Raw genomic sequence first — 53,939 nt, 5'->3', positions numbered from 1 at the left:
ACGGGGCGACGGATCTCTTAGGGTTCCAGCGTGCATGGTGTTCGCCAGTAGCGCAAGACCCCGGTGGACATCCGTCCGCGTTGGACACGGGCACGCGGCATCCGTTTTGATTGAGGGCATGACCGATACGAACAGCAAGCCCGAGATCGACGCTCCCGAGGGTCCGGCCCCCGTCGAGCTGGTGATCGAAGACATCGTCGTGGGCGACGGCGCGGAGGCGCAGCCCGGCTCGACGGTCGACGTGCACTACCTCGGCGTCGACTACGAGACGGGCGACGAGTTCGACTCGTCGTGGAGCCGCGGCCAGTCGATCAACTTCCCCCTCTCGGCCCTCATCACGGGCTGGAAGGAGGGCATCCCCGGTATGAAGGTGGGCGGTCGCCGCCAGCTCATCGTGCCCGCGCACAAGGCCTACGGCCCTGCCGGCGGCGGTCACCCGCTGTCGGGCAAGACCCTGATCTTCGTGATCGACCTGCTCGGCGTCAGCTGAGACCGAGACCAGTGAGAAGGCCGGTGGGCGAGCGCCCGCCGGCCTTCGTCGTCGGTTCGGCTAGCATTCGAGCGTGCTCCCAGCCTTCGCCCCCTACCTCGTCGTCTCCGTCGCGCACCTCCTGCTGCAGTACGTCGGCCCCGCGTGGAGCGTGACCGCGACGAAGGTGCTCCTGATGCCGCTGCTCGCGCTCGCCGTCGTGCTCGTCTCGCGGCGGCAGGCCTCACCGATTCCGGTGCTGCTCCTCGCCGGCATCGGGCTCTCGTGGGGTGGCGACGTGCTCCTCACGTTCCCGGGCGATCTCTGGTTCGTGGCCGGCCTCGCCTCGTTCCTCGCCGCGCACGTCGCGTACATCGTGCTCTTCCTGCGGATGCCGCACGCCCGACGCCGCCCGCCGCTGTGGGCGCTCGTCTACCCGCTCTGGGTGGTCGGAATGCTCGTGCTGCTGCTTCCCGGCGCGGGCGCCCTGGGCGTGCCGGTCGTCGCCTACGCGCTCGTCATCGGCACGATGGCGATCAGCGCCTCGCTGCACGGCGGCTGGATCGCCCTCGGCGCAGCCCTCTTCGTCGTCTCGGACTCGGTGCTCGCGATGGGCCGGTTCCTGCCGGGCTACGAGTTCGCCGCCCACGACTTCGCCGTGATGTCGACCTACCTCGCGGCGCAGGGCCTCATCGCGTTCGGGGTGCTGGTGGCGGCTCGCGGTGCGGCGGCGCGGTCTCGCGAACCCGGTCGACCAGTTCTCGCCACGGACCGGTGACCTGCCCCTCGGCGAGCAGCGCCTCGTGCGGTTCGCACTCGATCCGGTACACGTAGCGGTCGGGCTCGGGCGGCGCGGGCGGAACGTCGCGCCAGGGCAGCTCGTCGACGAGCACCACCCACGCGTCGGCGTCGGGCTGTTCGTCGACGTCGACCCGCCACGTGATGCGAAGGCCGGCCAGGCCGCCGGACCGCTGCACGATGATCTCCATCGTGCTGGATGCTACTCCTCGATCACTGCTCGTGGCGGTCTTCGCCCGACTCCTCGATCACTCCTGGTGCCCGGCCTCGCCAGCCTCGGGCAGCACGCCGACCGTCTGCCAGCCCGACCGCACGGCCCGCACTTCGCGTGAGTCGGCGCCGAACCGCTGCTCGGCCTGGTGCACGGTCTCGGTCGCGAACTCGGCGAACGTCGCGTCGCGGCCGAGCCGGCCGGAAGTGAGGGTGTCGTACCAGATGCGCCCCACGTGCTCCCACGCGAACCCGCCGAGCTCGCGCGCGGCGAGCGCGAACGCCCGGTTCGGGATGCCGGAGTTGAGGTGCACACCGCCGTTGTCGTCGGTCGTCTCGACGTAGTCGCGCATGTGGGCGGGCTGCGGGTCGCGGCCGAGCACGTCGTCGTCGTATGCGGTGCCGGGCTCGAGCATCGAACGCAGCGCGCGCCCCTGCACCTCGGGCGTGAAGATGCCCTCGCCGATGAGCCAGGTCGCCGCCTCGGCGTCTTGCCCGAGCGCGTACTGCTCGACGAGTGCTCCGAAGGCGTCGGAGACGTGCTCGTTGAGCGCGCCGGGCTGACCCTGGTAGCGCAGGCCCGCGGTGTGCTCGGTCACGCCGTGGGACAGCTCGTGCCCGATGACGCTCAGCGAGTCGGTGAACCCCCGGAACACCTCGCCGTCGCCGTCGCCGAACACCATGCGCTCGCCGTCCCAGAAGGCGTTGTCGTACTTCTCGCCGAAGTGCACGGTCGCCTCGAGCGGCATGCCGCGGCCGTCGATCGAGTCGCGACCGAAGACGCGGTCGTAGAGGCGGTGGGTGTCGCCGAGGCCGTTGTAGGCGTCGTCGACCGACTCGTCACCCGTCGCGTGCTCGCCCTCGCGGCGCACGAGCCGGCCGGGCAGCTTCTCGGTGCCCTCGGCGTCGGAGATGCGGCGGTCGGGATGCGACGGAGCGTCGGGCAGCGCCGCGGGCAGACGTGGCTCGGCGCGATCGGGCGGCAGCAGCGGCGGCACCCCGCGCAGCTCGCGTCGCGGTGCGTCGTGCAGCAGCGAGCGCCTGGCCGCCTCGGCGGCGAGCGGGAACCGGTGCCCCGAATCGGCGATGCGGTCGAGCAGGTAGGGCGGAACGATCGTCTGCTGCATGCCTCGATCGTCGCACCGCCCGGCGACATTCGGCCGCGCCGCACCGTGGCGTGACGCATGCCATGCTGGGGGCGTGACCGCCCGCCTCGCCGACCCTGCCGGATCGCCCGCCGACGTCCGCACGCACGCCGTCGCGCTCGTGCCCGCGATCCTCGTCTGCGGCGCCGCGATCCTGCTGTTCGGCCTGCGCTGGCAATGGGCGGGATGGACTGCGCTCGTCGTGGGCGTGCTCGTCGCGTGGCTCTGCGACCGCGCCGGCCGCACCGAGCGCCTCGCACCCGATCTCGCCCTCATCGCCGTCGGGCAGGCGATCATCTCGACGATGTCGCTCCACGCCGACCTCAGCGACGCCGGCATGGTGCGGTTCGCGGTCGTGCTCGGCCTCGCGGTCGCCGTGCCGTTCGTCATCTCCCGGTTCGTCTACCGCGAGCGCACGATCCGCTTCCCGTGGCGCACACGGCGGCGGTGGACGCGCACCCAGTGGCTCTACCTCGTGGGCGTCACGGCAGCCGGATGGCTCATCCTGCCCGCGTACTTCATCGGATCGGGGGTCTACGAGAACTGGCCCGCGGTGAGCGGCCCGAACGAGATCGCGCGGCTCGCGGTCGGCGTGACCGCGGTCGGCACGTGGGACGAGCTCTTCTTCATCTGCACGGTGTTCGCGCTGCTCATGCGGCACTTCCCCGCCTGGCAGGCGAACCTGCTGCAGGCGACGGTCTTCGTCTCGTTCCTGTGGGAGCTCGGCTACCAGAGCTGGGGGCCGCTGCTCACGATCCCGTTCGCGCTCGTGCAGGGCTACACGTTCAAGCTCACGAAGTCGCTCACGTACGTGCTCGTCGTGCACCTGCTGTTCGACCTGGTGGTGTTCCTCGTGATCGTCTACGCCCACACGGGCGTACCCGCGATCTTCCCGCTCACGCCCTGAGCGGGCGGTCGTGCGTCGGTGAGCCGCGGCCGCTCAGTCGCCTTCGACCGCAGCCCCGTGCGCGGCGAGCCAGCCGAGCAGCACCTCGGCGTGGTTCACCTGCGTGTCGCGCGCGCCGTACAGCAGGGTGACGCGGTCGTGCTCGCGGCCGATCTCGAGCAGCGCTCCGCCCGCCTCGCCCTCGTCGAGCTCGGCCCGGTAGCGTGCGGCGAAGTGCTCGAAGTCGCCCACGCGGTCGGGTGCGTGGTGCCACTCGGTGCGCAGTTCGGGGGAGGGGGCGACGTCCTTGTCCCACAGGTCGAGCTCGGCGCGCTCCTTGCTCACCCCGCGCGGCCACAGGCGGTCGACGAGCACCCGGTAGCCGTCGCCCGCCTCGGCGGGCTCGTACACGCGCTTGATCACGAAGGCCATGGCCCCAGTCTCGCCCCGGCGTCGTGGAGAAGCAACGGATGCCCCGTGCCGACGCGCGGCACGGGGCATCCCGTTCGTGGATCGATGGGTCAGATGGCCGACCAGCCGCCGTCCGATGCGAGCACGACACCCGACACGTTGGCGGAGTCGTCGGAGAGGAGCCAGGTGATCGCCGCGGCGAGCTGCTCGGGCTCGGCCGGCACGAGGGCGAGCGCCCCGAGCACCGGGCCGAGCACCTTGCCCGCGTGCTCCGACTTGAAGGGCGCCTCGATGTTGGTCTTCACGCCGCCGGGGGCGACCGCGTTCACGCGGATGCCCGAGCCCGAGTACATGACCGAGGTGTTCTTCGTGAAGCCGACGACGGCGTGCTTCGAGGTCGTGTAGGCCGCGCCGGCCGACGCGCCGCGGATGCCCGCCTCGCTCGTGACGTTGACGATCGAGCCCGAGCCCTGCTCGAGCATCTTGGGCAGCACGGCGCGGGTGAGGCGCATGACCGCGGTGACGTTGACGTTCATGACGCGCTCCCACGTCGCGTCATCGACCTCGGCGGCCGGCAGGAAGGCGTCCATGATGCCGGCGACGTTGGCGAGCACGTCGACGCGGTCGCCCGCGGCGGCGACGAGCGCCTGCACGTTCTCCTCGACCGTGATGTCGCCCGCGACGGCGACGATGTCGAGCGACGGGTGCTCGGCGACGAGGGCGTCGAGGCGCTCCTTCGAGACGTCGGCCGCGACCACGCGGGCGCCCTCCGATGCGAGCCGCACGGTCGTCGCGAGGCCGATGCCCGAGCCGGCGCCGGTCACGATCGCGACCTTGCCGTCGAAGCGTCCGGGGGTGATGGCGGTGTTCATTGCTGCTCCTCAGCGGTGAGTGCGGCGTCGTGGGATGCGCGGCGTCGCGGTGGGGTTCGCCGACCTGGGTTCGAGTCGGTCCACTAGTTATAACACTCAGTGCCATAAAATGTTCCCGAGAGAATGGCGGTGTGAACATGGATGCCTCGAGCCCGAGCCGTCCGGCGCCCGACGGCGCCCGACCCGGGGGCGTTCGCGGCCGTCCGGTCGAGGTCGACGCCGAAGCGCTGGCCGCGCGCGCGCTCGCGCTCTTCACCGAGCTCGGGTTCGACGAGGTCACGATGGCCGACGTCGCCGAGGCGGCGGGCGTGAGCCGGCGCACCCTGTTCCGCTACTTCCCGTCGAAGCCCGACCTCGTGTGGGGCGGATTCGACGAGGCGATCGAGCGGTTCCGGGCGGCGCTCGCCGGCGACGCGGTCGTGCCCGGAGACCGGGCGCCGGCCGCGGTCGCACGGCTCCACCGCGCCTACGTCGCGATGGCCGAGTTCCCGCCCGAGCTCGTCGAGGTGACCCGTCAACGCCTGCGCATCATCGACGCGAACGCGTCGGTGCTCGCTCACGGGCTCGCGAAGTTCGGCGCCGTGCACGAACTGCTCGAGCCGCTCCTGGGCGCGCCGGCTTCGCTGCGCGCGCACCTGCTCGCCGATCTCTACGTCACGACCGGGTTCAGCGCGATGCGCTGGTGGGCGCGCAGCGGCAGTGGCACGCCGGCCGAGGCCGTCGACGCCGCGCTGACGCTGCTCGAGGGATCGTTCGACTGACGGTCGCGCGTTCGTCGGGAGCGGCGGGCGGTCGGCCCGAGGCATCCGTTCTGCTAGAGTATTGAGGTTGCCGTGAATCGGCCGCGCATCAAGAGAGCCCAGGCATTCGGCCCCGGGCAGCGCGCAACAAGGAGAAAGGGGATCCCATCTATGGCACTCGAAGCAGACGTCAAGAAGGCGATCATCGAAGAGTACGCGACGCACCCCGGTGACACTGGATCCCCCGAGGTCCAGATCGCGCTGCTCACCAAGCGCATCAAGGACCTCACCGAGCACCTGAAGGAGCACAAGCACGACCACCACTCGCGTCGTGGCCTGCTGCTCCTCGTCGGTCAGCGTCGTCGTCTCCTCGGCTACCTCGCCGATGTCGACATCGCGCGCTACCGCTCGCTCATCGAGCGTCTCGGCCTGCGCCGCTAAGCGCAGTTCCTCGCGCGGCTCTCGAAACTGAGCCTGCCGGGTCTTCGACCTGGCGCGAACGTCTTGCGAAGGCCCCCACCGATTCGGTGGGGGCCTTCGTCATGCCCTGACGATCAGTCGGCGCTGCGCGCCCGGTGGGCGCGAGCCGCCATGCGGTTGCCGCAGCGCGTGCTGCAGTAGCGGCGCGAAGCGTTCTTCGACAGGTCTGCGAAGAGCCCGGTGCAGTCGTCGGCAGCACACTCGCGCAGGCGTGCGGTCTCGTCGGCGCGCACGACGTCGACGAGCGCCATCGCCGCCTCGACGAGCATGCGCTCGGCGAGTGGCGCCTCGGGAGAGGTCGCGTGGATGTGCCAGTCGGAGTCGTCATGGCGCACGAGCCGGGGGAGCGCTCCGGCCTCGGCGAGGATCGCGTTCACCTCGTCGACGACCTCGTCGCGCGGCCGGCCCCAGATGCCGCGAATCCGCTCGCGCGCCTCGCGGACCTCGGCGAGCTCGGCGGCATCTCCGTCGCGTCGTCCGGAGTACTGCCAGGCGCCGATGAGCGCCGAGAGCTGCGCCGTCGTCGCGAGCTCGTCGTCGCCCGACTCGGAGGCGCCGGGCACCGTGTCGGCGAGTGCCGCGGCGAACTCGAGCGCCGCGATCGTGTCATCGGTGAAAAGCATTTGACTCCTGACCTCGTCGAGGGGTACTGTCACGAGCATAACGGGGTTCACTCATGACGAGGGAGTGGACTCGGGCGCGGACCGCAGGTGGTCCCGACGGCGAGGAGGCGACATGACGTCACGGCGACGCGGGGTGCTCGGCATCACGCTCGGGCTCGCAGCGGGCCTCGCATTCGGCATCGGCGGCGTGTTCGTGAAACCGCTGCTCGAATCCGGCTGGTCACCTGGCGCGGCGGTGCTCGCGCGCATCTCGATCGCCGCGGTCCTCCTCGCGATCCCGGGAGCCGTCGCCCTCCGCGGCGACTTCCGCCCCCTCTGGCGCGCCAAGTGGACGGTGCTCCTCTACGGGCTCGTCGCCGTCGCCGGCGTGCAGTTCTTCTTCTACGCCTCGCTCGAGCGCATCCCCGTGTCGATGACGCTCCTCATCGAGTACCTCGCGCCGATCGCGCTCGTGCTGTTCGCGTGGCTGCGCACCCGGCGCGTGCCGCAGCGCGTCGTGCTCGCCGGCTCCGTGCTCGCGCTCGCCGGCCTCGTGCTCGTGATCGGACCGGGCGGCGGCGGGCTCGACCCGCTCGGGCTGGCGTTCGCCGCGCTCGCGATGATCGGCGTCTGCGTGTACTACGCGGTGGGCGAGTCGTCGGCCGAGCAGCTGCCGCCCGTCGCGCTGATCGCGGCCGGCTTCGTCGTCGGCGCCGTCGCGCTCGGGCTCGCGGGGCTCACGGGCCTGCTGCCGATGCAGGCGTCGACCGCCGAGGTCGCGTTCCTCGGCGCGTCCGCCCCCTGGTACGTGCCGCTCATCGCAGTCGGCCTCATCTCGACGGCCTTCGCCTACACGGCCGGCATCGCCTCGATCGGCATGCTCGGCTCGCGCCTCGCGGCCTTCCTCGGTCTCTCCGAAGTCGTGTTCGCGGCCATCGCCGGTTGGATCCTCCTCGGCGAGGCGCTCGGTCCGCTGCAGATCCTCGGCGGCGTGCTCATCCTCGCCGGCATCGTGTGCGTGAAACTGGAGCGTTCCGAGCCGCGCGGTGCCGCGGTCGTCGAGCTCGGTGCCGAGCCCGTGCCGGTCACGGCCTCCACGCCTGCAGTCTCCGCCGACCACTCCGCCTAGGCTTGCAGTCATGCGCTTCGGCATCGTCATCCTGCCCCAGTTCGACTGGCCCGACGCCGCCCGGTACTGGCGCGCGGCCGAGACCTACGGGTTCGACCACGCGTGGACCTACGACCACCTCGCGTGGCGCAGCCTCGCGGGCGAGCGCTGGCACGCGACCGTTCCGACGCTGACCGCCGCGGCGACCGTCACCGAGCGCATCGGGCTCGGCACCTTCGTCTCGCACCCGAACTACCGTCACCCGGTGACGCTCGCGAAGGACATCGCGACCGTCGACCAGATCGCCGGTGGCCGGGTGCTCCTCGGCATCGGGTCGGGCGGCACCGGATTCGACGCGCACGTGCTCGGACAGCCCGAGCTCACGCCGCGACAGCGGGCCGACCGCTTCGAGGAGTTCGTGCACGGTCTCGACGCGCTGCTCCGCTTCGAGGAGCCGGGCGCGGACGGCATCTCGTTCACGGGCGACTGGTTCACCGCCGACGGCGCGCGGATGGTGGGCGAGCCCGCCCAGCGCCCGCGGATGCCGCTGCACCTCGCCGCGAACGGCCCGCGCGGGCTCGCCCTCGTGGCCTCGGCCGCCGACGGCTGGATCACGACCGGCGGCGACGACGACGGCACGGATGCCTGGTGGCGGGGGGTCGCCCGGCTCGTCGAGCGCCTCGAGGCGGCATGCGAGACGGCCGGTCGCGAGCCGCGGGCGGTCGCGCGCACCCTGTCGCTCGACTCGGAGGCGCGGTTCAGCCTCGCGAGTGTCGACGCCTTCGACGACGCGGTCGGCCGCGCCCGGGAGCTCGGCTTCACCGATGTCGTCTCGCACTGGCCACGCCGCACCGGCATCTACGCCGGCGAGGAGCGCGTGCTCGACGAGGTGGCGGGCCGGCTCGACGCCCTGCGCTGACACCGGCCCCGAGGCATCCGCGCGATAGCCTGTTCTGCGTGCCTGCCCCCCGCCGGAAGCCCCTGCTCGCCTGGGAACCGCTGCCGTACCTCGTCGTCGTCGTGCTGCTCATCGCGACGACGGTCATTCGCCCCGAGTCGCCCGCCTGGTTGTTCTGGCCGTTCACGATCGCGCTCGTCGCGGCCGTGGCGTGGGTCGTCGCGGGCCTCGTGCCGCGTCGCCGCACCAACCCCGACCAGTGGGGTGACCTCGCGGCGCTCGACGGCCTCGTCGTCGTCGATGCTCCACACGCGGACCGCGAGGTCCGGGCGATCGCGCCCGTGAACGATGCCCGCCGTCACCAGGCCGCGATCGAGCTCGCCCGCCTGCACGGCGGGGCCGACCAGGCCGCGGTGCTCGTGCCGCGGGCGAACCGCTGGCTCACGCGGCGCTACCGCATCGGCGTGCAGCTCGTCGGTGGTGACCGACCGCGCCACGCGGGCTTCCTCAGCGACGCCGTCGACGCGCACTGGCGCGACCGGCTCGACGCGCTCGCGCAGACCCGACGCTACGCGCGGGTGCCGGCGCGCATCACCGGCTCCGGGCGCCCGTTCGGCGTCGAGCTCGATCTGTCGGGGCTCGAAGGGGCGCTGACCGATGCGGGCGTGACGAACGGCGAGGTGGCCGGCGAGGACTGACCGGCCGCGGCTCAGACGCCGTCGGTGCCGGTCGCCTCACCGGCTTCCTGCGAAGCGAGCTGCTCGCGCACCTGGTCCATGTCGAGGGCGCGCACCTGCGAGACGAGCTCGTCGAGCATCGGGCGGGGGAGTGCTCCGGCCTGGGCGAACACGCCGATGCCGTCCTTGAAAGCCATGATCGTCGGGATCGACGTGATGTTCATGGCGGCGGCGAGCTGCTGCTGGTCCTCCGTGTCGACCTTCGCGAACACGAGGTCGGGGTTCGCCTCGGAGGCTGCCTCGTAGTTGGGCGCGAACTGGCGGCACGGGCCGCACCACGCCGCCCAGAAGTCGACGAAGACGGTGCCGCCCTCGAGGATGGTCTTCTCGAAGGTGTCCAGGGTGAGCGCGACGGTAGCCATCCCTCCAGCGTAGGCGACCTGACTGAGCGCTCGCCCAGCAGCGACCGCACAGCCGCTATCGTGGGGGTCGTGACGGCGGAGGACGAGGCGAGAGCGCTCGACGAGTCGCTGCCCGATCGGGACTGGCACGTGCTGCCCGAGGGCACCGAGCGCAGCAGCTTCGCCGGTCCGAGCGGCCCGCTCGCGCGCATCGCCCTCGGCCCGGCCGACGGCCCGCGCATCGTGCTCATCCCGGGCGCGACCGGGTCGAAAGAGGACTTCGCCATCATGCTCCCGCTGTTCGCGGCGGCAGGCTACCGGGTCGAGTCGTTCGACCTCGCCGGGCAGTACGAGTCGTTCGAGGCCGGCCCGTGGAATCTCGACCCGCCCCGCGCGCGCTACGACGAGCGCCTGTTCCTCGACGACCTGCTCGCGGTGCTCGACGACGGTGCGGGTGCCGCGCACGTGCTGGGCTACAGCTTCGCGGGCACGCTCGCTGGGCTCGCCCTCCTCGAGCGGCCCGACCGGTTCGCGAGCCTCACCCTGCTGAGCTCGCCGCCCGAGCCCGGGCAGGCCTTCCGCGGGGTGAAGCGCATCGGCGCGCTCAGCGGGTTCACGACGCCGCGGCAGGGTGCCGCGCTCATGCTCTGGGGCATCCGCAACAACCTCAACAGGGTGCCGCCGGGCCGCCTCGCCTTCGTGCGCGAACGGTTCGCGCTCACCCGCCGCGACAGCGTGGACGACATCATCGCGCTCATGATGGCCACGCCCGACGTGCGCGCCGAACTCGCGGCGAGCCCCGTGCCGAAGCTCGTCGCGGTCGGCGAGCACGACCTCTGGCCGCGGGAGCTGCACGAGCGCTCGGCACGAGAGCTGGGCGCACGCTTCGCGGCGTACCCGACGGGACACAGTCCGTGCGAGACCGCGCCGCACCAGCTCGTGCGCGACATGCTGGGGCTGTTCGCCGCGAGCGGATCGGTCGCCGGCAGCTGAGCTGATCAGCCGTCGGGGGTGGGATGCCTCGGCCGGGAGCTTCCCGTCGCCCGGAGCATCCCGCACCAGGGGTCAGGCGGGCAGCGCGTCGTCGCCGTCGGCGTCGTGCTCCAGTGAGCCCTCGCGCAGCTCGGGGGCCTCCCAGATCCAGGCGGGCGCGCGACGCCGGTCCCGGCGTCGCCGGAGCGGCGGCCACTCGCGCGACTCGACCGACATCGTGTGGAACGCCATCCGGACTCTGCGCCAGAGTCCCGAGGGCGTGTCGAACGGCCGCGCGGAGACCCCGACCACGAGTCGCCGATCGCGGACGACGGTCATGCCGGGCTGCATCCACCAGGCGAGGTCGAGGTCGTCGTGCACGTCGGCCCGGTCGCGGTGCACGAGGTCGCGCAGGCGTCGCCAGGCGTCGGCGCGGATCGCGTAGTTCGAGCCGAAGATCGGCGGGTGGCCGAGCAGCGGGCCGATCACCGTGAAGTACCCGCCGATGTAGATGTTGCGGGCGATCCAGCGCACGAGGGCGGTGCGGCCGTAGAAGGTGCCGCCGTTCGTCACGACCGTGGGCCGGTCGCGTGCCGACATGCGGCGTTCGACCTCGGCGAGCCAGTCGGGGGCGGGGACCGAGTCGGCGTCGAGCCGCGCGATGATCTCGCCGCGGGCGGCGTCGAAGCCCGTTGCGGTCGCGGGCCAGATGCCGCGCGTCGCTTCGACGAGCACGCGGGCACCCGCCGAGCGCGCGACCGCTGCGGTGTCGTCGACGGATCCGTTGTCGACGACGATCACCTCGTCGGCAGGGCGCGTCTGCGCGGCGAGGGCGCGGAGGCATACGATGAGGAACTCCGCGTCGTCGAGACTCGGAATGACGACCGAAATCGTGCTCACCAGCCCGAGTGTAACGCCGAGGATCATCGATCGGGCGGATCGGGAATACCTCGGCGGGGGAGCCCGTTGGACCCGATGTATGCAAATGCATAGAATCGACGCATCACCAGATGAGCTCAGGAGCAGCATCATGCAGTTCGGTATCTTCACCGTCAGCGACATCACGCAGGACCCGACGACCGGTCGTACCCCGACCGAGGCCGAGCGCATCCAGGCGACCGTGACGATCGCGAAGCACGCCGAAGAGGTCGGCCTCGACGTCTTCGCACTCGGCGAGCACCACAACCCGCCGTTCTGGTCGTCGTCGCCCACCACGACCCTCGCGTACATCGCGGGCCAGACGTCGACCCTGCAGCTGTCGACCGCGACCACGCTCATCACCACGAACGACCCGGTCAAGATCGCCGAGGACTACGCGATGCTGCAGCACGTCTCGGGCGGCCGTGCCGACCTCATGCTCGGCCGCGGCAACACGGGCCCCGTGTACCCGTGGTTCGGCAAGGACATCCGCCAGGGGCTGCCGCTCGCCGTCGAGAACTACGAGCTGCTGCACAGGCTGTGGCGCGAGGACGTCGTCGACTGGTCGGGCAAGTTCCGCACCCCGCTGCAGGGCTTCACCTCGACGCCGCGTCCGCTCGACGGCGTGCCTCCGTTCGTCTGGCACGGCTCGATCCGCACGCCCGAGGTCGCGGAGCAGGCCGCGTTCTACGGTGACGGCTTCTTCGCGAACCACATCTTCTGGCCGGCGTCGCACACGCAGCGCATGATCGCCCTCTACCGCCAGCGCTTCGAGCACCACGGGCACGGCACCGCCGCGCAGGCGATCGTCGGCCTCGGCGGACAGGTGTTCATGCGCAAGAACTCGCAGGACGCGGTGCGCGACTTCCGTCCGTACTTCGACAACGCGCCCGTCTACGGGCACGGCCCGAGTCTCGAGGAGTTCAGCCAGCAGACGCCGCTCACGGTCGGCAGCCCGCAGGAGGTCATCGACCGCACGCTCGGCTTCCGCGACTACGTCGGCGACTACCAGCGCCAGCTCTTCCTCGTCGACCACGCGGGGCTCCCGCTCAAGACCGTGCTCGAGCAGCTCGACCTGCTCGGCGGCGAGGTCGTGCCGGTGCTCCGCGAGGAGTTCGCGAAGAACCGGCCGGCCGACGTGCCGGATGCCCCGACGCACGACTCGCTCGTGCGGGCGAAGTACGGCGATGCCGCACCCCGGCAGGCGACGCCAAACGCGAACCGCGGCGACAACCTCACGGTCGGCTCGCCCTACCAGGACACGGTCGCGAGTGACCCGGCGACCGCGCAGACCGGCTCGGCCTTCGGCCCGGCCGCTACCCGTCAGGGGGTGGCCCGATGACCGCCAAGCAGATCGTCGTCGTCTCGGCGGGGCTCTCGACCCCGAGCTCGACGCGGCAGCTCGCCGACCGGCTCGCCGCCGACGCGGTGGCCGCGCTCGCCGAGCGCGGCGTCGAGGCCGAGGTGCGCACGTTCGAGCTGCGCGAGCTCGCCCACGACATCACGAACAACCTGCTGCTCGGCTTCGCCCCGCCGAAGCTCGAGGAGGCGCTCGACGCCGTCGCGTCGGCCGACGGGCTCATCGCCGTGACGCCCATCTTCACGACGAGCTACGCGGGCCTGTTCAAGTCGTTCATCGACGTGATCGACCCGCAGGCGCTCACCGACCTCCCGGTGCTCATCGGGGCCACGGGCGGCACGCCGCGCCACTCGCTCGCGATCGACTACGCGATCCGACCGCTCTTCACGTACCTGCACGCGGTGCCCGTCACGACGGGCGTCTTCGCCGCGACGAGCGACTGGGGCGGCGCCGAGGGCGACGGCGTGCGCTCGCTGCCCGACCGCGTCTTCCGCGGCGCGAAGGAGTTCGCCGACCTCGTCGAACGGACCGACCGGTCGCAGCTCGTGAACGACCCGTTCCAGCTCGACCGCCCCTTCGGCCACCTCATCGGGGGTCTTGCGGGGGAGTAGTCACGCGATCGGCGGGCGGCGCGATGCGTCGCCCGCCGATTCGGTGCCCACTTCTGGGGGCGCCAGAGACATGAGGAATCGTCGGTAAATGCTGGAGGCCGACGCTCGCCCGGCGTACGCTCGCAATCGAGACGCGGCCGATGGGCTGCGATCACCGCGCGCATTCCGATCGGGGCGGGTCACGAGGTCTCGCGGGTCGAAGACGGCCGGGTCGCCGAAACCCGATCGGAAGGATTCACCATGTCCATTCGCAAGGTCATGGCCGCGCTCGCCGCGGCCGCGGCGCTCGTGCTCGTCGGCGCGGGCCCGGCGATGGCGGGCGGCAGCCCGCACTTCATCAAGAGCGCCACGAGCGCATCTGCCGACGGCACCGGCCTCGTCGTGCAGTTCAAGGAGGCCGGACTGTCGGCGGGCTCGACGGAGACCGTCCAGGCGACGGCGCACCTCGACGCCACCTACCAGTGCATCAACGGTGGCGGACACAACCCGAGTGACCCGAAGAAGACGACCGTCTCCGCGGACGTCTCGGAGAGCGGCGTCTTCACCGCGGGCAAGAACGGCAACCTCGTCGGTTCGCTGACGCTGTCGCCGCCCGCAGCGGCCGACGTGCTCGACTGCCCGGGAGGCCAGACCTCGACCCTGACCGCGGTCACGTGGTCGAGCGTCATGGTCGAGGACCTGACAAGCGGGGCGTCGATCATGCTGGCCGGCACGTTCAGCTGGGGTGCACCGGTCTGACCGCACCAGCCACGCGATTCCGGCGGGGGAGCGGTCGCGCCTCCGCCGGATCGCGCTGTCGGCGTGGGGGTCCGGCCCTCAGTCGTCGAGCACGAAGGTGACCTCGAGCGTCACCGACCAGGCGGTGATCCGCCCGTCGGTCGCTTCGACCTTCTGCTCCTTGACCCAGGCGCCGCTCACGTTGCGCAGCGTCTCCGCCGCGCGGGCGACGCCCGCGGCGACGGCGTCGTCGAAGCTCACTTCCGAACGGACGGTGATGGTGGTGACTCGTGCGACGGTGGCCATGGCGTTCCTCCTCGAAACGATCGGCGTACCGCCCATGATCCGCCTCCCGGCGCGCGACCGCGAGGGGTTGACCGGGGCGAGCTGCCGCTCAGCCGCTCTTGCGCCGGAACTCGCGCTTGTGCGAGGCGGGGCCGTGCGCGTCGTGCGCCTGCCCGCCGCCGTCGAGGTGCGCTTCGCCCTCGCGCTTCTTCGAGGCCTGGTTCTTGCGCTCGAGCGCCTCGCGGAACTTGCGCTTGGTGTCGTCGGAGGGACCGGTGGGCTTCGCGTCGTCGGATGCCATGGTCTCGAGTCTGGCATGGATGCCGCGGCCCGCGCTCACGCCGACGCGGCAGACGCTCGGCCGGCCGACGGGGTTCAGCCACGCGGCATCCGCTGTTCACGGCCCGAAAACCGCCGCTCTGCTAGCATTGCAGGCGGCGATCCGTGCATTTCGCGCGGGTGGCCGTCTGGAGCAGGCCGGCAGGAAGCTGGTCCCCTGTGGTGGATCACCGAGCACGCATCGGTGGACTTCTACTGGTGGCCAGCGTGAACGCAAGCTCTTGCGGTTCGTAATGCCTGTTCCTGCTCCTTCGTACGAGTCGCGCCCACACGGGGTGCGACGTTAAACAAAGGAGAGGCCTCTTGGAAGGTCCTGAAATCACGTTCGCCGAGACCGTCATCGACAACGGCAAGTTCGGCACGCGTACCATCCGCTTCGAGACCGGCCGCCTCGCCCAGCAGGCGCAGGGCTCGGCAGTCGCCTACATCGACGAAGAGACCATGCTGCTCTCGGCGACCTCCGTCTCGAAGCAGCCGAAGGAGCACTTCGACTTCTTCCCGCTGACGATCGACGTCGAAGAGCGCATGTACGCGGCGGGCCGCATCCCCGGCTCGTTCTTCCGTCGCGAGGGCCGCCCCTCGACCGAGGCGATCCTCACCTGCCGCCTCATCGACCGCCCGCTGCGCCCCTCGTTCGTCGAGGGCCTCCGCAACGAGGTCCAGGTCGTCGTCACGGTGCTCGCGATCGAGCCCGACGAGCTCTACGACGTGCTCGCCATCAACGCCGCGTCGCTCTCGACGCAGCTCTCGGGCCTGCCGTTCTCGGGCCCCGTCGCCGGTGTGCGCGTCGCGCTCATCGACGGCCAGTGGGTCGCGTTCCCGAAGCACTCGCAGCTCGAGGAGGCCGTGTTCAGCATGGTCGTCGCCGGCCGCGTCGTGACCGAGGCCGACGGCTCGCAGGACGTCGCGATCATGATGATCGAGGCCGAGGCGACCGACAACGCGTGGAATCTCATCCAGGGCGGCGCCGTCAAGCCGAACGAAGAGGTCATCGCGCAGGGCATCGAGTCGTCGAAGCCCTTCATCAAGCAGCTCGTCGAGGCGCAGCTCCAGGTCGCGGAGACCGCCGCGAAGCCCGTCGCCGACTACCCGACGTACCCGCCCTACCAGGCCGACGTCAAGGAGGCCGTCGCGGCCTTCGCCGCCGCCGAGCTCAAGGACGTCTACCAGATCGCCGGCAAGGTCGAGCGCCAGGACGCCGACGACGCCCTCAAGGCGCGCACCAAGGAGCACATCGCGGCCAAGGTCGAGGCGGGCGAACTGCCCGAGTCGGCCAACGCCGAGGTGTCGGCCGCGTACAAGTCGGTCACCAAGAAGGTCATGCGCACGCGCGTCCTCGAAGAGGGCGTCCGCATCGACGGCCGCGGGCTCGCCGACATCCGGCCGCTCGACGCCGAGGTGCAGGTCGTGCCCCGCGTGCACGGCTCGGCGATCTTCCAGCGCGGCGAGACCCAGATCCTGGGCGTCACCACGCTGAACATGCTCAAGATGGAGCAGCAGATCGACTCGCTGTCGCCGGTGACGAAGAAGCGCTACATGCACAACTACAACTTCCCGCCGTACTCGACGGGTGAGACGGGTCGTGTGGGTTCGCCGAAGCGTCGCGAGATCGGCCACGGCGCCCTCGCCGAGCGCGCGCTCGTGCCGGTGCTGCCGTCGCGCGACGAGTTCCCCTACGCGATCCGCCAGGTCTCGGAGGCGCTCGGCTCGAACGGCTCGACCTCGATGGGCTCGGTCTGCGCGTCGACGCTGTCGCTTCTCAACGCGGGTGTGCCGCTGAAGGCCCCCGTCGCGGGCATCGCGATGGGCCTCATCTCCGACACCGTCGACGGTGAGACCCGCTACGCGGCGCTCACCGACATCCTCGGTGCCGAAGACGCGCTCGGCGACATGGACTTCAAGGTCGCCGGCACCAGCGAGTTCGTCACCGCGATCCAGCTCGACACGAAGCTCGACGGCATCCCCGCCTCGGTGCTCGCCGGCGCGCTGACGCAGGCGAAGGAAGCGCGCACGACGATCCTCGCCGTGCTCAACGCCGCGATCGACGCGCCCGACGAGATGGCGCCGACCGCGCCGCGCGTCATCAGCGTGCAGATCCCCGTCGACAAGATCGGTGAGCTGATCGGCCCGAAGGGCAAGACGATCAACGCGATCCAGGACGAGACCGGCGCCGAGATCTCCATCGAGGAGGACGGCACCGTCTACATCGGCGCGACCGACGGCCCCTCGGCCGAGGCCGCCCGCGCCCAGGTCAACGCGATCGCCAACCCGACCAACCCCGAGGTCGGCGAGCAGTTCCTCGGCACGGTCGTGAAGATCGCCGCCTTCGGTGCGTTCGTCTCGCTGCTGCCCGGCAAGGACGGCCTCCTCCACATCTCGGAGGTGCGCAAGCTCGCCGGCGGCAAGCGCGTCGAGAACGTCGAAGACGTGCTCGGCGTCGGTCAGAAGATCCTCGTCGAGATCACGAAGATCGACGACCGCGGCAAGCTCTCGCTCGCTCCGGTGCTGCAGGAGGACGCGGACTCCGAGGGTCGCGGTGCGACCGGCGAGCACGCCGAGGCTCCGGCCGAGGGTGCCGACGCGTAATCACGCGCAGTACGCATGCGGATGCCCCGCCCGAATCATTCGGGCGGGGCATCCGTCGTCTCGGCTGCTGAGGTGGATACCGAGGCGGGCCGGTGGGTTCAGAGCAGCCGGGTCGTCGCGCGGCCCATGAGGGCGTCGCGCTCGGCGAGCGCCCGGCGTGCCGTGGCGCGCGCCTCGAGCCGGTCGAGCTGGCGTCCCCGGTCGCCTCGCCGGCTCGCGAGCCGGAGGCCCCAGCCGGCCAGGCCGAGTCCGCCGCGCACGGCGAGCTGGGCGAGGGGACCCGCCCCGGGGGCGAGGGGGAGAGCGTCGCGTTCGTCATCATCGCTCCTCCTTCGTGGTGTCGTCGGTGACCTCCCCGCGCACGAGCGGGAAGGCGTTGAAGTGGATCTGCACCGGGCGCGAGCCCGGCGACGGGGTGAACTTGTAGAGGTCGCCGTACTTCAGGAAGACGGCGTCGACCTCGGCGACGAGTGCCGCGAGCTGCTCGGGGGTCAGTCGCAGGTTGATCGTGTCGGCCGTCGCGACGTCGAGCCACTCGGGCCCGAACACCTGGTCGCCGTCGGCGACGAAGTGGCGATAGTTCTGCTCGCGGGCGTGCATCCACTCGTCTTCGACGAGCTTCGCGGCGAGCCGCTCGGCGCTGCCAGCCGGCAATGACCGTGCGTCGGGGATGGCCACCGATCCGGGTACCCGCTCCCACCAGCGCTCGCGACCCTTGCCGCGCGAGTCGTCCTCTCGGATGAGGCCGGCACGTTCGAGCTGGCGCAGGTGGTAGCTCATCGAGCCGCTCGACTCGCCGAGCCGCTCGCCGAGCCCGCTCGCGGTGAGCGGACCGAATGCCGACAACTCGTCGTAGATGCGCACCCGCAGGGGATGGGCGAGCGACTTCAGCGCGGTCGTCGACAGCACGTGGTCGATGCCGGGGTGGCGGGTGCTGCTCGGCTGGTCCTCGAAGTTCTCGGGCGTCTCGGTCATGATGCAAAGATATCGCTGCAAACTATAATTTGCAAGGGTTTCTTTGCAAGAGGTTCTTTGCAACCCTGTCGGGCGCCGCGACCGGCGGTGGTCAGTGCTCGAGCAGCGGCCGCAGTCGGTACGGGATGAGCTCGCCCATCGCGAGCGACGTCTCGGTGCGTTCGACGCCGTCGACCGCGAGGATCTCGCCGTCGATGCGGAACAGGTCGTGGGCGTCTCGGCACACCACGCGGACGAGCAGGTCGATCGAGCCCGAGAGTCCATGGGCCTGGATCACCTCGGGGATCTCGGCGATGCGGTCGACCACCTCGCCGAGCAGTTTCTGCCGCACGTGCACCGCGATGAACGCCTCGAGCGGGTAGCCGAGCGGGGTCGGGTCGATACTGCGCTCGAAGGACAGGAAGGCCCCGGATGCCTCGAGCCGGGCCATCCTCGCCTGCACCGTGTTGCGCGAGAGGCCGAGTCGATCGGCCAGGGCGACCACCGTCGCCCGCGGGTCGGGGGAGAGCGCCGAGAGCAGGGCGCGATCGACGGAGTCGTAACCGGTCATAACGCCAGACGATAGCACCGCATGGAGCGGCTCGGTTTGGCAACATGCTCAACAGACCTCGCGAAGCTTGAGCGGTGTGACTGATCGACGTATGCTCGCCGTATCCGGCAGAGCCGCCGGTGCGGGCTGCCCACGAAGCGGGCCCGCTGAAAGCGAGGATCGACGATGACCCCATCCGACCGAGACGCCACGGGGCTGTTGACCCGCCCCGATCCGTTCGTCCAGCTGATCACCCCGACGGGCGAGCGCGTGCGCGACGACGCCTACGACCCGTGGGTGCGCGACATCGACCTCGACGTGCTCGCGAAGCTCTATCGCGACATGGTCGTGGTTCGCAGGCTCGACACCGAGGCGACCGCCCTGCAGCGCCAGGGCGAGCTGGGCCTGTGGCCGCCGCTCGCAGGGCAGGAGGCCGCGCAGATCGGCTCGGCCCGGGCCCTCCGCGACGACGACTTCGTCTTCTCGAGCTACCGCGAGCACGCGGTCGCGTGGGTGCGCGACGTGCAGCCCGCCGAGCTCCTGAGCGTCTGGCGCGGCACCGCGGCGAGCGGATGGAACCCGTACGAGCACAACATGGCCGTGCCGCAGATCATCATCGGTGCGCAGGCGCTGCACGCGACCGGCTACGCCATGGGCGCCCGCTGGGAGGGCACCGACACCGCGGCGATCGCCTACTTCGGCGACGGCGCGACGAGCGAGGGCGACGTCAACGAAGCCCTCGTGTTCGCGGCGAGCTTCGACGCTCCCGTCGTGTTCTTCTGCCAGAACAACCAGTGGGCGATCTCCGAGCCCGTCGACCTGCAGTCGAAGCAGCCGATCGCGCGCCGCGCCGACGGCTTCGGCATGCCCGGCATCCGGGTCGACGGCAATGACGTGCTCGCCGTGCTCGCCGCGACGCGCATCGCGCTCGATCGCGCTCGCCGGGGCGAGGGCCCGACGTTCATCGAGGCCGTCACCTACCGGATCGGCCCGCACACGACCGCCGACGACCCCACGCGCTACCGCACCGAGCCCGAAGTGGCCGAGTGGCGCGAGCGCGACCCGATCACGCGCGTGCTCGCCCTGCTCGAGGCGTCGGGCGTCGATGTCGAGGGCCTGCAACGGGAGGTCTCGGCCGAAGCCGATCGCGTCGCCGCCGACCTGCGAGCCGCGATCACGACGCTCGCCGACCCCGAGCCGCTCACCGTGTTCGACCACGTCTACGCGGAGCCGAACAGCCACATCGACCGTCAGCGCGACCACTACGCGCGATACCTCGCGATGTTCGACGACGCGGGCACCGAGGGGGGTGCGCGATGACCCAGCTGACCCTTGCGAAGTCCATCAACGCCGGTCTCCGGCGCGCCCTCGCCGACGACGAGAAGGTCGTGCTCATGGGCGAGGACATCGGCACCCTCGGCGGCGTGTTCCGCGTCACCGACGGGCTCAAGGCCGAGTTCGGGGCGCACCGCGTCGTCGACTCGCCGCTGTCCGAGGCCGGCCTCATCGGCACCGCCGTCGGGCTCGCGTACCGCGGCTTCCGGCCCGTCGTCGAGATCCAGTTCGACGGGTTCATCTACCCGGGGTTCGACCAGATCGTCGCCCAGGTCGCCAAGCTCCACTATCGTTCGCGCGGCACCGTGAAGCTGCCGATCACGATCCGCGTGCCGTTCGGCGGCGGCATCGGCGCGGCCGAGCACCACTCGGAGTCGCCCGAGGCCTACTTCGCCCACACGGCGGGACTTCGAGTCGTCGCGTGCTCGAACCCGGCCGACGCGCACGTCATGATCCGGCAGGCGATCGCGAGCGACGACCCCGTGCTCTTCTTCGAGCCGAAGCGCCGGTACCACGTGAAGGGCGAGGTCGACCTCGACGCGAGCCTCGCCGACGCACCGCCCATGGGTGTCGCCTCGACGATCACCCGCGGCGACGACGTCACGCTCGTGACGTACGGCGCGCTCGTGCAGACCGCGCGCGACGCGGCGACCGCGGCCGCGGAGGACGGCATCTCGATCGAGGTCATCGACCTGCGTTCGCTCGCACCGATCGACTATGCGCCCGTCGAGGCATCGGTGCGACGTACCGGCCGCCTCGTGATCGCCCACGAGGCGGGCCAGCAGGGTGGCATGGGCGCCGAGATCGTCGCTTCGATCACCGAGCGCTGCTTCGAGTTCCTCGAGTCCGCGCCCGTGCGCGTCACGGGGCACGACATCCCGTACCCGCCGGCGAAGCTCGAGAAGCACCACCTGCCCGACCTCGATCGCATCCTCGACGGTGTCGACCGGGCGCTGGGGCGTCCCAACTCGCTGAGCGGAGTGGAGGCATGACGACGATGATCCGCGACTTCCCGTTGCCCGACCTCGGCGAGGGCCTGACCGAGAGCGAGATCGTCGCCTGGCGCGTCGCCGTCGGCGACCGCGTCGAGCTCAACCAGATCGTCGCCGACGTCGAGACCGCGAAGGCCGTCGTCGAACTGCCGACGCCGTATGCGGGCGTCATCACGGCGCTGCACGCGGCCGAGGGTGAGACCGTGAACGTGGGCGCACCGCTCTTCTCGTGCGACACGGGCGAGCCCGTCCCGGCCGGCTCGGGTGTCGAAGGCGGGGATGCCGCGACCGCGGCGCCCGCGGTCGCCGACGCCCCAGAGCCGACGCTCGTCGGCTACGGTGCTCGCGACGAAGGCGGGCCGAAGCGTCGTGCCCGACGTGCGCCGGTGGTGGCGGCATCGCCCGTCGAGTCATCGGCCCCGGTCGACGAACACGTCGCGGCGTCGGTCGATCGACGCACCCCGGCACCCGCCGGGGCCTCCGGTTCCGGCGACACCGTGGCAGCGGCCGTTGCGCCGGTGCAGCCGGGGGAGCGCCCCGAGCGGCCCCGCTCGACGCCGCCCGTGCGCAAGCTGGCGCGCGATCTCGGGGTCGACCTCGAACACCTCACGGGCACCGGCCCGCGGGGACTCATCACGCGCGACGACGTCGAGCAGGCGGCATCCTCGTTCGGGGCGACCGAATCGACCGTCGGCGTGAGCGGCGGCGCGACCGACGCACCCGTCCCCTCGACGCAGGCCGCGACCGATCGCCCGATCGAGACGCGCATCCCGATCCGCGGCGTGCGCAAGCACACCGCAGCGGCGATGGTGCGCAGCGCGTTCACCGCGCCGCACGTCACCGAGTTCCTCACGGTCGACGTCACCGAGACGATGGAGCTCGTGCGGAGCCTGCGCGAGGATCGCGCGTTCGCCGCGCACCGGGTCACGCCCCTCGCGGTCGTCGCGAAGGCCGTCTGCATCGCGGCGCGCCGCACGCCCGACGTGAACGCACGCTGGGACGACGAGGCGCAGGAGATCGTGCAGTTCGGCGGTGTCAACCTCGGCATCGCTGCGGCGACCGAACGCGGACTCGTAGTGCCGAACGTCAAGGGCGCCGACGGCATGACGCTACTCGGGCTCGCCGATGCGATCACCGCGCTCGCCGAGACCGCCCGCGCGGGGCGCACGAGTCCGGCCGACCTCACGGGCGGCACGATCTCGATCACGAACATCGGCGTCTTCGGCATCGACGCAGGTACGCCGATCCTCAATCCCGGGGAGGCGGCGATCCTCGCGATGGGCGCCGTGCGGCGACAGCCGTGGGAGCACCGAGGCGAGATCGCGCTGCGCGAGATGATGACGCTCAGCCTGTCGTTCGACCACCGGCTCGTCGATGGCGAGCAGGGATCGCGGTTCCTCGCCGACATCGGTGCGATCCTGCGCGAGCCGGGGCGTGCGCTCACCATGATGTGACCGAGGCCGGTACGCAACTCAGGAGATCGTCGACGACACGCCGTCACTCGCACGCGAGTGGCGGCGTGTCGCGTCCAGCATCCTGAGTCGTGCACGCCGCGTCGCCCCCCTACCGGCCGCGGGTTGACGGGAGGATGATGACGCTATGGACCCGCGGCAGATCCTCACCCCGGCCGAGACCGCCGACGAGCTCGCCGGCACGGCCTTCGTGCACACCGGCGAGCGCATCGACGGCGCGTATCGCACCGACGACTTCGCGAGCGCCGTCGCCCTGCTCGACGAGGTCGCCGCCGTCGCCGACGAGCTGAACCACCACCCCGACGTGCAGCTCGGCTGGGGACGCGTCTCGTTCGAACTGAGCTCGCACGACGTCGGCGGCGTGACGGCGCGCGACGTCGAACTCGCGCGCCGCATCGACGCGCTCGCGGCCGCGCAGGGCGCCCGGCCCGGCAACTGACCGCAGATCGCGGCGCCCGGTGCAGACGGGCGTCGCCCGGACCCGAGGCATCCGCCCGGGTCCGCCGTCAGGTGAGCAGCCGGTCCGCCGTCAGGCGAGCAGGTAGACGCGTTCCTCGATCTCGGTGCCGCGCGCGTTCGCGAACCCCGACTCGGTCGCCGCGAGCTCGAAGCCGAGCTTCTCGAGCACCGCGATCGAGCCGGCGTTGTCGGCGGCCACGCGTGCGCGCACGGGCCGTTCGCCGAGCGCGTCGAGGAAGAGGCGCATCGCGCGCGTCGCGATGCCGCGGCCCCAGTAGGCACGGTCGATCCAGTAGGTGATCTCGGGCGTTCCTTCGTCGAGCCAGCGGGCGACGCTGCCCACGATGTCGCCGTCGGCCCGGACGGTGCGGGCGTCGACCCCCGGGTCGGCGAAGAGCCGGCGCCAGTGCGCGTCGAACGTCGCGCGATCGCCCGGGTCGGGCGGGGTGAACGCGGCCATCTCGACCGCGACGGGGTCTCGCTCGATCAGGAACAGTGCATCGAGATCGCCGACGCGGGTCGCGCGCAGCGTCACGACATGAGGCTCGCCCATGCCATCTCCTCCAGGATGCCGCGGACGGTGCCCTCGGCAGGTCGGCGCCCGGGGATGCGGGCGCTGTGCGGAGTGGAGTTCAGGAGTCCGAAGGCGGCGTGTGCCCGGACCCTGAGCTCCGCCTCGGCCCGATCGGGCCGGAGTCTGGAGAGCACGTCGACCCAGTTCTCGACGTACCGGCGCTGGAGGAGGCGGACCTCGTGGCGGGCGCCGCGGTCGAGCTGCTCGAGCTCGCGGTCCTGCACGAGGATGACGTCGGCCTCGCCCAGCGCGAAGTCGACATGGTGCGCGATGAGTGCGCGCAGTGCGTCATCGGGGGCGGATGCCTCGCCGAGGACGCGTTCGGCGCCGTCGAGCAGCGCGCGGCTGGCGCCCTCGAGGATCGCGGCGAGCACGGCGGCCTTGCCGGAGAAGTGCCGGTACACCGCGGGCCCCGAGACGCCCACGGCGGTGCCGAGGTCCTCGATCGTGACGCCCGCGTAGCCGCGCTCGGCGAAGAGGGTCGCCGCGGCGGCGAGGATGGCGGCGCGCCGGTCGGCCTTCTGCCGCCCGCGCTCGGTCAGGGCGACCGGTTCGTTCGGCATCGGGGGCACGGGGGCGGGGCTGCTTGCCATCTCGGTTAACGCTCGCTAACATCGGGAATCGAGTTAGTGCACACTAACCGAAATCACGTGCCGTCCACAAGGGGGCGCGCCGTCGACGACGACTGGCCCGACGGCCGCGCCGACGACGGACCGAGCGAGACGGGGCGACCATGGGCACGCTGCACACGCACATCGATGCGAACGGCGACGCGGGACGCGCGAACGCCGCGGCGCACGCGGCGCTCGTCGACGAACTGCGCGAACGGCTCGCCGCCGCCGCGGCCGGCGGCCCCGAGGCATCCCGCGAGCGTCACGTGGCGCGCGGCAAGCTGCTGCCCCGTGACCGGGTCGCCCGCCTGCTCGACGAGGGCAGCCCGTTCCTCGAGGTCGCGCCGCTCGCCGCCGACGGCCTCTACGGCGGCGACTCGCCGGGTGCGGGCATCATCACGGGCATCGGCCTCGTGCACGGCCGGCCCGTCATGGTCGTCTGCAACGACGCGACCGTCAAGGGCGGCACCTACTACCCGATGACGGTCAAGAAGCACCTCCGCGCGCAGGAGATCGCCAAGGAGCACCGCCTGCCGTGCGTCTACCTCGTCGACTCGGGCGGCGCGTTCCTGCCCCTGCAGGACGAGGTGTTCCCCGACCGCGACCACTTCGGTCGCATCTTCTACAACCAGGCGCAGCTGTCGTCGATGCGCATCCCGCAGCTCGCGGCCGTGCTCGGCTCGTGCACCGCGGGCGGCGCCTACGTGCCCGCGATGAGCGACGAGACCGTGATCGTGCGAAACCAGGGAACGATCTTCCTCGGCGGTCCGCCGCTCGTGAAGGCCGCGATCGGCGAGGTCGTGACGCCCGAGGAGCTCGGCGGGGGAGAGCTGCACTCGCGGGTGTCGGGCGTCACCGACCACCTCGCCGAAGACGACGAGCACGCGCTCGAGCTCGTGCGCGACATGGTCGCGACGCTGCCCGCCCAGCCCGAGCGGGCATGGGCGGTGCGCGAGCCGCGCCCGCCGGCCGTCGACCCGTCGGGCCTCACCGCCGCCGTGCCGGTCGACGTGCAGCAGCCGTACGACGTGCACGAGGTCATCGCACGTCTCGTCGACGGCAGCGAGTTCAGCGAGTTCAAGCCCGAGTACGGCGACACGCTCGTCACGGGTTTCGCGCACATCGACGGCCACCCGGTCGGCATCGTCGCGAACAACGGCGTGCTGTTCAGCGAGTCGGCGATGAAGGGGGCGCACTTCATCGAGCTGTGCGACCAGCGCGGCATCCCGCTCCTCTTCCTGCAGAACATCTCGGGCTTCATGGTGGGCCGCGACGCCGAGGCCGGCGGCATCGCCAAGCATGGCGCGAAGATGGTGACCGCGGTCGCCACGACCCGGGTGCCGAAGCTCACCGTCGTCATCGGCGGTTCGTTCGGAGCCGGCAACTACTCGATGTGCGGCCGGGCGTACTCGCCGAGGTTCCTCTGGATGTGGCCCAATGCGCGCATCTCGGTCATGGGCGGTGAGCAGGCCGCGTCGGTGCTCGCGACGGTCAAGCGCGACCAGCTCGCGGTGAAGGGCGAGACCTGGCCGGATGCCGCGGAGGAGGCGTTCCGTGCGCCGATCCGTGCGCAGTACGAGGACCAGGGCAGCCCGTATCACTCGACCGCGCGCCTCTGGGACGACGGCATCATCGCCCCGGAGGACACCCGCACGACGCTCGCCCTCGCCCTCGAGCTCGCGAGCCGCACGCCGTTGCCCGAGCCGGCGTTCGGGCTCTTCCGCATGTAGCGGCGCGCCGCCGTCAACGACCGGATGCGGCGGCCGACCGTTCGATCGCGGCGACGATGGCGGGCACGCCGTCGTTCCACGGCGTGCCGTGGCCCGGCAGCACCCAGCTTGCGCCGATGCCGTCGAGGTGGTGCAGCGAGGCGAGCGCCTCGGCGGGGTCGTCGGTGAACGGGGCCGGCTGCGGGCCGTGTTCGCCTGTGAGGACATGACGGGTGGTGAGCGCGTCGCCGACGAAGACCGCGTCGACCGCCGGCACGTGGATCGCGACGCTGCCGGCCGAGTGGCCCGGCATCGCGACGATGCGCGGTGAACCCGGCAGGTCGAGCACGTCGCCGCCACGCACGGGCACGACGTCGGCGAGGTAGGTCGTCTTCAACCCGCCCTTGCGGGCGGCGTACCAGAGGAACTTCGCGGTCGCGCCGACCTTGACGTGCCCCCACTCGGGCTTCGTCGACTCCTCGCCGCGTGCCCGAGCCGCATCGGCCTCGTGCACGTAGACGGGGACGCCGTGATCGCGCCGGAGTCGCTCGGCGAACCCGATGTGGTCGGTGTCGCCGTGCGTGAGCACGACGCCGCGGACATCGTCGATGCTGCGACCCATCGTCTCGAGCTCGGCGAGAAGCTCGGGGTACTGGCCGGCGAGGCCCGCGTCGATGACGGTGACGCCATCGGGGGCGTCGATGAGGTAGACGGCCACGATGTCGTTGCCGATGCGGTGGAGTGAAGGGGCGAGCTGCATGTCCGGCGTCCTCTGGAGTCGTTGGCGGGTGATGATGGCTATGCTACATAGCCATCATGGCTATGCGCAATAGCCTAGACTCGATCCGACACCGATGACCGACGTCCAGAAAGTGGGTCCGACATGCCCGCACCCGACCGCACCTCACTCGACGAGATCGTCGCAGCAGGCCGATCGATCGTCGAGGCCCACGGGCTCGACGGGCTCACGATGCAGGCCGTCGCCGGGCGCGTCGGCGTGCGGGCGCCCTCGCTCTACAAGCGCGTCCGAAACCGCGGCGCACTCGTCGAGCTCGTCGCCGAAGCGACGGTCCGCGATCTCGCCCGGCGGCTCGGCGAGGCGGCCCCGGTCGACGGCGACCCGCGCGCCGAGCTCGCGGCCCTCGCCCGAGCCCTCCGAGCCTTCGCCCATGAACGGCCCGTCGCGTTCGGGCTCGTGTTCGCCCCCGGCGGCGGCGGGGTGTCGCAGGCGCTGCTGGCCGAGGCGAGCGCGCCCGTGCTGCGCGTCGCGACCTCGCTCGTCGGCGAGGCCGATGCGCTCTCGGCGGCGCGCACCGTCACGGCGTGGGCGAACGGCTTCGTGACGATGGAGCTCTCGGGGGCGTTCCGCCTGGGCGGCGACGTCGAGGCGGCATTCGAGTACGGGGTCGAACGCATCGCCGAGTCGCTTGCCATTTCAGTTAGCGAGCACTAACATCGAATCCAGTTAGTGCGCGCTAACTGGACGGCGCGCTGCAGTGTTGCAGAGAGGCGCGGATGGCCACGTTCGAGGTTTCGCCGGTCGATGCTCGGCCGACGCTCAGCGCCGAGACCGGCGATCGCCCCTTCGACCGCGTGCTCGTCGCCAACCGCGGCGAGATCGCGGTCCGGGTGATCCGCACGCTGCGTCGGCTCGGCATCCGCTCGATCGCCGTGTTCTCCGACGCCGACGCCGACGCGCCGCACGTGCGGCTCGCCGACGACGCGGTGCGCATCGGCCCGGCGGCGGCCGCCGAGAGCTACCTCGACGCCGACCGGCTGATCGCCGCCGCGATCGCGACCGGGGCGCAGGCCGTCCACCCCGGCTACGGGTTCCTCTCCGAGGACGCGGGCTTCGCCGCCGCGTGCGCCGACGCCGGCATCGTCTTCATCGGCCCCGGGGCGCGTGCGCTCGAGATCATGGGCGACAAGATCCGCGCGAAGCGGCACGTCGCCGCGTCGGGCGTGCCGACGGTGCCCGGCATCGCCGACCCGTCGCTCGACGATGACGCGCTCATCGAAGCCGCCGCGGGCATCGGGTTCCCCCTGCTCGTGAAGCCCTCTGCGGGCGGCGGCGGCAAGGGCATGCAGATCGCCCGGGACCGGAACGAGCTCGCGACGGCCCTGCCCGCCGCCCGACGTATCGCCCGCGCCGCGTTCGGCGACGACACCCTCCTGCTCGAACGGCTCATCGAACGGCCGCGCCACATCGAGGTGCAGGTGCTCGCCGACGCCGCGGGCAACGTAATCCACCTCGGCGAACGCGAGTGCTCGCTGCAGCGCCGTCACCAGAAGGTGATCGAGGAGGCGCCCTCGCCACTGCTCGACGAAGCCACCCGGGCCCGCATCGGAGAGGCGGCGTGCGAAGCCGCTCGCAGCGTCGACTACCTCGGCGCCGGCACCGTCGAGTTCCTCGTGTCCGACGCCGCACCCGACGAGTTCTTCTTCATCGAGATGAACACCCGGCTGCAGGTCGAGCACCCCGTCACCGAACTCGTCATTGGCGTCGACCTCGTCGCGCAGCAGCTCTACGTCGCGGCGGGCCGGCCCCTCGCCATCCGACAGGCCGACGTCCGACTGACCGGTCACGCCGTCGAGGCCCGCGTCTACGCGGAGAGCCCCGAGCGAGGGTTCCTCCCGTCGACGGGCGAACTGCTCGAGTGGCGGGCGCCGGCCGGCGCCGGGGTGCGCGTCGACGGGGGCATCCGCTCCGGCCAGGTGATCACGGCCGACTACGACCCCATGCTCGCCAAGGTGATCGCCTACGGCGGCGACCGGGCCGAGGCGCTCGCACGACTCGACGCCGCGCTCGCCGAGACCGTGGTGCTCGGCGTCGACACGAACATCGCGTTCCTCCGCCGGCTCCTCGCCGAGCCCGCGGTGCAGCACGGCGACCTCGACACGGGCCTCATCGATCGCATGCCCGAGTCCTCGTCCGACAACCTGCCGGGCGAGGTGCTCGAGATCGCGAAGGCGGTCCGTGCCGAGGCGGCGATCGACGCCGCCCGTGCGTCGGGCGGTCGCGCGTGGCAACTCGCACGCGACTGGCGCATCGGGCGCACCGAGAACGTGCGACCGCGCCCCGAGGCATCCGGCATCACTGCTGCGAAGGCCGCCGACGGCGCACTCTGGGTGCACACGGCGCTCGGTACCTGGCGCGTGCCCGCCGACGACCGCCGTGCTGCGCTCGCCGCCCGCCTCGCGATGATCGAGCGCGGCGGCCTGGCCGACCCCGAGCTCCGCGCGCCCATGCCCGGCACCGTCATCGCGGTGCTCGTGGCCGACGGCGACCGGGTCGAGCCCGGTGACGCCGTCGTCGCGATCGAGGCGATGAAGATGGAGCACCGAGTCACCGCGACCGTCGCCGGCACCGTCCGGCTCGAGGTGGCCGTGGGCCAGCAGGTGTCCCGCGACCAGCCCGTCGCCCGCGTGGATGCCTCCGCAGAGGCATCCGCGGCACCGAACCCCACCACCGAATCGTCGGGCGCACCTCACGAGGGTGCCCGCCCGTGAACACCCCACCAGGAATGAGGAGCACGACGTGAGCACCGAGCTGAGCGCCGAGGAACAGCAGCTGTACGACATGGTCTGCGAGTTCGCCGACACCGTCGTCGCCCCCCAGTCGTACGAGGCCGACCGCACCCACACGCTGTCGATGGATGTCGTCGCGCAGATGGGCGAGCTCGGGCTGTTCGGCCTGCCGTTCCCCGAAGAGGTCGGCGGACAGGGCGGCGACTACCTCGCCCTCTGCCTCGCGATCGAGGCGCTCGCGCGCGTCGACCAGTCGATCGCGATCACGCTCGAGGCCGCCGTCGGCCTCGGTGCCATGCCGATCTACCGCCACGGCACCGACGAGCAGAAGGCCGAGTACCTGCCCGACCTCGTCGCCGGCAAGGCGCTCGGCGGGTTCGGGCTGACCGAGCCCGAGGCCGGCTCCGACGCCGGCGCCACCCGCACGACCGCCGTGCTCGACGGCGACGAGTGGGTGATCAACGGCTCGAAGCAGTTCATCACCAACTCGGGCACGCCGATCACGAAGTTCGTCACCGTCACCGCGGTGACGGGCGAGCGCACCCGGCCCGACGGCTCCGTCTCGAAGGAGCTCTCGACGATCATCGTGCCGAACGGCACCCCCGGATTCACGGTCGCCCCCGGTTACGACAAGGCAGGGTGGCGCGCGAGCGACACGCACCCGCTCACGTTCGACGACGTGCGCGTGCCCGCGTCGAACCTGCTGGGCGAGCGGGGCCGCGGCTTCGCGAACTTCCTGCAGACGCTCGACGAGGGCCGCATCGCGATCGCCGCCCTCGCCACCGGCGCCGCACAGGGCTGCCTCGACGAGGCGATCGCCTACGCGAAGACCCGCAACGTCTTCGGCGTGCCGATCGCGTCGCACCAGTACATCGCGTTCACGATCGCCCAGATGCAGGCCCGCGTCTACACCGCGCGCCTCGCCTGGCACGACGCGGCCCGGCGCGCCGACGCCGGCCTCCCGTTCAAGAAGGAGGCGGCGATGGCCAAGCTCGTGTCGAGCGACGCGGCCATGGCGAACTCGCGCGACGCCACCCAGATCTTCGGCGGCATGGGCTTCATGAACGAGACCCTCGTCGCCCGGCACTACCGCGACTCGAAGATCCTCGAGATCGGCGAGGGCACGAACGAGGTGCAGCTGCTCGTCATCGCGCGCGAGCTGGGCCTCGCGGGGTAGCGTTCGCATCGAGAGGGATGCCTCGGCCGGAGCCGGGGCGGGAGGGAGCGGGCGATGCCCGACGAATCGACCGAACTGCCCGCGGTGCGCCGCGACGTGCTGCAGCGCGGACTCTGGTTCGAGGAGTTCGAGCCGGGCACCCGCTACCTGCACCGGCCGGGTCGTACCGTGACCGAGGCCGACAACGTGCTCTTCACGACGATGACGATGAACACGCAGTCGCTGCACCTCGACGCGGCCTGGGCCGAGGGGCAGCCCTTCGGCGAGCGCCTCGTCAACTCGATGTTCACGCTCGCGACGATCGTGGGCGCCTCGGTCGCGCAGCTCACGCAGGGCACGATCGTCGCGAACCTGGGCTTCACCGAGGTCGCGTTCCCGGCGCCGATGTACCACGGCGACACGCTCTACAGCGAGACGCTCGTCGTCGCGACGCGCGAGTCGGCATCGCGGCCGGGCCAGGGCATCGTCACGCTGCACCACGTCGGGCGCAACCAGCACGGCGTCGAGGTGGCGCGGGCGACGCGTTCGGTGCTCATGTGGATGCGCGAGGCGGGGGAGCGGCAGGCGGCGGCAGCCGGGTCCGACGGCGCCCCCGGCACCCGCATCGGTCGGCGCGCACGCGTCGCATCCGACGAGGAGGAGTGATGACCGAGCGCCCGGCCTTCCGGTTCGGCCCCGCCATCCTGTTCTGCCCGGCCGACCGCCCCGAACGGTACGCGAAGGCGCTCGACCGCGCCGACGCGGTGATCCTCGACCTCGAGGACGCGGTCGCGCCGGGAGCGAAGCCGGCCGCCCGTGTCGCCCTCGTCGAGACGCCGCTCGACCCCGAACGGGTGATCGTGCGCGTGAATCCCGCGTCGGGCGATGACTTCGCCGCCGACCTCACCGCCCTCGCGGCGACCGACTACCGCACCGTGATGCTGGCCAAGTGCGAGGGCACGGCCGATCTCGTCGACCTCGCCGAGCTCGAGGTCATCGCACTGTGCGAGACGGCGCGCGGGGTGATGGCGGCTCCCGAGATCGCGGCGATCCCGAACGTGTCGGCGCTCATGTGGGGCGCGGAGGACCTCGTCGCCTCGCTCGGCGGATCGTCGAGCCGGGGGTCCGACGGCGGCTACCGCGACGTCGCGCGCCACGCGAGGAGCCGGGTGCTGCTCGCGGCCGGGGCGCACGGTGCAGCGGCGATCGACGCCGTGCACCTCGACATCGCCGACCTCGACGGACTCCGTCTCGAGGCGGAGGACGCGGCAGCCAGCGGCTTCGCCGCGACCGCGTGCATCCACCCGTCGCAGGCCGAGGTCGTACGTTCGGCGTACCGGCCCGATCCCGAACGCATCGAGTGGGCCCGGGCCGTGCTCGCCGCGGCCGAGGGGGAGCGCGGTGTGTTCGCGTTCCGGGGGACGATGGTCGACGCGCCGCTGCTCGCCCAGGCCGACGCCGTGCTCCGGCGCGCCCGAGACTGAACGGGGCGCCCGCACGCACTGAGCGACCCTCAGTATCCCGCGAACGGGGGACACCGAGGGGCTCGCAGCAAACGATTCGATAACGGTTCACCCGTTCTCCATCGAATCCGCGACGAATGCACGCTCGATCTGCCTATTCTCGGAGCCAATCCTGGGGAGGAGGAGACGAGTGGCACGACACGTCTACCGCGGTGACGCGGTGAGCGCTGCGGGGGCGGCGGTCACCGAGCTCGACGCCGACGCGCCCGAACGCGACGATGCCGGTCGCGTCGAGGCCGAGGCATCCCGCCTACGCGTCGAGACGGTCGCGTCCAACCCGCTCTCCGGTCCGATCACGGTGCCCGCCAGGGTCGCCATCGGCGACACGGGCATCACGGCCCAGCCGTTCGCGCTCGGCACGTCGACGTTCGGCTGGACACTGGGCGCTGACGACGCCTTCGCCGTGCTCGACCGCTTCGCCGGCACCGGCGGCTCGCTCGTCGACACCGCCGACAGCTACGCCGCCGGTCGCAGCGAGTCGATCATCGGCATGTGGCTCGCATCGCGACGCACGCACGGCCGCATGTCGGTCATGACGAAGGTCGGACGGCACCCCGACCACCCCGGTCTCGCGCCGAAGCAGATCAACGCCTCGGTCGAGGCCTCGCTCTCGCGCCTCGGCGTCGAGCGGCTCGACCTCGTGCACTTCCACGGCGAGGACTCCGAGGTGCCGCTCGAGGAGAGCCTCGGTGCGATCGACGCGCTCATCGCCGCCGGCAAGGTCGGCGCGATCGGCGCGAGCGACTTCGGCACCGACCGGCTCATCGAGGCACGCGTGCTCGCCGCGAACGGCCTGCCGCGCTTCCAGACGTTCACGACCCGCTACAACCTGATGGAACGCAAGCCGTTCGAGGGCGCGCCCGAGCTCGTCGCCCACGCCCAAGGGCTCGCCGTGCTGCCGTACTTCGCGCTCGCCAACGGGTTCCTCGGCGGACAGGTCCGCCGTCGCGCCGACGTGCGGCACGACGCCCGCGGCGCGCGCCAGGCGAAGCACCTCGGCCGCCGCGGTCACCGCGTGCTCGCCGCCGTCGACGAGGTCGCGTTCGCGCACGGCGTGCAGCCGGCGACGGTCGCTCTCGCCTGGCTGCTGGCCAAGCCCACGATCGCCGCGCCCGTCGCGAGCGCGACGCGGCCCGAGCAGGTCGACGCGCTCCTCGCGGCCGCCGCGGTGGAACTGACGCGCTCCGAACTCGTCGAGCTCGACCGCGCCTCCGCCTGAACCGGGCGGCTCGGCAGCCGACCTGATTTCCGCACGCGGGTGGCATAGGCTGTTCGGGATGAACGGCGCCGTCGACCTCCCACTCGGCCAGGCCGAGCTCTCGTTCGAGGCGACGGGCGGCTCGCGCGTGCGGCGATCGGTGCTCCCCTCCGGAGTCCGCGTGCTCAGCGAGCAGGTGCCGGGCAGCCGCAGCGTCACCATCGGCTTCTGGGTCGCGGTCGGCTCGCGCGACGAACAGGGGTCGGATGCCTCGGGCCCGGCGAGCCTCGGATCCACGCACTTCCTCGAGCACTTGCTGTTCAAGGGCACCCCGAAGCGGTCGGCGCTCGACATCGCGATCTCGTTCGACTCCGTCGGCGGCGAGCACAACGCGCTCACCGCGAAGGAGTACACCTGCTACTACGCGAAGGTGCAAGACCGGGATCTGCCGATGGCCGTCGAGGTGCTCGCCGACATGTTCACCTCGTCGCTCCTCGACGCCGACGAGTTCGAGACCGAGCGCGGCGTCATCCTCGAGGAGCTGTCGATGGCGGGCGACGATCCCGCCGATGTCGCGAACGAGCGCTTCTTCCGAACCGTCCTCGGCGAGCACCCGCTCGGCCGCCCGATCGGCGGCGACCCGGCGTCCATTCGCGCCGCGACGCGTTCGGCCGTGCTCGACCACTACCGCGCCAACTACCGTCCCCGTGACCTGGTGGTCACGGTCGCGGGCGCCGTCGACCACGACGTCCTCCTGGCCGACCTCACGCGTGCCCTCGGTGAGGCGGGCTGGCGCCTCGACGAGGCGTCCGCGCCGGTGCCGCGTCGCTCGACCGTGCCCGCGGAGCTCGCCACGGGGCATCCGCTCACGGTCGTCGAACGACCGACCGAACAGGTCAACCTGCTCGTCGGCGTGCCCGGGCTCGTCGCGACCGACGAGCGCCGTTCGACCATGAGCGTGCTCAATGCGATCTTCGGCTCGGGCATGTCGTCGCGGCTCTTCCAGCAGGTGCGCGAGCGTCGCGGTCTCGCGTACGCCGTGTACTCCTTCGCCCCCGCCTACTCCGATGCCGGGCTCTTCGGCATGTACGCCGGTTGTGCCCCCGCGAAGGCGGGCACCGTCGCCGAGCTCATGCGCGACGAGCTCGAACGTCTGGCGAGCGACGGCGTCACCGCCGAAGAGCTCCAGCGCGCGGCGGGGCAGCTCGCCGGCGCGTCGGCGCTCGCCCTCGAAGACTCCGACACCCGCATGTCGCGGCTCGGCCGCGCCGAGCTCACGCTCGGCGAGTTCGCAGATCTCGACGAGGCGCTCCGGCGCATCGCACGCGTCACCGCCGACGACGTGCGTGCGCTCGCAGCAGACCTCGTCTCCCGGCCGTTCTCGGTGGTCGCCGTCGGCGCGATCGACGAGGCGGCGTTCACCGGCGCGGTCGACCAGGTCGCGCCGAGCACCGACGTCGCCTGACCGCGACCCGACGAGCAGTACAGGAACGATATCCGTGGCACACCACCTCTATCTCGTGCGGCATGGCGAGCAGCTCGACGCCGAGCACGGCCTGCCCGACGGACCCCTTTCGCCGAGGGGGCGCCGCCAGGCCGAGCTCCTCGCCGAGCGGCTCGGCGGCATCCCGTTCGACCACGCCTGGCACTCGCCGCTGCAGCGCGCGACCGAGACGGCCGAGATCATCGCCGCGAAGATGCCGGCGCTGAACCCCGAGCCGTCGCCGCTGCTGTTCGACTGCATCCCCTCGGGTCCGGCGCCCGAGACGCCGAAGTTCTACGACCCGTTCTTCGGCTCCGTCACCGACGACGAGATCGAGGCGGGCAGTGCGCAGATGGCCGACGCCGTCGCCGAGTTCCTGCGTTCGCACCGCGACGACCGGCACGAACTGCTCATCACCCACAACTTCGTCATCGGCTGGTTCGTGCGGGAGGTGCTCGGCGCGCCCGACTGGCGCTGGGTGTCGATCAACCAGGCGAACGCCGGCCTCACGGTGCTCACCCAGAAGCCCGGCCGCCCGTGGAGCCTCGTCGTGCACAACGACCTCGCGCACCTGCCGCCCGAACTCCGCACGGGGCTGCCCGAGCCGTTCGCGATCTGAGTCAGACGCGCTTGCCGTACCAGTTCGTCGCGTTCGGGTTCGCGTTGTAGGGCTCGATGTCGACGTATCCGGCCGACCGGTAGAGCCCGCCCGCGGCTTCGAGCGAGGCATTCGTGTCGAGCACGAGCTCCTGGGCGCCGAACTCGATCGCCCGTCGCTCGAGCTCGGCGAGCAGACGCTTGCCCTCGCCCCGGCCCCGACCGGCGGGCGCGAGCCACAGGTGCTTGACCTCGAACCGGATCTCGTACGTCTCGGGGCGGCGCTGGATGCGTCGGACTCCGCCGCAGCCGACGAGCTCGCCGCCACGCTCGTCGTCGACCACGACGAGGAAGACGCCCGCGGGCGGCGTGAACTGCGCGGCATCCGGCCACGTCGGACGGTACTCGCCCTGCTCGGACGGGAAGCCCGCCGCACGCTCGGCGAAGTACGCGTCGAGCAGTGCGTGGGCATCGGCGTCGGTCACGGCGGCCTCGCGGTAGTGCAGCATGCGTCGAGCATATTCGGCACGGGCCGGCGCCCATGCCCGCCTCGGTAGACTCGACGGGTGACGATCAAGGTCGCCGTGGCCGGAGCCACGGGCAAGATGGGGCAACTGGCGATCCGACTCATCGAGGCGGCCGACGACCTCGAGCTGCATTCGGCGCTCGGCTCGGGCTCGAGCCTCGACGACATGCTCGGCGCCGACGTCGCGCTCGACGTCACCCACCCCGCCGCGAGCCCCGCGATCGTCGAATTCGCCGCCGGGGCCGGCATCCCGATCGTGGTCGGCACCTCGGGCTGGTCGCGCGACCGCATCGCCGAGATCACGACATTCGTGCGCGGGCACGACGACGCCGGTGCCGTGCTGTTCGTGCCGAACTTCTCGATCGGCAGCGTGCTCGCGACCGCGTTCGCCGCGCTCGCGGCCCCCTACTTCGACTCGATCGAGATCGTCGAGGCGCACCACGCCGGCAAGGTCGACTCGCCCTCGGGCACCGCGGTGCGCACGGCGGAGCTCATCGGCGAGGCGCGCGGCGCGGCCGGTCCCGTCTCGGCGCCGCACGCCGACCAGCGCGCGCGCGGTCAACTCGTATCGGGGATTCCCGTGCACAGCCTCAGGATGGCCGGCACGCTCGCCGAGCAGCGCGTCGTCATGGGCGGCGACGGCGAGACCCTGACGTTCACGCATTCCACGCTCTCGCCGAGCTCGTACGAGGCCGGCATCCTGCTCGCGCTGCGACATGCGCCCGAGGCATCCGGGGTCAGCGTCGGCCTCGACGTCCTGCTCGGCCTCGACCTGCCGGGCGCCGGGCCGGCGGACGCGACCCGATGAGCACCGCCCGTAGTCGGCGGGGGCTCACCGCGAAGACCGGCGCACTGATCATGGCCGCGCTCCTCGCCCTCTATCTCGTGCTCATCGGGTGGCGTGCCGTGCAGTTCGTCGGCACGGGCGAGCCCGTCGCGATCGTCATCGGCGTCGCGCTCATCGTGCTGCCGATCATCGCCGCGTGGGCGCTCTGGCGCGAGTTGGCGTTCGGCATCCGTTCGCAGGAGCTGATCCGCCGCCTCGACGAGGAGGGGGGCACCGACCTCGGGCTGCCGCTGCGGCCGAGCGGGCGCGCAGAGCGGGATGCCGCCGACGCCGAGTTCGGCCGGTTCAAGGCCGACGTGGAGGCCGACGAGGACTCGTGGCGCGCCTGGCTGCGGCTCGGGCTCGCCTACGACGCCGCGGGCGACCGTCGTCGCGCGCGTCAGGCGGTGCGCACGGCTATCGAGCTCGATCGCCGGCAGCGCTGACCATCGCGTCGATCGCCGACTCGACGGTCGTGTGCGCGAACCGGTAGCCGTCGTCGATGAGGCGTTGCGGCCTGACCTTCTGGCTGGCGAGCAGCAGTTCGTCGGCGGCGCTGCCGAGCGCGAGCTCGAGCACCTTCTCGGGCACGCCGAAGACGTGCGGCCGTCGCATCCGCTCGGCCATCGCGCGCATCACCCGGTCGGCGGTCGCCGGCGTCGGGCCCACGAAGTTGACGGGGCCCGAGAGCTTCGAGTCGAGCAGGTGCACGAGCGCGCCGACCTCGTCGTCGAGCGCGATCCACGGCCAGTGCTGGCCGCCCGTGCCGAGCCGGCTCGAGAGGCCGAACTTCGTGAGCGTCGCCACGCGCTGAATCGCCCCGCCTCCCGAGCCGACCACGAGGCCCGTGCGCACGAGCACGGTGCGGGTCTCCTCGGGAGCCAGCGATGCGGCGGCCTCCCAGCGGCCGACGACCTCGGAGAGGAACCCGCCGCCCGCGCTCGAGTACTCGGTCAGCAGCTCACCGGGGCGGTCGCCGTAGTAGCCGACCGCCGACGCGCTGAGGAACACCGCCGGCGGCGTGCGCGCCTTGCGCATCGCATCGGCGAGGGTGCGGGTGGCGGTGATGCGCGACTCGAGGATCTCGTCGCGATACCGCTTCGTCCACGGCAGCCGGGCGAGCGAGGCGCCCGCGAGGTTGACGACCGCGTCGATGCGGTCCATGACGGTGAAGTCGATGATGCCCGCGGCCGGCGACCACGAGACCTCGTCTGACTCGTGCGCACGACGGCGCACGAGCCTGACCACCTCGTGGCCGTCCGCGTGGAGCCGTGCCCTGAACGAGGTGCCGATGTAGCCGGAGGCACCGGCGATCAGGACTCGCATCGATCAGGCGAGTTCGGCTTCGATCGTGATCGGGATGCCCGCGAGCGCCTGCGAGATCGGGCAGCCCGCCTTCGCGTCGTTCGCGAAGGCCTCGAACTCGGCCTCGCTGAGGCCCGGCACCCGAGCGCTCACGAGCAGGTGGCTGCCGAGCACGCCCTTGCCGGGCTCGAACGTCACGGCGGCGGTCGTCTGGATGCTCTCGGCGGGGTTGCCGGCCTGCGCGAGCGCGAGCGACAGCGCCATCGAGAAGCACGACGAGTGCGCCGCTGCGAGCAGCTCTTCGGGATTGGTCGTGTTGGCCACGCCCTCGGCGCGTGCCTTCCAGTTCACGGGGAAGTTCGCGAGCCCCGACGAGTCGAGGCCGACCTCGCCCGAACCCTCGAACAGGGTGCCCTTCCAAACGGTGGTCGCTTCACTGGTGAGTGCCATCGGGATCCTCCACTTCGAGCCGGGATCTCAGCCTAGCGGGGGAGCAGGCGCCGTCGGCAGGCGGTTTTCGAGCGGCGCGGATGCCTCGGGCTCACGCCGTCCGGATGACCCGCGCCCGCACGAGCCACAGGTACAGCCAGCAGCCCAGGCAGAAGCCGAACACGGCGTTGAGGAACGCGGCGAAGAACGCGATCGCAGCCGCGATCGGCACGGCGAGGGGCATCCCGAGCAGTGCGAGCACGACGCCCGCGAGCGTCACGGCGAAGCCGACGCCCTGTGCGAAGGTCGGCGGACGCGGGTCCTCCAGCTCGGTCGGCGGCGCGAGCCGGGGACGCACGAACGTCGTGAAGAGCAGCCCGTAGGGGTGCCTGGTGATGCCGGCGAACGCGCCCCACGCGAAGAGCGCGGCGATCGCGACGAGCAGCCAGAAGGCCGCCGTCTCGGCGCCGGCGACGGCGAGCACGACCGTCACGAGCAGGAGCACCGCCGTGATGCCCGCTCCGAAGCGTGGACCGCGCGGGTCGATGCCGCGTCGCACGCCGTGCTCGGCTTGCTGATCAGTGGACGTCGACATGCTGCCTCCCGAGCACTCGGTCGAGTTGTGCGCGCACCACGTCGGCGCGCGGCGCCCCGCCGATGCGCGCCCGCACGGCGCCGTCGGCGTCGATGACGAGCGTCGTCGGGGTCTGGGTCACGGCGAACCGATCGGCGACGTCGGCGCGGAGTGTCAGGTCGACCTCGACGTGCCTGACCCCCGGCGTCTCGTCGGCGATGCCGCCGAGCAGGCGCGCCGTCGCGGGGCAGCGGCTGCAGAACTCGGTCGAGAACTGCACGAGCGTCGCGCGCTCGCCGAAGGCGCCGGGCTCCGACCCGACATCGGCCGGGTGTACGCGATCGCCGGAGCCCGCGACCGCCCGACCCTGCGCCGCACGCCAGACGAGTCCGACGGCCGTCGACACCGCGACGAGCGCGACGCCGATCGCGAGGGCGAGCAGGAGGTCCATGGTCAGACGGTACGGCGGGCGCGCCGCGCAGAGGCCACTGTGACGACGAATGACGCCCACCGCGCGCATCCGGGATCGTCGCGACGCGGCATCCGCCGATCTGTCGGTGGCGGGGGTTAGCCTTGACGGGATGTCCGAGACGATCGCCACCCCGTACGAAGACCTCCTCCGCGACGTGCTCGAGCACGGCGAGGCGAAGACCGACCGCACCGGCACCGGCACGCGCAGCGTGTTCGGTCGGCAGCTGCGGTTCGATCTCTCGAAGGGGTTCCCGCTCATCACGACGAAGCGCGTGCACTTCAAGTCGATCGCGTACGAGCTGCTGTGGTTCCTGCAGGGCTCGTCGAACGTCGCCTGGCTGCAGGAGCACGGCGTCACCATCTGGGACGAGTGGGCCGACGAGCAGGGCGAGCTCGGCCCCGTCTACGGCGTGCAGTGGCGGTCGTGGCCGACGCCGTCGGGCGAGGTCATCGACCAGATCGCCGACGTCGTCGCGCAGATCCGGTCGAACCCCGACTCGCGTCGCCTCATCGTCTCCGCCTGGAATCCCGCCGACATCCCCTCGATGGCCCTGGCGCCGTGCCATGCGCTCTTCCAGTTCTACGTGGCCGACGGCAGGCTGTCGTGCCAGCTCTACCAGCGCAGCGCCGACCTCTTCCTCGGGGTGCCGTTCAACATCGCCTCGTACGCGCTCCTCACGCACATGGTCGCCGCGCAGACCGGGCTCGAGGTCGGCGACTTCGTCTGGACGGGCGGCGACTGCCACATCTACGACAACCACGTCGAGCAGGTCGAGCTCCAGCTGACGCGCGACCCGTACCCGTACCCGACCCTGCGGCTCGCCCGGGTCCCCGACTCGATCTTCGACTACGAGTACGACGACTTCGTGGTCGAGGGGTACGAGCACCACCCCGCGATCCGCGCCGCCGTCGCCGTATGAACGAGGATGCCTCGGCGCCTTCGGCGTCGGCGCCGGCGTCGTTCTCGGCGCCTTCGACGTCGGTGTCGGTTTCGCCGTCGGCTCCGGCCTCGACGTCACCCACGCCCGAGCCGGCCGAGTGGCCCGACCGCGCGGGCTCGGCCGAGACGCACATCGGACTCGTCTGGGCGCAGGCCGACGGGGGCGTCATCGGGCGTGATGGCGGCATGCCATGGCACGTGCCCGAAGACCTCGCGCACTTCAAGGCCGTGACCCTCGGCGCGCCGGTGGTCATGGGGCGCAAGACGTGGGACTCGCTCGACCCGAGGTACCGCCCCCTGCCGGGCCGGCGCAACATCGTCGTCTCCCGTCAGGTCGACGGGGTCTTCGACGGCGCCGAGCGCGCCGGGACGCTCGACGACGCGCTCGCGCTCGTTTCCGACGCCGAGCGGGTCTGGGTGATCGGCGGCGGCCAGCTCTTCGCCGAGGCGCTCGACCGGCCGGGCCTCGTCGACGTGGTCGAGGTCACCGAGCTCGTGCACCCCGGCGGCTTCATCCCCGAGCCCGGCGACGTGCGGGCGCCGGCCGTGCCCGACGCCTTCCGTCTCGAGACGATCGACCCCGAGTCGGGCGAGCACACCTCCCGCAGCGGCATCCGGTACCGCTTCCTCACCTACTGCCGCTGACCCCGGGCCGGCCCGGCCCATCCGTCTGTCTCGGCGGGGCGCCGAGTAACTGCCGGCGTGCTACACGGCCGGAATGTCGGAAGATCGCTGCGAAGAAGCCCTGTGGGGCCGTTTGCTGGATGTTCCTCCGACATCACGATCGCTGCACCTTGACCTGCAGCGTTGGGATGTCGGAGGAAACACCCCAATTCCGGCCCCAGCCGGACCCATCGCCGTAATTTCCGACATGCCGTCCAACGCGCGCGTGGTCGAGTCCTCCTCCACAAGGGCGCACTGTGCTGGGATATTCACCTGCCGTCGCCGTCCACGGGCGGGTAGGTTCTGCGTGAGGCGATGATCGACGCGTGGGCGTCAGTGGGCATGAAGTCGAACGTTGGTGCGACCGGCTCGGTGGCGTCGCGCGCACCTCCGACCTGCTGTCAGCTGGCGTCGATGCGAAGTCCATCGCTCGGGCATGGCGTGTCGGCGACATCCGCCGAGTCAGACCGGGCGTGTACGCCACGCCGACCGCCGCGGCCGAGGTCGTGACCGCCGCGCGGCATGTCGGGATGCTCGGCTGTGTCTCCCGCTTGCGGCGCGCCGGTGTGTGGTTGCTCGATCACGACGAGCGCGTGCACGTCTCGATGCCGGCGCATGGGCGTCGTCATCCGCATGACGGTTGCACATGCGTGCTGCACTGGGTCGGCGGTGGGTCTGGTCTGGGTGAGTGCACGATCGTCGACGCGCTCGCCCACTCGCTCGCGTGCTGTGGCGTCGAGACCTTCTTCGCGGCGCTGGAATCGGCGATGCGCAAGCGGCTGATCGACCGGGCTGGAGTGCGACGACTGCGCGCGAAAGTACCGGCGAGGCACCGCCCGCTGGTCGACTTCGCCAGATGGGACGCCGACAGCGGGCTCGAGTCGTTGTTGCGCCTGCGCCTGCGAGCTCATCGCATCGAACTACGCTCGCAGGTCATGATCGACGGGGTTGGTCGGGTCGACTTCGTACTCGGTGATCGCCTCATCCTCGAGGCCGATGGCAAGGGCAACCACGTCGACGGCTTCGTCGATCTGCTGGAGCAGGGCAGTCGTGACGTAGCGGCGGCGGCGGCCTCGAAGCGGCACAAGGACCTGGTGCGAGATTCGGCCGCGGCCGAGCGCGGGTACGTCACGCTTCGATTCGACTACGCGCAGATCGTCCATGACTGGCCGCGTGTCGAGGCGGCGATCCTCGCGAGCGTCGCGCACGGGCGGCACCGAGTCTCGAAGCCCGGTCGCTCATCGCGCGGCCGGCGCGTCGGATGACTCGGCCAGACGCCGGCTCCCACCGACATGACCGCGCGAGACACGCGGCGCCGCGGCATCCCGCCGAACCGATACGCTGGTGGGCGTGACTGCAGAGAACCCCTTCGGACAAGTGCTCGTCGCGCTCGTCACGCCGATGACGGCGGACGGCGAGGTCGATTGGCCCGGGGTCGAGAAGCACATCGACGACGTCATCTCGGCGGGAGCCGACGGCATCGTCGTCACGGGCACCACCGGCGAGACGTCGACGCTCACCGACCCCGAGAAGCTGCGGCTCGTCGAGGTCGGCAAGGACGTCGCGGCCGGCCGGGCCAAGATCATCACGGGCGGCGGCTCGAACGAGACCGCGCACGCGATCGAGCTGTACCAGCACAGCGAGAAGGCCGGCGCCGACGGCATCATGATCGTCACGCCGTACTACAACAAGCCGACCCAGGCCGGCATCCTGACCCACTTCCGTATGGTCGCCGACGCGACCGACCTGCCGGTGATCCTCTACGACATCCCGGGCCGCACGGGTGTGCCGATCAAGTACGAGACGATCCTGCGGCTCGCGAAGCATCCGAACATCCTGGCCGTGAAGGACGCCAAGGGCGACTTCTCCGAGGTCAGCCGGGTGCTCAACCAGACCGACCTCATGTACTTCTCGGGCGACGACGCGAACGTGCTGCCGCACCTCGCGATCGGGGCCACGGGCCTCATCGGCGTCACCGCGAACATCGCACCGGCGCCGTACCGCACGATCGTCGACGCCGTGAACCGCGGCGACCTCAAGGCGGCCACCGACGCGCACAAGCAGCTCGAGCCGCTCGTGCGCGCCACGATGACCCACGTGCCCGGCACCGTCGCGGCGAAGTACATCCTGCACGGCCTCGGCCGCATCTCGAGTCCCCGCGTGCGCCTGCCGCTCGTCGGCCCCGAGGAGTGGGAGGCCGCGCTCATCGAGGACGAGATCGACCTCGTGCGCGGCGTCGAGGGCGTCGACTTCCACAACTTCCGGCCCGACCGCAACGCCGCCGCCGGCGGCGCCCTGCCGAAGGTCGCGGGCACCACCCGCTGAGCGGGCGCGCCCACCACGAGACATCCGCGGCGCCCGAGCGCGTCGCACCGAACTGAACACCGCGAACGTAAGGAGGGCACTGTGCCCGACACCGTCATCGATCCCGCTCCGCTCGCAGCAGGGACGCTCCGCATCATCCCGATCGGCGGCCTCGGGGAGGTCGGCCGCAACATGACGAGCTACGAGATCGACGGCAAGATCCTCATCGTCGACTGCGGCGTGCTCTTCCCCGAAGAGCACCAGCCGGGCGTCGACCTGATCCTGCCCGACTTCGGCTTCCTCCGCGACCGACTCGACGACATCGTCGGCGTCGTGCTCACGCACGGCCACGAGGACCACATCGGCGCCGTGCCGTACCTCCTGAAGCTCCGCGGCGACATCCCCCTGATCGGCTCGCAGCTGACGCTCGCGCTCGTCGAGGCGAAGCTCAAGGAGCACCGCATCGCGCCGTACACGATGACCGTGAAGGAGGGGCAGGCCGAGGAGATCGGCCCGTTCGACCTCGAGTTCATCGCGGTGAACCACTCGATCCCCGACGCGCTCGCCGTGGCGATCATCACCGACGCGGGCACGGTGCTCGCGACCGGCGACTTCAAGATGGACCAGCTGCCGCTCGATGGCCGCCTCACCGACCTGCGCGAGTTCGCGCGCCTCGGCGAAGAGGGCGTCGACCTGTTCATGGTCGATTCGACGAACGCGGATGTCCCGGGGTTCACGCCGCTCGAGCGCGAGATCGGTCCCGTGCTCGACCAGGTGATCTCGCGGGCCCCGAAGAAGGTCGTGGTCGCGAGCTTCTCGAGCCACGTGCACCGCGTGCAGCAGGTGCTCGACGCGGCGCACGCGAACGGGCGTCGCGTGGCCCTCCTCGGCCGCAGCATGGTGCGCAACATGACCATCGCCGCCGACCTCGGCTACCTGAACGTGCCCGAGGGGGTGCTCGTCGACTACAAGAAGGCCGGCGACATCCCCGACGAGAAGATCGTGTACATGTCGACGGGGTCGCAGGGCGAGCCCATGGCCGTGCTCAGCCGCATGGCGAACCGCGACCACCAGATCGAGATCGGCGAGGGCGACACGGTCATCCTCGCGTCGAGCCTCATCCCGGGCAACGAGAATGCGGTCTACCGCGTCATCGACGGGCTGACGAAGCTCGGTGCGAACGTCGTGCACAAGGCGAACGCGAAGGTGCACGTCTCGGGCCACGCGGCCGCGGGCGAGTTGCTCTACTGCTACAACATCCTGAAGCCCGCGAACGTGCTGCCGATCCACGGCGAGTACCGTCACCTCCAGGCGAACGCGAAGCTCGCCCGCGACACCGGCGTCCCGCCCGAGAACACCTTCATCGGCGAGAACGGCACGGTCTACGACATGACCGACGGCGTCGTGCGCGAGGTCGGCCAGCTCGACCTCGGCTTCGTCTACGTCGACGGGTCGACGGTCGGCGAGATCACCGACGCCGACCTCAAGGACCGCCGCATCCTCGGCGAAGAGGGCTTCATCTCGGTCATCGTCGTCGTGGATGCCACGACCGGGCGCGTCATCTCGGGCCCCGAGATCCACGCCCGAGGCTTCGCCGAGGACGACGCCGTGTTCGAGGATGTGAAGCCCAAGATCGTCGCCGCGCTCGCCGACGCCGCGCAGAACGGGGTGCGCGACTCGCACGCCCTGCAGCAGCTCGTGCGCCGCACGCTCGGCACGTGGGTGAACCGGCGCCTCCGCCGCCGCCCGATGCTCGTGCCGCTCGTCATCGAGGCGTAGCGGCCGCCGCCGCCGCGCCGATGCGTGCGCGGCGCTCGGGGTTCACCCCGATTCCTCCCTGAGGAGGATTCCCCGGGGCGTGCCGACTCCATAGGGTGGGGGAGATGCCCGCGGCCCTACGCCCGGGCGACCCGACGAAGGAGTGCCGTGGGCGTCTGGCGCAAGTGGATCTTCCCGACCGTTCGCATCGTGGTCATCGCGGTCATCGCGGTGGCGCTCACGAAGCTGGCGTTCTTCCCCGACCGGTCCGAGCCCGAGGCCGAGGCGCTCGTGCCGACGGGCTCGGTGTCCGAGCCGCAGATCCCCGTCGAGCGGGGCGTCATCGCCAACGACGTGCTGCTCACGGGCACGGTCGATGCGGATGCCTCGGTGCCGGTGAAGGCCGCGGCCACGGGGCCGGTCGACGAGGTGTTCGTGAAGGTCGGGCAGCGAGTCGACGCCGGCCAGAAGCTGTTCGACATCAAGGTCGAGGACGAGATCGACCCGGCTGCGCTCGCCGAACCTGCGGCGCCGCCGGCCGGCGGGGAGCCGCAGCCGGCGGCCCCGCCGCAGCCGACGTTCCACTACGAGAAGGTGCTGGCGCCGATCGCCGGAGTGCTCTCGTCGCTCGACGTGATCCCCGGACAGCCGGTCTCGACCGGCGAGGTCGCCGGCCAGGTCGCGCCGCCGAGCTTCAGCGTCACGGCGACGCTGAGCCCCGAGCAGCAGTACCGGCTGACGAGTGCGCCGACCGAGGCCGTGGTGACGATCGCCGGCGGCCCGGCTCCGTTCACGTGCACGGGCCTCAAGATCGCCACTCCGCTGGCCGGGAGCGGGCAGCCGAGCACCGATGGCGGAGCGCCAGCCGAGACCGGGGCGACGACGGTGCGCTGCGCCGTGCCCGGCGACGTGCAGGTCTTCCCAGGGCTCTCCGCGCAGGTGAAGATCTCGGCGGGCAGCGCCGAGGACGTGCTCACCGTGCCGACGACCGCGGTCGAGGGCGGTGCCGAGACGGGCGTCGTGTGGCGCGTCGGCGACGACGGCGAACCGGTGGAGCAGCCCGTGAAGCTCGGCCTCTCCGACGGTTCGAAGGTCGAGGTGATCGAGGGGGTCGCCGAGGGCGACGTGGTGCTGCAGTTCGTTCCGGGGGCCGAGGCCGGTGAGGGCGAGACGTGCGTGGCGACGTCCGACGGCGCCATGATGTGCGGAATGCCGGTCAAGTGAGCCTCGTCATGGCGCACGGCGTCGGCCGCACGGTCGAACTGCCCGACGGGACGCCGCTCGAGATCCTGACCGACGTCGACCTGGAGATCGCGGAGGGTGACCGGGTCTCGATCGTCGGGCGCAGCGGCTCGGGCAAGTCGACCCTGTTGAATCTGCTGGGGCTTCTCGACCTGCCGACTTCGGGCGAGCTGCACTGCCTCGGCGTCGACGTCCGACGCACCCGCAGCGGTACGCGGGACCGGCTCCGCGGCGACGGCATCGGCTTCGTGTTCCAGCAGTTCAACCTGCTGCCGGGGCGCACGGCGCTCGAGAACGTGCAGACACCGCTGCTCTATTCGGGCGGTCGCTCGTTCTGGCAGCGTGAACGGATCGCACGCGAGATGCTCGACCGGGTAGGGCTCGGAGCGCGCGTCGACGCGAAACCCGAGCGCCTCTCGGGCGGTGAGCAGCAGCGGGTCGCCATCGCACGGGCGCTCGTGCGCCGGCCCCGCCTCATCCTCGCCGACGAGCCGACCGGGGCGCTCGATCTCGAGACGGGCGCCGAGGTCATGGCGCTCATCGAGTCGGTCGCCGACGAGACCGGCGCTGCGCTCGTGACGATCACCCACGACCCGTCGATCGCGGCGCGGTCGACGCGGCACTTCCAGCTCACGGCCGGCCGCCTCGAGACGAGAGACCCCGACGCTGCCGCGACTGCGGTGACGAGCGGCCCGACGAGCGGGTCCGCGAACGCCGACGGGGTCGCGGCGTGAGGCGCGCCGTCGTCCGGTTCGCGACCTCGGTCGTCGCGACCGTGGTCGAGGCGTTCGAGGAGCTGCGCGTCCACAAGGGACGCGTGCTGCTCTCGCTCATCGGCGTCGCCGCGGCCGTCTGCGCACTCGCGACCGTCGTCGGAGCCGGCGCCATCGCCGAACAGGCGGGCCGCGAGCTGCAGGAGCGCAGCGGCGGTCGCCCCGCGACCGTGAGCCTCAACGCCTACAGCACCACGGGCACGCTCGATGCCGGGGAGGCCGGCGTCGCCTGGCAGGACGCGCTCGATCGCCACGGCATCGACTTCGCCAGTCGGGTGGGCTGGGGCGGACTCAGCGTGCCGTTCGCCGACGGCGCGGTCACCATCCAGGCGCAGGTCGTCGATCCCGACTACGGCGTCATCCACCGCGTTCCGGTGTCGGAGGGACGGTGGTTCACCGACCGCGACGCCGACCGGCTCGCGCCGGCACTCGTCGTGAACGAGGCGTTCTGGGCGAAGCTGGGGCGGCCGCCGCTCGCGTCGCATCCCGTCGTCGAGGTCGTCGGTTCCGACCGTGTCGACGCGGTCGTCATCGGCGTGACGCCGGCGCAGAGCGAGTGGGACACGCAGCCGTCGATGTTCGTGCTGACCGACGCGTACCTCGCCCTGCAACCCGAGACGCCCGATCCGATGATGGGGGAGTTCATGCCCTCGTACGAGATGTGGGTGCCCGACGGGGTCTCCGACGAGCTCACGGAGTCGATGCGGGAGGCGTTCCGCGAGGGCCTCGCCGACGGCGCGAGCGTCGACGGGTGGCGCAGCGACTACGCCGCGATGGAGGGCGACCCGTACCTGCCGCTGAAGCTCACGGTCGCCGGCGTCGCCGTCGTCATCCTGCTGCTCGGGGCGCTCGGCCTCGTCACGGTCTCGCTCGTCACGGTCCGCACGCGCATCCGCGAGATCGGCATCCGACGGTCGTTCGGCGCGTCCGCCGGTCGGGTCTTCTTCTCGGTGCTCATGGAGTCGGTCGTCGGCACCTTCGTCGCCGGGGTCGTCGGGGTCGGCATCGCGATCGCGCTCGTGCGCAGCCCGCTGATGGGCATGGCCCTCGGCGGCGCGCAGATCGAGGACATGCCGGGCTTCCCGGTCGAGGCGGCGGTGATCGGCATCGCCGCGGCCGTCGTCGTCGGTGCGCTCGCGGGCCTCGTGCCGGCGCTCGCCGCGGTCCGTGTTCGCGTGATCGATGCGATCCGGTTCTGACGTCGGACGGCCGCGACCGATCGCGAACACCCCCGGCGGCCTACCGGGCCGTGTCGGCCCGCAGTCGTAACGTTGATCCCATGGCAACGGGCACCAAGTCGAACGGGCGCGCCTCGGGCACCTCGTCCCGCGGCGGCAGCTCGCGCGCGTCATCGTCGAAGACCGCACCCACGAAGAAGCTGCCGGCCGCTTCGACGCGCGCGACGGCGAAGAAGCCGGCGCCCACGCCGGCCGGTCCGAACATCTTCGTCAAGGGGTGGATGGGGCTTGCGCATCTCACGGGCGGCGCCGCGCGTGCGCTCGGCCCCGAGACGCTGCAGAAGGAGGAGCGTCGCGACGGCCTGCCCTTCTTCCTCGTCCTGCTCGCGATCGCGGGCGCCGTCGTCGAGTGGTTCTTCATCAACGAACCGGTCGCGCAGACGCTCGACTCCTGGACCTTCGGCATGCTCTTCGGCCGGGTCGCCTTCGCCCTGCCGATCATCATGCTGCTGTTCGCGATCTGGCTCTTCCGTCACCCGAGCTCGGTGCACGACAACACGCGCATCGGCATCGGGCTCGGACTGCTGCTCGTGAGCGTCTCGGCGCTCTGCCACATCTTCGGCGGCCAGCCCGAGCCGAGCGACGGCATGGCCGTGCTCGCACGCGCCGGCGGCATCCTCGGCTGGATGCTCGCGACGCCGCTCATCCTTCTCATCACCGACGTCGGTGCGACGGTCGTCGTGATCCTGCTCATCGCGTTGTCGGTGCTCATCGTGACGAAGACGCCGCCGAACCGCATTCCGGCGCGCTTCCGCGAGCTCTACGCCTGGCTGTTCGGTGCCCCCGACGAGGCCGAGATCGAACCGGATGCCGCGGCGAAGCCGTCGCGCCGTCGCAAGGAGAAGAGCGTCGCGACGGAGCTCGACGGCATCGACGGCGACGCCGACGACGATGCCTCGCCCGGGCTCGTGCCGTGGTGGCGCCGCAATGCGGGTGGCCGAGAAGAAGACCCCGAGTTCGAGCCGTCGGGCATCGACGGCATCACCGAGGTGTTCGGCGCCGGTTCGGCAGCCGGCAGCTTCGACAGCCCCATCGAGGGTGCGGGCGACGACGCTTACGGCTCCGAGGTGCTCGGCGACCTCGAGCGCGCCGAGTCGGCCGTCGCGAGCTTCGGCGGCGACGGGCAGGCCGCGGGCATCGGGCTCCGCGGCGACGATGCGGGGGCGACCCAGGCGATCCCGCTCTACGACGCAGCCGCCGACTTCGCGGTCGACGAGGGCGGCGCGAGCGCCGAGGCATCCCTCGCCCCGGCCGAAGCCGACGCCGGCGACCAGCCCGATCGACCGTACTTCCTGCCGTCCGCGGCGACGCTCGCGGCCGGCCCGCCGGCGAAGTCGCGTTCGCAGGCGAACGATGACGTCGTGCGCCAGATCACGGGCGTGCTCGAGCAGTTCTCGGTCGACGCGAAGGTCACCGGCTTCTCACGCGGCCCGACGGTCACTCAGTACGAGATCGAGCTGGGCCCCGGTGTGAAGGTCGAGCGCGTCACCGCGCTGTCGAAGAACCTCGCCTATGCGGTCGCCTCGAACGAGGTGCGGATCCTGTCGCCGATCCCCGGTAAGAGCGCCATCGGCGTCGAGATCCCGAACGCCGACCGCGAGACGGTGACGCTCGGCGACGTGCTCCGTTCGCACGCGGCGGTCGGTGCGAAGCACCCGATGACGATCGGTGTCGGAAAAGACGTGGGCGGCGGGTACGTCGTCGCCAACCTCGCGAAGATGCCCCACCTGCTCGTCGCCGGCTCGACCGGGTCGGGCAAGTCGAGCTTCGTGAACTCGATGATCACGAGCCTGCTCATGCGGGCGAAGCCGACCGACGTGCGCATGGTGCTCATCGACCCGAAGCGGGTCGAGCTCGCGCCCTACGCCGGGGTTCCGCACCTGATCACGCCCATCATCACGAACCCGAAGAAGGCGGCCGAGGCGCTGCAGTGGGTCGTGAAGGAGATGGACATGCGGTACGACGACCTCGCGTCGTTCGGGTTCCGCCACATCGACGACTTCAACAAGGCCGTCGTGAACGACGAGATCATCCTTCCGGCCGGCTCCGAGCGCAAGCTCAAGCCGTATCCGTACCTCCTCGTCGTCGTCGACGAGCTCGCCGACCTCATGATGGTCGCCCCCCGTGACGTCGAGGACTCGATCGTGCGCATCACGCAGCTCGCGCGCGCGTCGGGTATCCACCTCGTGCTCGCGACCCAGCGACCGTCGGTCGACGTCGTCACGGGTCTCATCAAGGCGAACGTGCCGTCCCGCCTCGCCTTCGCGGTGACGAGCGTCACCGACTCGCGCGTCATCCTCGACCAGCCGGGGGCCGACAAGCTCATCGGACAGGGCGACGCCCTGTTCCTGCCGATGGGGGCGTCGAAGCCGCTGCGCGTGCAGGGTGCATGGGTCACCGAGGCCGAGATCGAGAAGGTCGTCACGCACGTCACGCGCCAGGCCCGTCCCGAGTACCGGCAAGACGTGGCGGCGGCGGTCGAACGCAAGGAGATCGACTCGGACATCGGCGACGACCTCGAGCTGCTGCTCGCGGCCGCCGAGCTCGTCGTGTCGACCCAGTTCGGCTCGACCTCTATGCTGCAGCGCAAACTGCGCGTCGGATTCGCGAAGGCCGGGCGGCTCATGGACCTCCTCGAGTCGCGCGAGATCGTCGGCCCGTCGGAGGGATCGAAGGCGCGTGACGTGCTCGTGACCGCCGAGCAGCTGCCGGGTGTGCTCGCGAAGCTGCGCGGCGAACCGAGTGCACCGGCTGCCCGGCCGCAGGGCGTCTCCGGCGGGGGCGGCGCCGCCGTGCCTGCGGTCGCCGCTCCGGCGACGGCATCGACGGACGACGGGGTCGACGACCGCTACGACGACCCGGTCGGCCGCATCCCCGAGGGGCTCGAAGAGGTCGAGGCCGACGGCGGCGACGAGGACGCGTGGGGGCTCACCGGCCGCGACTGAGCGAACGGTATCCTTGGCCCTATGACCTCCTCCGCCGAAGGGCGCGCCCGATCGGCGAACTGGAACCTGCCGAACGCGATCACGGTCGTGCGGATCCTGCTCGCGCCCGTGTTCTTCTGGCTCCTTCTGGCCGACGACGGCCAGGGCGGCGCGATGCGCTGGTGGGCGACGGCGATCTTCGTCATCGCGATCGCGACCGACGGCATCGACGGTCACATCGCCCGGAGCCGGGGGCTCGTCACCGATCTCGGCAAGATCCTCGACCCGATCGCCGACAAGCTGCTCACGAGCGGCGCCCTCGTGTGCCTGTCGATCCTCGGCGAGGTGCCGTGGTGGGTCACGGGCCTCATCGTGCTGCGCGAGGTGGGCATCACCGTCTGGCGGTTCGTCGAGCTCGGGCGCGGCAACGTCGTGCCGGCCTCGTCGGGCGGCAAGCTCAAGACGGTCGTGCAGGCCGTCGCGATCTCGTTCGCGCTCGCTCCGCTGCCGATGCTGCTCGGCGAGTGGATGGCGTGGGTCAACGCGGTGCTGCTCGCCGTGGCGCTCGTGCTCACCGTGTGGTCGGGTCTGCTGTACGTGCGTGACGCCGTGCGACTCGCGCGGGGGCGTGCCGCTTGACCGAGCCGAGCCGAGCGGTCGACGGGCCGGCTGCCCGCCTGATCGCCGAGCTCACGCGACGAGGCCTTCGCATCGCGGTCGCCGAGTCGCTCACGGGTGGCCTCGTCGCGGCGGAACTGACGAGCGTCCCGGGTGCCTCCCTCGTCGTCTCCGGCGGCGTCGTCGCCTACGACACCGCGATCAAGCGGTCGCTGCTCGGCGTCGATGCGGATCTGCTGCGCCGCGAGGGCGCCGTGCATCCCGAGGTGGCGCGTCAGATGGCTGCCGGCGCGCGCGTCGCGCTCGCGATCGATGGGCGCCCGGCCGACCTGGGGGTCGCGACGACGGGTGTCGCCGGTCCCGACGAGCAAGACGGTCGAGCGGTCGGTACGGTCTACCTCGGCATCGCGGTCGGCGACCGGGCCGAGACGATCGGGCTGAACCTGGCCGGAGACCGAGGCGAGATCCGGCGGCAGACCGTGCACGCGGCCATCGAAGCGGTCCTCGCCGTCATCGCCGATCGCGAATCCGACTGAGGGGCACGTCGCCCGCGGCGGCGGATCCGATCGCAGCATCAGGGTCGTGCTCTCGGCGGCGCGCGGCACGCTTCGGATCGCCGGTGCCGAGCGCGGAATAGTCTTCGTGAACACCCTGTTACATGTGGCAGGTTCACACGAAAGCCCCAGTGTGCGACGCTAGATTCGAAGACATGAGCATCAGGTAGACTGACGCTCCCGTTTCCGGCTCCGGCGGAGTCGAGGCAGTGTAGAAGGAGGTTCCCCGATGGTTCTGGTTCGACAGGAGATCGGCGATGTGTTGAGGGACTTCCGCCTGCAGAAGGGGCGCACGCTCCGGCAGGTCGCGTCCAAGGCGAGCGTGGCACTGGGCTACCTGAGCGAGGTCGAGCGGGGTCAGAAAGAGGCCTCCTCCGAGATCCTCGCCTCGGTCGCCGAGGCGCTCGACACGCCCATCTCGGTGATCATGCACGAGGTCGGCGACCGCATCGCGGTACTCGAGGGCCTCTCGGTCGTGCCCGACAGTCTGCCCGACGAGCTCGTGGCCGAGTTCGACGCCGACATGATGGTGCGCTGACTCGATCGATTCCCACCCGTACTCCGGCCGGTCTTCTGACCGGCCGGAGCCGTTTCCGGAGGTCTTCATGAAGCTCAGCGAGTTCCGGCTCGCCGTCGACGCCGAGTTCGGCGCGGGCTACGGGAGCGTCGTCGTCGACGACCTGGTGCTCGCCGCGCTGGGCGGTCGCACAGCGCGCGAGGCGCTCGCCTCGGGCGTGCGGCCCCGCGACGTCTGGCTCGCCATCTGCGATGCGACGGATGTCCCGGAGTCGCGTCGCCACGGAGCGGGCAGGCCGGTGCCGGGGCAGGCCGCGGCCGACGCCGGTCGGTGACAGGTCGCCCGTACGAGTTCGCGTGGACGCGTACGAAGGGGCGATCGACACGCCGCGTCCGTGTTCGAACATCCGTTCGGTTCTGCGCTAGTGTCCTCAACAGCAGGAAGAACGACGCATCTCTCCACAGTTCGACCCGTCGTCGGGTGGGATGTCGGTGGCCGGTCATACGGTCGATGCGTCGGGAAACACCGCAACCGCCTTGTCGGGAGACGCCGCGGAAGGCACCGGTCAGCCGGGGCCCGCAGCGAAGAACGACAGCCTAGAGGCAGCCGAACACGAGCATCGAAGGAGCCCACCACCATGGCATCACCAGC

At 71.4% G+C, this 53,939-nt stretch carries 62 protein-coding genes (1 of these 62 running past the window's edge); 42 read left to right on the top strand and 20 right to left on the bottom strand.

Annotated features, from left to right (window positions below):
* The first annotated feature begins 118 nt into the window (after nt 1-118).
* On the top strand, nt 119-490 hold the full coding sequence (locus MUN74_RS01390; protein ID WP_244854590.1) for an FKBP-type peptidyl-prolyl cis-trans isomerase: 372 nt from the start codon (nt 119-121) through the stop codon (nt 488-490).
* Nucleotides 491-563: 73 nt separating this feature from the next.
* On the top strand, nt 564-1,247 hold the full coding sequence (locus MUN74_RS01385) for a lysoplasmalogenase (RefSeq protein ID WP_244854589.1): 684 nt from the start codon (nt 564-566) through the stop codon (nt 1,245-1,247).
* On the opposite strand, the gene MUN74_RS01380 is transcribed toward MUN74_RS01385, so the two are convergent.
* Nucleotides 1,159-1,458: a protealysin inhibitor emfourin gene (locus MUN74_RS01380; RefSeq protein ID WP_244854588.1), complete on the bottom strand. Its 300-nt coding sequence runs from the start codon at nt 1,456-1,458 to the stop codon at nt 1,159-1,161. The genes MUN74_RS01385 and MUN74_RS01380 overlap by 89 nt on opposite strands.
* Before the next feature lie 57 nt (nt 1,459-1,515).
* Nucleotides 1,516-2,604, bottom strand: a complete 1,089-nt coding sequence (locus MUN74_RS01375) for a M4 family metallopeptidase (RefSeq protein WP_244854587.1) — start codon at nt 2,602-2,604, stop codon at nt 1,516-1,518.
* A gap of 73 nt (nt 2,605-2,677) precedes the next feature.
* Here MUN74_RS01375 and MUN74_RS01370 point away from each other — a divergent pair, with 73 nt between their 5' ends.
* On the top strand, nt 2,678-3,529 hold the full coding sequence (locus tag MUN74_RS01370) for a CPBP family glutamic-type intramembrane protease (RefSeq protein WP_370647329.1): 852 nt from the start codon (nt 2,678-2,680) through the stop codon (nt 3,527-3,529).
* A gap of 33 nt (nt 3,530-3,562) precedes the next feature.
* Here MUN74_RS01370 and MUN74_RS01365 read toward each other — a convergent pair whose 3' ends face one another.
* Nucleotides 3,563-3,940 (bottom strand): DUF488 domain-containing protein, encoded by a 378-nt coding sequence (locus tag MUN74_RS01365; protein WP_244854586.1) that lies wholly within the window; start codon nt 3,938-3,940, stop codon nt 3,563-3,565.
* Nucleotides 3,941-4,029: 89 nt separating this feature from the next.
* Complete coding sequence (locus MUN74_RS01360; protein WP_244854585.1) at nt 4,030-4,791, bottom strand: SDR family NAD(P)-dependent oxidoreductase; 762 nt, start codon at nt 4,789-4,791, stop codon at nt 4,030-4,032.
* A 137-nt stretch (nt 4,792-4,928) separates the two neighbouring features.
* On the opposite strand from MUN74_RS01360, the gene MUN74_RS01355 reads away from it, so the two are divergent.
* Entirely contained in the window at nt 4,929-5,552 is a 624-nt protein-coding gene (locus MUN74_RS01355; RefSeq protein WP_255820941.1) for a TetR family transcriptional regulator, read from the top strand.
* Between the two features lie 150 nt (nt 5,553-5,702).
* The gene (gene rpsO, locus MUN74_RS01350) at nt 5,703-5,972 is read left to right on the top strand and encodes a 30S ribosomal protein S15 (RefSeq protein ID WP_231431357.1); all 270 of its coding nucleotides are present in this window, start codon (nt 5,703-5,705) and stop codon (nt 5,970-5,972) included.
* Between the two features lie 113 nt (nt 5,973-6,085).
* Here rpsO and MUN74_RS01345 read toward each other — a convergent pair whose 3' ends face one another.
* Entirely contained in the window at nt 6,086-6,634 is a 549-nt protein-coding gene (locus tag MUN74_RS01345) for a CGNR zinc finger domain-containing protein (protein ID WP_244854583.1), read from the bottom strand.
* Nucleotides 6,635-6,746: 112 nt separating this feature from the next.
* Between MUN74_RS01345 and MUN74_RS01340 the strand changes: the two genes are divergently transcribed.
* From MUN74_RS01340 to MUN74_RS01330, 3 genes are read left to right on the top strand one after another with little or no spacing between them, the layout of a single operon-like run.
* On the top strand, nt 6,747-7,742 hold the full coding sequence (locus MUN74_RS01340) for an EamA family transporter (RefSeq protein ID WP_244854582.1): 996 nt from the start codon (nt 6,747-6,749) through the stop codon (nt 7,740-7,742).
* 10 nt (nt 7,743-7,752) lie between these two features.
* Nucleotides 7,753-8,640: an LLM class flavin-dependent oxidoreductase gene (locus MUN74_RS01335; RefSeq protein ID WP_244854581.1), complete on the top strand. Its 888-nt coding sequence runs from the start codon at nt 7,753-7,755 to the stop codon at nt 8,638-8,640.
* 38 nt (nt 8,641-8,678) lie between these two features.
* Nucleotides 8,679-9,317 carry a hypothetical protein gene (locus tag MUN74_RS01330; protein ID WP_244854580.1) on the top strand — a complete coding sequence of 213 codons (639 nt, stop codon included), beginning with the start codon at nt 8,679-8,681 and terminating at the stop codon, nt 9,315-9,317.
* Between the two features lie 11 nt (nt 9,318-9,328).
* Here MUN74_RS01330 and MUN74_RS01325 read toward each other — a convergent pair whose 3' ends face one another.
* Complete coding sequence (locus MUN74_RS01325) at nt 9,329-9,718, bottom strand: thioredoxin family protein (protein WP_244854579.1); 390 nt, start codon at nt 9,716-9,718, stop codon at nt 9,329-9,331.
* Between the two features lie 69 nt (nt 9,719-9,787).
* Here MUN74_RS01325 and MUN74_RS01320 point away from each other — a divergent pair, with 69 nt between their 5' ends.
* On the top strand, nt 9,788-10,690 hold the full coding sequence (locus MUN74_RS01320) for an alpha/beta fold hydrolase (RefSeq protein ID WP_244854578.1): 903 nt from the start codon (nt 9,788-9,790) through the stop codon (nt 10,688-10,690).
* Between the two features lie 72 nt (nt 10,691-10,762).
* Here the strand turns inward: MUN74_RS01320 and MUN74_RS01315 are convergent, their stop codons facing one another.
* A complete protein-coding gene (locus tag MUN74_RS01315; protein ID WP_244854577.1) occupies nt 10,763-11,569 on the bottom strand; it encodes a glycosyltransferase family 2 protein in 807 nt (268 codons plus the stop codon).
* A 130-nt stretch (nt 11,570-11,699) separates the two neighbouring features.
* Here MUN74_RS01315 and MUN74_RS01310 point away from each other — a divergent pair, with 130 nt between their 5' ends.
* The 3 genes from MUN74_RS01310 (at nt 11,700) to MUN74_RS01300 (ending at nt 14,296) form a co-directional block, all read left to right on the top strand.
* Nucleotides 11,700-12,929 (top strand): LLM class flavin-dependent oxidoreductase, encoded by a 1,230-nt coding sequence (locus MUN74_RS01310; protein WP_244854576.1) that lies wholly within the window; start codon nt 11,700-11,702, stop codon nt 12,927-12,929.
* Nucleotides 12,926-13,558: an FMN reductase gene (locus MUN74_RS01305; protein ID WP_244854575.1), complete on the top strand. Its 633-nt coding sequence runs from the start codon at nt 12,926-12,928 to the stop codon at nt 13,556-13,558. The genes MUN74_RS01310 and MUN74_RS01305 overlap by 4 nt, the downstream gene beginning before the upstream one ends.
* A gap of 240 nt (nt 13,559-13,798) precedes the next feature.
* Nucleotides 13,799-14,296, top strand: a complete 498-nt coding sequence (locus MUN74_RS01300; RefSeq protein ID WP_244854574.1) for a hypothetical protein — start codon at nt 13,799-13,801, stop codon at nt 14,294-14,296.
* A 78-nt stretch (nt 14,297-14,374) separates the two neighbouring features.
* Here the strand turns inward: MUN74_RS01300 and MUN74_RS01295 are convergent, their stop codons facing one another.
* Both MUN74_RS01295 and MUN74_RS01290 read right to left on the bottom strand, forming a co-directional pair.
* Nucleotides 14,375-14,581 carry a dodecin family protein gene (locus MUN74_RS01295; RefSeq protein ID WP_244854573.1) on the bottom strand — a complete coding sequence of 69 codons (207 nt, stop codon included), beginning with the start codon at nt 14,579-14,581 and terminating at the stop codon, nt 14,375-14,377.
* Nucleotides 14,582-14,669: 88 nt separating this feature from the next.
* Nucleotides 14,670-14,861, bottom strand: coding sequence for a DUF5302 domain-containing protein (locus MUN74_RS01290; RefSeq protein ID WP_244854572.1), 192 nt, complete (start codon nt 14,859-14,861; stop codon nt 14,670-14,672).
* A 341-nt stretch (nt 14,862-15,202) separates the two neighbouring features.
* Here MUN74_RS01290 and MUN74_RS01285 point away from each other — a divergent pair, with 341 nt between their 5' ends.
* Nucleotides 15,203-17,485, top strand: coding sequence for a polyribonucleotide nucleotidyltransferase (locus MUN74_RS01285; protein ID WP_244854571.1), 2,283 nt, complete (start codon nt 15,203-15,205; stop codon nt 17,483-17,485).
* 98 nt (nt 17,486-17,583) lie between these two features.
* Here MUN74_RS01285 and MUN74_RS01280 read toward each other — a convergent pair whose 3' ends face one another.
* From MUN74_RS01280 to MUN74_RS01270, 3 genes are all read right to left on the bottom strand, one after another.
* The gene (locus tag MUN74_RS01280) at nt 17,584-17,745 is read right to left on the bottom strand and encodes a hypothetical protein (protein WP_244854570.1); all 162 of its coding nucleotides are present in this window, start codon (nt 17,743-17,745) and stop codon (nt 17,584-17,586) included.
* A 58-nt stretch (nt 17,746-17,803) separates the two neighbouring features.
* Entirely contained in the window at nt 17,804-18,460 is a 657-nt protein-coding gene (locus tag MUN74_RS01275) for an ArsR/SmtB family transcription factor (RefSeq protein ID WP_244854569.1), read from the bottom strand.
* 91 nt (nt 18,461-18,551) lie between these two features.
* Entirely contained in the window at nt 18,552-19,010 is a 459-nt protein-coding gene (locus tag MUN74_RS01270) for an Lrp/AsnC family transcriptional regulator (protein WP_244854568.1), read from the bottom strand.
* 165 nt (nt 19,011-19,175) lie between these two features.
* Between MUN74_RS01270 and pdhA the strand changes: the two genes are divergently transcribed.
* From pdhA to MUN74_RS01250, 4 genes are all read left to right on the top strand, one after another.
* Nucleotides 19,176-20,309 (top strand): pyruvate dehydrogenase (acetyl-transferring) E1 component subunit alpha, encoded by a 1,134-nt coding sequence (pdhA, locus tag MUN74_RS01265; RefSeq protein WP_244854567.1) that lies wholly within the window; start codon nt 19,176-19,178, stop codon nt 20,307-20,309.
* Nucleotides 20,306-21,316: an alpha-ketoacid dehydrogenase subunit beta gene (locus MUN74_RS01260; protein WP_244854566.1), complete on the top strand. Its 1,011-nt coding sequence runs from the start codon at nt 20,306-20,308 to the stop codon at nt 21,314-21,316. The genes pdhA and MUN74_RS01260 overlap by 4 nt, the downstream gene beginning before the upstream one ends.
* Nucleotides 21,317-21,321: 5 nt before the next feature.
* Complete coding sequence (locus MUN74_RS01255; RefSeq protein WP_244856300.1) at nt 21,322-22,770, top strand: dihydrolipoamide acetyltransferase family protein; 1,449 nt, start codon at nt 21,322-21,324, stop codon at nt 22,768-22,770.
* A 145-nt stretch (nt 22,771-22,915) separates the two neighbouring features.
* On the top strand, nt 22,916-23,227 hold the full coding sequence (locus MUN74_RS01250) for a 4a-hydroxytetrahydrobiopterin dehydratase (RefSeq protein ID WP_244854565.1): 312 nt from the start codon (nt 22,916-22,918) through the stop codon (nt 23,225-23,227).
* A 90-nt stretch (nt 23,228-23,317) separates the two neighbouring features.
* On the opposite strand, the gene MUN74_RS01245 is transcribed toward MUN74_RS01250, so the two are convergent.
* Nucleotides 23,318-23,800 carry a GNAT family N-acetyltransferase gene (locus tag MUN74_RS01245; protein WP_244854564.1) on the bottom strand — a complete coding sequence of 161 codons (483 nt, stop codon included), beginning with the start codon at nt 23,798-23,800 and terminating at the stop codon, nt 23,318-23,320.
* The gene (locus tag MUN74_RS01240; protein ID WP_244854563.1) at nt 23,779-24,414 is read right to left on the bottom strand and encodes a TetR/AcrR family transcriptional regulator; all 636 of its coding nucleotides are present in this window, start codon (nt 24,412-24,414) and stop codon (nt 23,779-23,781) included. The genes MUN74_RS01245 and MUN74_RS01240 overlap by 22 nt, the downstream gene beginning before the upstream one ends.
* Nucleotides 24,415-24,554: 140 nt before the next feature.
* On the opposite strand from MUN74_RS01240, the gene MUN74_RS01235 reads away from it, so the two are divergent.
* Complete coding sequence (locus MUN74_RS01235) at nt 24,555-26,162, top strand: carboxyl transferase domain-containing protein (RefSeq protein WP_244854562.1); 1,608 nt, start codon at nt 24,555-24,557, stop codon at nt 26,160-26,162.
* Between the two features lie 13 nt (nt 26,163-26,175).
* Here the strand turns inward: MUN74_RS01235 and MUN74_RS01230 are convergent, their stop codons facing one another.
* A complete protein-coding gene (locus tag MUN74_RS01230; protein WP_244854561.1) occupies nt 26,176-26,901 on the bottom strand; it encodes an MBL fold metallo-hydrolase in 726 nt (241 codons plus the stop codon).
* Between the two features lie 123 nt (nt 26,902-27,024).
* Between MUN74_RS01230 and MUN74_RS01225 the strand changes: the two genes are divergently transcribed.
* The 8 genes from MUN74_RS01225 to MUN74_RS01190 all read left to right on the top strand — a co-directional run bounded on the left by MUN74_RS01225 (nt 27,025) and on the right by MUN74_RS01190 (nt 35,648).
* Nucleotides 27,025-27,594, top strand: coding sequence for a TetR/AcrR family transcriptional regulator (locus tag MUN74_RS01225; protein WP_244854560.1), 570 nt, complete (start codon nt 27,025-27,027; stop codon nt 27,592-27,594).
* A 62-nt stretch (nt 27,595-27,656) separates the two neighbouring features.
* Nucleotides 27,657-29,651 (top strand): acetyl/propionyl/methylcrotonyl-CoA carboxylase subunit alpha, encoded by a 1,995-nt coding sequence (locus tag MUN74_RS01220; protein WP_244854559.1) that lies wholly within the window; start codon nt 27,657-27,659, stop codon nt 29,649-29,651.
* A 70-nt stretch (nt 29,652-29,721) separates the two neighbouring features.
* Entirely contained in the window at nt 29,722-30,846 is a 1,125-nt protein-coding gene (locus MUN74_RS01215) for an acyl-CoA dehydrogenase family protein (protein WP_244856298.1), read from the top strand.
* Between the two features lie 54 nt (nt 30,847-30,900).
* Nucleotides 30,901-31,491 (top strand): MaoC family dehydratase, encoded by a 591-nt coding sequence (locus MUN74_RS01210; RefSeq protein ID WP_244854558.1) that lies wholly within the window; start codon nt 30,901-30,903, stop codon nt 31,489-31,491.
* Nucleotides 31,491-32,309, top strand: a complete 819-nt coding sequence (locus tag MUN74_RS01205) for an HpcH/HpaI aldolase/citrate lyase family protein (RefSeq protein ID WP_244854557.1) — start codon at nt 31,491-31,493, stop codon at nt 32,307-32,309. Before MUN74_RS01210 ends, MUN74_RS01205 begins: the two co-directional genes overlap by 1 nt.
* Nucleotides 32,310-32,478: 169 nt before the next feature.
* Nucleotides 32,479-33,567 (top strand): aldo/keto reductase, encoded by a 1,089-nt coding sequence (locus MUN74_RS01200; protein ID WP_244854556.1) that lies wholly within the window; start codon nt 32,479-32,481, stop codon nt 33,565-33,567.
* A gap of 58 nt (nt 33,568-33,625) precedes the next feature.
* Nucleotides 33,626-35,011 carry a M16 family metallopeptidase gene (locus MUN74_RS01195; protein ID WP_244854555.1) on the top strand — a complete coding sequence of 462 codons (1,386 nt, stop codon included), beginning with the start codon at nt 33,626-33,628 and terminating at the stop codon, nt 35,009-35,011.
* A gap of 34 nt (nt 35,012-35,045) precedes the next feature.
* Nucleotides 35,046-35,648 (top strand): histidine phosphatase family protein, encoded by a 603-nt coding sequence (locus tag MUN74_RS01190; protein ID WP_244854554.1) that lies wholly within the window; start codon nt 35,046-35,048, stop codon nt 35,646-35,648.
* Between the two features lies 1 nt (nt 35,649).
* On the opposite strand, the gene MUN74_RS01185 is transcribed toward MUN74_RS01190, so the two are convergent.
* Complete coding sequence (locus MUN74_RS01185) at nt 35,650-36,135, bottom strand: GNAT family N-acetyltransferase (protein WP_244854553.1); 486 nt, start codon at nt 36,133-36,135, stop codon at nt 35,650-35,652.
* A gap of 57 nt (nt 36,136-36,192) precedes the next feature.
* Between MUN74_RS01185 and dapB the strand changes: the two genes are divergently transcribed.
* Together dapB and MUN74_RS01175 are read left to right on the top strand one after the other, a co-directional pair.
* Entirely contained in the window at nt 36,193-36,960 is a 768-nt protein-coding gene (gene dapB, locus MUN74_RS01180) for a 4-hydroxy-tetrahydrodipicolinate reductase (RefSeq protein WP_244854552.1), read from the top strand.
* On the top strand, nt 36,957-37,424 hold the full coding sequence (locus MUN74_RS01175) for a tetratricopeptide repeat protein (protein ID WP_244854551.1): 468 nt from the start codon (nt 36,957-36,959) through the stop codon (nt 37,422-37,424). Before dapB ends, MUN74_RS01175 begins: the two co-directional genes overlap by 4 nt.
* Here MUN74_RS01175 and MUN74_RS01170 read toward each other — a convergent pair.
* The 4 genes from MUN74_RS01170 to MUN74_RS01155 form a co-directional block, all read right to left on the bottom strand.
* The gene (locus MUN74_RS01170) at nt 37,396-38,304 is read right to left on the bottom strand and encodes a TIGR01777 family oxidoreductase (RefSeq protein ID WP_244854550.1); all 909 of its coding nucleotides are present in this window, start codon (nt 38,302-38,304) and stop codon (nt 37,396-37,398) included. The genes MUN74_RS01175 and MUN74_RS01170 overlap by 29 nt on opposite strands.
* Nucleotides 38,305-38,307: 3 nt before the next feature.
* Complete coding sequence (locus MUN74_RS01165) at nt 38,308-38,733, bottom strand: OsmC family peroxiredoxin (RefSeq protein ID WP_244854549.1); 426 nt, start codon at nt 38,731-38,733, stop codon at nt 38,308-38,310.
* Between the two features lie 91 nt (nt 38,734-38,824).
* A complete protein-coding gene (locus MUN74_RS01160) occupies nt 38,825-39,307 on the bottom strand; it encodes a DUF4395 domain-containing protein (RefSeq protein ID WP_244854548.1) in 483 nt (160 codons plus the stop codon).
* A complete protein-coding gene (locus tag MUN74_RS01155; protein WP_244854547.1) occupies nt 39,291-39,737 on the bottom strand; it encodes a TlpA family protein disulfide reductase in 447 nt (148 codons plus the stop codon). The genes MUN74_RS01160 and MUN74_RS01155 overlap by 17 nt, the downstream gene beginning before the upstream one ends.
* A gap of 130 nt (nt 39,738-39,867) precedes the next feature.
* Here MUN74_RS01155 and MUN74_RS01150 point away from each other — a divergent pair, with 130 nt between their 5' ends.
* From MUN74_RS01150 to recA, 14 genes are all read left to right on the top strand, one after another.
* The gene (locus MUN74_RS01150; RefSeq protein WP_244854546.1) at nt 39,868-40,677 is read left to right on the top strand and encodes a thymidylate synthase; all 810 of its coding nucleotides are present in this window, start codon (nt 39,868-39,870) and stop codon (nt 40,675-40,677) included.
* Nucleotides 40,678-40,829: 152 nt separating this feature from the next.
* A complete protein-coding gene (locus MUN74_RS01145; RefSeq protein WP_255820940.1) occupies nt 40,830-41,342 on the top strand; it encodes a dihydrofolate reductase in 513 nt (170 codons plus the stop codon).
* 344 nt (nt 41,343-41,686) lie between these two features.
* Nucleotides 41,687-42,625, top strand: coding sequence for a type IV toxin-antitoxin system AbiEi family antitoxin domain-containing protein (locus MUN74_RS01140; protein WP_244854545.1), 939 nt, complete (start codon nt 41,687-41,689; stop codon nt 42,623-42,625).
* An 85-nt stretch (nt 42,626-42,710) separates the two neighbouring features.
* Nucleotides 42,711-43,685 carry a 4-hydroxy-tetrahydrodipicolinate synthase gene (gene dapA, locus MUN74_RS01135; protein ID WP_255820929.1) on the top strand — a complete coding sequence of 325 codons (975 nt, stop codon included), beginning with the start codon at nt 42,711-42,713 and terminating at the stop codon, nt 43,683-43,685.
* An 81-nt stretch (nt 43,686-43,766) separates the two neighbouring features.
* Entirely contained in the window at nt 43,767-45,443 is a 1,677-nt protein-coding gene (locus tag MUN74_RS01130) for a ribonuclease J (protein ID WP_244854544.1), read from the top strand.
* Between the two features lie 147 nt (nt 45,444-45,590).
* Complete coding sequence (locus MUN74_RS01125) at nt 45,591-46,646, top strand: efflux RND transporter periplasmic adaptor subunit (protein WP_244854543.1); 1,056 nt, start codon at nt 45,591-45,593, stop codon at nt 46,644-46,646.
* Complete coding sequence (locus MUN74_RS01120; protein WP_244854542.1) at nt 46,643-47,398, top strand: ABC transporter ATP-binding protein; 756 nt, start codon at nt 46,643-46,645, stop codon at nt 47,396-47,398. Before MUN74_RS01125 ends, MUN74_RS01120 begins: the two co-directional genes overlap by 4 nt.
* Nucleotides 47,395-48,636, top strand: coding sequence for an ABC transporter permease (locus MUN74_RS01115; protein ID WP_244854541.1), 1,242 nt, complete (start codon nt 47,395-47,397; stop codon nt 48,634-48,636). The genes MUN74_RS01120 and MUN74_RS01115 overlap by 4 nt, the downstream gene beginning before the upstream one ends.
* Before the next feature lie 80 nt (nt 48,637-48,716).
* Nucleotides 48,717-51,620 (top strand): FtsK/SpoIIIE family DNA translocase, encoded by a 2,904-nt coding sequence (locus tag MUN74_RS01110; RefSeq protein ID WP_244854540.1) that lies wholly within the window; start codon nt 48,717-48,719, stop codon nt 51,618-51,620.
* A gap of 21 nt (nt 51,621-51,641) precedes the next feature.
* Nucleotides 51,642-52,238 (top strand): CDP-diacylglycerol--glycerol-3-phosphate 3-phosphatidyltransferase, encoded by a 597-nt coding sequence (gene pgsA / locus MUN74_RS01105; RefSeq protein ID WP_244854539.1) that lies wholly within the window; start codon nt 51,642-51,644, stop codon nt 52,236-52,238.
* Entirely contained in the window at nt 52,235-52,753 is a 519-nt protein-coding gene (locus MUN74_RS01100; protein ID WP_370647328.1) for a CinA family protein, read from the top strand. The genes pgsA and MUN74_RS01100 overlap by 4 nt, the downstream gene beginning before the upstream one ends.
* Nucleotides 52,754-53,000: 247 nt before the next feature.
* Nucleotides 53,001-53,309 (top strand): helix-turn-helix domain-containing protein, encoded by a 309-nt coding sequence (locus MUN74_RS01095; protein WP_130351053.1) that lies wholly within the window; start codon nt 53,001-53,003, stop codon nt 53,307-53,309.
* A gap of 67 nt (nt 53,310-53,376) precedes the next feature.
* A complete protein-coding gene (locus MUN74_RS01090; RefSeq protein WP_244854538.1) occupies nt 53,377-53,622 on the top strand; it encodes a DUF3046 domain-containing protein in 246 nt (81 codons plus the stop codon).
* Nucleotides 53,623-53,925: 303 nt separating this feature from the next.
* Nucleotides 53,926-53,939, top strand: partial view of a recombinase RecA gene (gene recA / locus MUN74_RS01085; RefSeq protein ID WP_244854537.1) — the start only. The gene runs 1,045 nt beyond the window's last position; the window shows 14 of its 1,059 coding nt (coding positions 1-14); the start codon lies at nt 53,926-53,928; the stop codon falls past the right edge of the window.

This window comes from Agromyces sp. H17E-10 (assembly GCF_022919715.1).
Lineage (GTDB): Bacteria > Actinomycetota > Actinomycetes > Actinomycetales > Microbacteriaceae > Agromyces.
Note: the sequence above shows the minus strand (reverse complement) of the source record. Positions and strands in the feature narration are given on the sequence as shown.

Coding starts and splice junctions, on each gene's coding strand:
- MUN74_RS01255 (WP_244856300.1), top strand. CDS start 21,322: ATGATCCGCGACTTCCCGTTGCCCGACCTCGGCGAGGGCCTGACCGAG.
- MUN74_RS01375 (WP_244854587.1), bottom strand. CDS start 2,604: ATGCAGCAGACGATCGTTCCGCCCTACCTGCTCGACCGCATCGCCGAT.
- MUN74_RS01230 (WP_244854561.1), bottom strand. CDS start 26,901: ATGCAGCTCGCCCCTTCACTCCACCGCATCGGCAACGACATCGTGGCC.
- MUN74_RS01270 (WP_244854568.1), bottom strand. CDS start 19,010: ATGACCGGTTACGACTCCGTCGATCGCGCCCTGCTCTCGGCGCTCTCC.
- MUN74_RS01240 (WP_244854563.1), bottom strand. CDS start 24,414: ATGGCAAGCAGCCCCGCCCCCGTGCCCCCGATGCCGAACGAACCGGTC.
- MUN74_RS01170 (WP_244854550.1), bottom strand. CDS start 38,304: ATGCGAGTCCTGATCGCCGGTGCCTCCGGCTACATCGGCACCTCGTTC.
- MUN74_RS01150 (WP_244854546.1), top strand. CDS start 39,868: ATGTCCGAGACGATCGCCACCCCGTACGAAGACCTCCTCCGCGACGTG.
- MUN74_RS01155 (WP_244854547.1), bottom strand. CDS start 39,737: ATGGACCTCCTGCTCGCCCTCGCGATCGGCGTCGCGCTCGTCGCGGTG.
- MUN74_RS01380 (WP_244854588.1), bottom strand. CDS start 1,458: ATGGAGATCATCGTGCAGCGGTCCGGCGGCCTGGCCGGCCTTCGCATC.
- MUN74_RS01220 (WP_244854559.1), top strand. CDS start 27,657: ATGGCCACGTTCGAGGTTTCGCCGGTCGATGCTCGGCCGACGCTCAGC.
- MUN74_RS01300 (WP_244854574.1), top strand. CDS start 13,799: ATGTCCATTCGCAAGGTCATGGCCGCGCTCGCCGCGGCCGCGGCGCTC.
- MUN74_RS01390 (WP_244854590.1), top strand. CDS start 119: ATGACCGATACGAACAGCAAGCCCGAGATCGACGCTCCCGAGGGTCCG.
- MUN74_RS01195 (WP_244854555.1), top strand. CDS start 33,626: ATGAACGGCGCCGTCGACCTCCCACTCGGCCAGGCCGAGCTCTCGTTC.
- pgsA (WP_244854539.1), top strand. CDS start 51,642: ATGACCTCCTCCGCCGAAGGGCGCGCCCGATCGGCGAACTGGAACCTG.
- MUN74_RS01175 (WP_244854551.1), top strand. CDS start 36,957: ATGAGCACCGCCCGTAGTCGGCGGGGGCTCACCGCGAAGACCGGCGCA.
- MUN74_RS01305 (WP_244854575.1), top strand. CDS start 12,926: ATGACCGCCAAGCAGATCGTCGTCGTCTCGGCGGGGCTCTCGACCCCG.
- rpsO (WP_231431357.1), top strand. CDS start 5,703: ATGGCACTCGAAGCAGACGTCAAGAAGGCGATCATCGAAGAGTACGCG.
- MUN74_RS01345 (WP_244854583.1), bottom strand. CDS start 6,634: ATGCTTTTCACCGATGACACGATCGCGGCGCTCGAGTTCGCCGCGGCA.
- MUN74_RS01225 (WP_244854560.1), top strand. CDS start 27,025: ATGCCCGCACCCGACCGCACCTCACTCGACGAGATCGTCGCAGCAGGC.
- MUN74_RS01160 (WP_244854548.1), bottom strand. CDS start 39,307: ATGTCGACGTCCACTGATCAGCAAGCCGAGCACGGCGTGCGACGCGGC.
- MUN74_RS01275 (WP_244854569.1), bottom strand. CDS start 18,460: ATGACCGAGACGCCCGAGAACTTCGAGGACCAGCCGAGCAGCACCCGC.
- MUN74_RS01090 (WP_244854538.1), top strand. CDS start 53,377: ATGAAGCTCAGCGAGTTCCGGCTCGCCGTCGACGCCGAGTTCGGCGCG.
- MUN74_RS01355 (WP_255820941.1), top strand. CDS start 4,929: ATGGATGCCTCGAGCCCGAGCCGTCCGGCGCCCGACGGCGCCCGACCC.
- MUN74_RS01325 (WP_244854579.1), bottom strand. CDS start 9,718: ATGGCTACCGTCGCGCTCACCCTGGACACCTTCGAGAAGACCATCCTC.
- MUN74_RS01245 (WP_244854564.1), bottom strand. CDS start 23,800: ATGGGCGAGCCTCATGTCGTGACGCTGCGCGCGACCCGCGTCGGCGAT.
- MUN74_RS01215 (WP_244856298.1), top strand. CDS start 29,722: ATGGTCTGCGAGTTCGCCGACACCGTCGTCGCCCCCCAGTCGTACGAG.
- MUN74_RS01165 (WP_244854549.1), bottom strand. CDS start 38,733: ATGGCACTCACCAGTGAAGCGACCACCGTTTGGAAGGGCACCCTGTTC.
- MUN74_RS01095 (WP_130351053.1), top strand. CDS start 53,001: ATGGTTCTGGTTCGACAGGAGATCGGCGATGTGTTGAGGGACTTCCGC.
- MUN74_RS01110 (WP_244854540.1), top strand. CDS start 48,717: ATGGCAACGGGCACCAAGTCGAACGGGCGCGCCTCGGGCACCTCGTCC.
- MUN74_RS01340 (WP_244854582.1), top strand. CDS start 6,747: ATGACGTCACGGCGACGCGGGGTGCTCGGCATCACGCTCGGGCTCGCA.
- MUN74_RS01310 (WP_244854576.1), top strand. CDS start 11,700: ATGCAGTTCGGTATCTTCACCGTCAGCGACATCACGCAGGACCCGACG.
- pdhA (WP_244854567.1), top strand. CDS start 19,176: ATGACCCCATCCGACCGAGACGCCACGGGGCTGTTGACCCGCCCCGAT.
- MUN74_RS01185 (WP_244854553.1), bottom strand. CDS start 36,135: ATGCTGCACTACCGCGAGGCCGCCGTGACCGACGCCGATGCCCACGCA.
- MUN74_RS01290 (WP_244854572.1), bottom strand. CDS start 14,861: ATGGCATCCGACGACGCGAAGCCCACCGGTCCCTCCGACGACACCAAG.
- MUN74_RS01235 (WP_244854562.1), top strand. CDS start 24,555: ATGGGCACGCTGCACACGCACATCGATGCGAACGGCGACGCGGGACGC.
- MUN74_RS01205 (WP_244854557.1), top strand. CDS start 31,491: ATGACCGAGCGCCCGGCCTTCCGGTTCGGCCCCGCCATCCTGTTCTGC.
- MUN74_RS01365 (WP_244854586.1), bottom strand. CDS start 3,940: ATGGCCTTCGTGATCAAGCGCGTGTACGAGCCCGCCGAGGCGGGCGAC.
- MUN74_RS01335 (WP_244854581.1), top strand. CDS start 7,753: ATGCGCTTCGGCATCGTCATCCTGCCCCAGTTCGACTGGCCCGACGCC.
- MUN74_RS01210 (WP_244854558.1), top strand. CDS start 30,901: ATGCCCGACGAATCGACCGAACTGCCCGCGGTGCGCCGCGACGTGCTG.
- MUN74_RS01360 (WP_244854585.1), bottom strand. CDS start 4,791: ATGAACACCGCCATCACCCCCGGACGCTTCGACGGCAAGGTCGCGATC.
- MUN74_RS01260 (WP_244854566.1), top strand. CDS start 20,306: ATGACCCAGCTGACCCTTGCGAAGTCCATCAACGCCGGTCTCCGGCGC.
- MUN74_RS01295 (WP_244854573.1), bottom strand. CDS start 14,581: ATGGCCACCGTCGCACGAGTCACCACCATCACCGTCCGTTCGGAAGTG.
- MUN74_RS01250 (WP_244854565.1), top strand. CDS start 22,916: ATGGACCCGCGGCAGATCCTCACCCCGGCCGAGACCGCCGACGAGCTC.